This window comes from Paenarthrobacter sp. NPDC056912, from assembly GCF_042786555.1.
Taxonomy (GTDB): domain Bacteria; phylum Actinomycetota; class Actinomycetes; order Actinomycetales; family Micrococcaceae; genus Arthrobacter.
Genome location: NZ_JBHUCD010000015.1, coordinates 1 through 57671 on the forward strand (window position 1 = coordinate 1; position 57671 = coordinate 57671).

At 63.1% G+C, this 57671-nt stretch carries 52 protein-coding genes, 1 tRNA gene and 1 pseudogene (1 of these 54 running past the window's edge); 14 read left to right on the forward strand and 40 right to left on the reverse strand.

Annotated elements, in window-relative coordinates; genetic code table 11:
* Positions 1–239: pseudogene (locus tag ACFRJ9_RS16175) on the forward strand (IS110 family transposase); the annotation flags it as partial.
* Positions 240–534: 295 nt separating this feature from the next.
* Here the strand turns inward: ACFRJ9_RS16175 and ACFRJ9_RS16180 are convergent.
* The 8 genes from ACFRJ9_RS16180 to ACFRJ9_RS16215 form a co-directional block, all read right to left on the reverse strand.
* On the reverse strand, positions 535–1755 hold the full coding sequence (locus ACFRJ9_RS16180; protein WP_377669925.1) for a pyridoxal phosphate-dependent aminotransferase: 1221 nt from the start codon (positions 1753–1755) through the stop codon (positions 535–537).
* 120 nt (positions 1756–1875) lie between these two features.
* Entirely contained in the window at positions 1876–2835 is a 960-nt protein-coding gene (locus ACFRJ9_RS16185) for an ABC transporter substrate-binding protein (protein WP_377669927.1), read from the reverse strand.
* Positions 2832–3575 carry an ABC transporter permease gene (locus tag ACFRJ9_RS16190; protein ID WP_377669930.1) on the reverse strand — a complete coding sequence of 248 codons (744 nt, stop codon included), beginning with the start codon at positions 3573–3575 and terminating at the stop codon, positions 2832–2834. The genes ACFRJ9_RS16185 and ACFRJ9_RS16190 overlap by 4 nt, the downstream gene beginning before the upstream one ends.
* The gene (locus tag ACFRJ9_RS16195) at positions 3572–4279 is read right to left on the reverse strand and encodes an ABC transporter permease (RefSeq protein ID WP_377669933.1); all 708 of its coding nucleotides are present in this window, start codon (positions 4277–4279) and stop codon (positions 3572–3574) included. Before ACFRJ9_RS16195 ends, ACFRJ9_RS16190 begins: the two co-directional genes overlap by 4 nt.
* Positions 4279–5373: an ABC transporter ATP-binding protein gene (locus ACFRJ9_RS16200; RefSeq protein WP_377669935.1), complete on the reverse strand. Its 1095-nt coding sequence runs from the start codon at positions 5371–5373 to the stop codon at positions 4279–4281. The genes ACFRJ9_RS16195 and ACFRJ9_RS16200 overlap by 1 nt, the downstream gene beginning before the upstream one ends.
* Positions 5374–5528: 155 nt before the next feature.
* Positions 5529–6695 (reverse strand): ribosome small subunit-dependent GTPase A, encoded by a 1167-nt coding sequence (gene rsgA, locus ACFRJ9_RS16205; protein ID WP_377669937.1) that lies wholly within the window; start codon positions 6693–6695, stop codon positions 5529–5531.
* 215 nt (positions 6696–6910) lie between these two features.
* On the reverse strand, positions 6911–7372 hold the full coding sequence (locus ACFRJ9_RS16210; protein WP_377669940.1) for an NUDIX hydrolase: 462 nt from the start codon (positions 7370–7372) through the stop codon (positions 6911–6913).
* A 30-nt stretch (positions 7373–7402) separates the two neighbouring features.
* Entirely contained in the window at positions 7403–9199 is a 1797-nt protein-coding gene (locus ACFRJ9_RS16215; RefSeq protein WP_377669941.1) for a beta-galactosidase family protein, read from the reverse strand.
* Between the two features lie 50 nt (positions 9200–9249).
* Between ACFRJ9_RS16215 and ACFRJ9_RS16220 the strand changes: the two genes are divergently transcribed.
* Positions 9250–10281, forward strand: a complete 1032-nt coding sequence (locus ACFRJ9_RS16220; RefSeq protein WP_377669943.1) for a pirin family protein — start codon at positions 9250–9252, stop codon at positions 10279–10281.
* A 44-nt stretch (positions 10282–10325) separates the two neighbouring features.
* On the opposite strand, the gene ACFRJ9_RS16225 is transcribed toward ACFRJ9_RS16220, so the two are convergent.
* On the reverse strand, positions 10326–11261 hold the full coding sequence (locus ACFRJ9_RS16225) for an N-acetylglucosamine kinase (RefSeq protein WP_377669945.1): 936 nt from the start codon (positions 11259–11261) through the stop codon (positions 10326–10328).
* Between the two features lie 41 nt (positions 11262–11302).
* On the opposite strand from ACFRJ9_RS16225, the gene ACFRJ9_RS16230 reads away from it, so the two are divergent.
* Positions 11303–12343, forward strand: a complete 1041-nt coding sequence (locus tag ACFRJ9_RS16230; RefSeq protein WP_377669947.1) for a nitronate monooxygenase — start codon at positions 11303–11305, stop codon at positions 12341–12343.
* On the opposite strand, the gene ACFRJ9_RS16235 is transcribed toward ACFRJ9_RS16230, so the two are convergent.
* On the reverse strand, positions 12318–13292 hold the full coding sequence (locus ACFRJ9_RS16235) for a LysR substrate-binding domain-containing protein (protein ID WP_377669949.1): 975 nt from the start codon (positions 13290–13292) through the stop codon (positions 12318–12320). The genes ACFRJ9_RS16230 and ACFRJ9_RS16235 overlap by 26 nt on opposite strands.
* Before the next feature lie 99 nt (positions 13293–13391).
* Here ACFRJ9_RS16235 and ACFRJ9_RS16240 point away from each other — a divergent pair, with 99 nt between their 5' ends.
* The 3 genes from ACFRJ9_RS16240 (at position 13392) to ACFRJ9_RS16250 (ending at position 15932) form a co-directional block, all read left to right on the forward strand.
* The gene (locus tag ACFRJ9_RS16240; RefSeq protein WP_377669951.1) at positions 13392–14624 is read left to right on the forward strand and encodes an MFS transporter; all 1233 of its coding nucleotides are present in this window, start codon (positions 13392–13394) and stop codon (positions 14622–14624) included.
* Between the two features lie 31 nt (positions 14625–14655).
* Positions 14656–15306, forward strand: coding sequence for a TMEM175 family protein (locus tag ACFRJ9_RS16245; protein WP_377669954.1), 651 nt, complete (start codon positions 14656–14658; stop codon positions 15304–15306).
* Between the two features lie 119 nt (positions 15307–15425).
* Entirely contained in the window at positions 15426–15932 is a 507-nt protein-coding gene (locus tag ACFRJ9_RS16250; RefSeq protein WP_024817495.1) for an Lrp/AsnC family transcriptional regulator, read from the forward strand.
* Between the two features lie 50 nt (positions 15933–15982).
* Here the strand turns inward: ACFRJ9_RS16250 and ACFRJ9_RS16255 are convergent, their stop codons facing one another.
* Complete coding sequence (locus tag ACFRJ9_RS16255; protein WP_377669956.1) at positions 15983–17218, reverse strand: MFS transporter; 1236 nt, start codon at positions 17216–17218, stop codon at positions 15983–15985.
* A gap of 172 nt (positions 17219–17390) precedes the next feature.
* Here ACFRJ9_RS16255 and ACFRJ9_RS16260 point away from each other — a divergent pair, with 172 nt between their 5' ends.
* From ACFRJ9_RS16260 to zapE, 4 genes are read left to right on the forward strand one after another with little or no spacing between them, the layout of a single operon-like run.
* Entirely contained in the window at positions 17391–17906 is a 516-nt protein-coding gene (locus tag ACFRJ9_RS16260; RefSeq protein WP_377670149.1) for an Lrp/AsnC family transcriptional regulator, read from the forward strand.
* Positions 17907–17925: 19 nt separating this feature from the next.
* Positions 17926–18351, forward strand: a complete 426-nt coding sequence (locus ACFRJ9_RS16265; RefSeq protein ID WP_377669959.1) for a DUF1761 domain-containing protein — start codon at positions 17926–17928, stop codon at positions 18349–18351.
* 9 nt (positions 18352–18360) lie between these two features.
* On the forward strand, positions 18361–19356 hold the full coding sequence (corA, locus tag ACFRJ9_RS16270; RefSeq protein ID WP_377669961.1) for a magnesium/cobalt transporter CorA: 996 nt from the start codon (positions 18361–18363) through the stop codon (positions 19354–19356).
* Positions 19353–20504: a cell division protein ZapE gene (zapE, locus tag ACFRJ9_RS16275; protein ID WP_377669963.1), complete on the forward strand. Its 1152-nt coding sequence runs from the start codon at positions 19353–19355 to the stop codon at positions 20502–20504. Before corA ends, zapE begins: the two co-directional genes overlap by 4 nt.
* 41 nt (positions 20505–20545) lie before the next feature.
* Here zapE and ACFRJ9_RS16280 read toward each other — a convergent pair whose 3' ends face one another.
* The 11 genes from ACFRJ9_RS16280 to galU all read right to left on the reverse strand — a co-directional run bounded on the left by ACFRJ9_RS16280 (position 20546) and on the right by galU (position 28374).
* Positions 20546–21076 carry a ferritin gene (locus tag ACFRJ9_RS16280; protein ID WP_377669966.1) on the reverse strand — a complete coding sequence of 177 codons (531 nt, stop codon included), beginning with the start codon at positions 21074–21076 and terminating at the stop codon, positions 20546–20548.
* A 54-nt stretch (positions 21077–21130) separates the two neighbouring features.
* Positions 21131–21502: a fluoride efflux transporter CrcB gene (gene crcB, locus ACFRJ9_RS16285; protein WP_377669967.1), complete on the reverse strand. Its 372-nt coding sequence runs from the start codon at positions 21500–21502 to the stop codon at positions 21131–21133.
* Entirely contained in the window at positions 21499–21942 is a 444-nt protein-coding gene (locus ACFRJ9_RS16290; RefSeq protein ID WP_377669969.1) for a fluoride efflux transporter FluC, read from the reverse strand. Before ACFRJ9_RS16290 ends, crcB begins: the two co-directional genes overlap by 4 nt.
* Entirely contained in the window at positions 21929–22453 is a 525-nt protein-coding gene (locus ACFRJ9_RS16295) for a universal stress protein (protein ID WP_377669972.1), read from the reverse strand. The genes ACFRJ9_RS16290 and ACFRJ9_RS16295 overlap by 14 nt, the downstream gene beginning before the upstream one ends.
* Positions 22454–22480: 27 nt before the next feature.
* The gene (locus ACFRJ9_RS16300) at positions 22481–24019 is read right to left on the reverse strand and encodes an ABC1 kinase family protein (protein ID WP_377670151.1); all 1539 of its coding nucleotides are present in this window, start codon (positions 24017–24019) and stop codon (positions 22481–22483) included.
* A gap of 174 nt (positions 24020–24193) precedes the next feature.
* A complete protein-coding gene (locus ACFRJ9_RS16305) occupies positions 24194–24730 on the reverse strand; it encodes a PadR family transcriptional regulator (RefSeq protein ID WP_377669974.1) in 537 nt (178 codons plus the stop codon).
* A 161-nt stretch (positions 24731–24891) separates the two neighbouring features.
* A tRNA-Ala gene (locus tag ACFRJ9_RS16310) sits at positions 24892–24964 on the reverse strand.
* Positions 24965–25001: 37 nt separating this feature from the next.
* Entirely contained in the window at positions 25002–25802 is an 801-nt protein-coding gene (locus ACFRJ9_RS16315) for an SDR family oxidoreductase (RefSeq protein WP_377669976.1), read from the reverse strand.
* Positions 25803–25808: 6 nt separating this feature from the next.
* Positions 25809–26684: a hypothetical protein gene (locus ACFRJ9_RS16320; RefSeq protein WP_377670153.1), complete on the reverse strand. Its 876-nt coding sequence runs from the start codon at positions 26682–26684 to the stop codon at positions 25809–25811.
* 166 nt (positions 26685–26850) lie between these two features.
* Positions 26851–27462: a GNAT family N-acetyltransferase gene (locus tag ACFRJ9_RS16325; RefSeq protein WP_377669978.1), complete on the reverse strand. Its 612-nt coding sequence runs from the start codon at positions 27460–27462 to the stop codon at positions 26851–26853.
* Positions 27463–27468: 6 nt separating this feature from the next.
* Entirely contained in the window at positions 27469–28374 is a 906-nt protein-coding gene (galU, locus tag ACFRJ9_RS16330) for a UTP--glucose-1-phosphate uridylyltransferase GalU (protein ID WP_377669981.1), read from the reverse strand.
* A 128-nt stretch (positions 28375–28502) separates the two neighbouring features.
* Between galU and ACFRJ9_RS16335 the strand changes: the two genes are divergently transcribed.
* The 3 genes from ACFRJ9_RS16335 (at position 28503) to cpaB (ending at position 30390) form a co-directional block, all read left to right on the forward strand.
* A complete protein-coding gene (locus ACFRJ9_RS16335; protein WP_377669983.1) occupies positions 28503–29126 on the forward strand; it encodes a 5-formyltetrahydrofolate cyclo-ligase in 624 nt (207 codons plus the stop codon).
* Positions 29127–29272: 146 nt separating this feature from the next.
* Entirely contained in the window at positions 29273–29527 is a 255-nt protein-coding gene (locus ACFRJ9_RS16340) for an FmdB family zinc ribbon protein (protein ID WP_377669985.1), read from the forward strand.
* A gap of 272 nt (positions 29528–29799) precedes the next feature.
* On the forward strand, positions 29800–30390 hold the full coding sequence (cpaB, locus tag ACFRJ9_RS16345; protein WP_377669987.1) for a Flp pilus assembly protein CpaB: 591 nt from the start codon (positions 29800–29802) through the stop codon (positions 30388–30390).
* A 23-nt stretch (positions 30391–30413) separates the two neighbouring features.
* Here cpaB and ACFRJ9_RS16350 read toward each other — a convergent pair whose 3' ends face one another.
* The 16 genes from ACFRJ9_RS16350 to ACFRJ9_RS16425 all read right to left on the reverse strand — a co-directional run bounded on the left by ACFRJ9_RS16350 (position 30414) and on the right by ACFRJ9_RS16425 (position 55429).
* Complete coding sequence (locus tag ACFRJ9_RS16350) at positions 30414–34580, reverse strand: AAA family ATPase (RefSeq protein ID WP_377669990.1); 4167 nt, start codon at positions 34578–34580, stop codon at positions 30414–30416.
* A 163-nt stretch (positions 34581–34743) separates the two neighbouring features.
* Positions 34744–36333 (reverse strand): glutamine-hydrolyzing GMP synthase, encoded by a 1590-nt coding sequence (guaA, locus tag ACFRJ9_RS16355; RefSeq protein WP_377669993.1) that lies wholly within the window; start codon positions 36331–36333, stop codon positions 34744–34746.
* Positions 36334–36440: 107 nt separating this feature from the next.
* Complete coding sequence (locus ACFRJ9_RS16360) at positions 36441–36941, reverse strand: DUF3817 domain-containing protein (RefSeq protein WP_377669996.1); 501 nt, start codon at positions 36939–36941, stop codon at positions 36441–36443.
* Positions 36938–37786 carry an SURF1 family protein gene (locus ACFRJ9_RS16365; protein ID WP_377669998.1) on the reverse strand — a complete coding sequence of 283 codons (849 nt, stop codon included), beginning with the start codon at positions 37784–37786 and terminating at the stop codon, positions 36938–36940. The genes ACFRJ9_RS16360 and ACFRJ9_RS16365 overlap by 4 nt, the downstream gene beginning before the upstream one ends.
* 233 nt (positions 37787–38019) lie before the next feature.
* Complete coding sequence (locus ACFRJ9_RS16370) at positions 38020–38508, reverse strand: PTS sugar transporter subunit IIA (RefSeq protein WP_377670001.1); 489 nt, start codon at positions 38506–38508, stop codon at positions 38020–38022.
* 48 nt (positions 38509–38556) lie between these two features.
* Positions 38557–40311, reverse strand: a complete 1755-nt coding sequence (locus ACFRJ9_RS16375) for a glycerol-3-phosphate dehydrogenase/oxidase (RefSeq protein ID WP_377670003.1) — start codon at positions 40309–40311, stop codon at positions 38557–38559.
* A gap of 72 nt (positions 40312–40383) precedes the next feature.
* A complete protein-coding gene (locus ACFRJ9_RS16380) occupies positions 40384–41520 on the reverse strand; it encodes a GuaB3 family IMP dehydrogenase-related protein (protein WP_377670005.1) in 1137 nt (378 codons plus the stop codon).
* 73 nt (positions 41521–41593) lie between these two features.
* Positions 41594–43471, reverse strand: coding sequence for an ABC transporter ATP-binding protein (locus ACFRJ9_RS16385; RefSeq protein ID WP_377670007.1), 1878 nt, complete (start codon positions 43469–43471; stop codon positions 41594–41596).
* Between the two features lie 100 nt (positions 43472–43571).
* A complete protein-coding gene (gene guaB, locus ACFRJ9_RS16390; RefSeq protein WP_144648551.1) occupies positions 43572–45083 on the reverse strand; it encodes an IMP dehydrogenase in 1512 nt (503 codons plus the stop codon).
* Between the two features lie 242 nt (positions 45084–45325).
* The gene (locus ACFRJ9_RS16395) at positions 45326–47416 is read right to left on the reverse strand and encodes an acyltransferase family protein (protein WP_377670156.1); all 2091 of its coding nucleotides are present in this window, start codon (positions 47414–47416) and stop codon (positions 45326–45328) included.
* Positions 47416–49479, reverse strand: coding sequence for an acyltransferase family protein (locus ACFRJ9_RS16400; protein WP_377670010.1), 2064 nt, complete (start codon positions 49477–49479; stop codon positions 47416–47418). Before ACFRJ9_RS16400 ends, ACFRJ9_RS16395 begins: the two co-directional genes overlap by 1 nt.
* Before the next feature lie 214 nt (positions 49480–49693).
* Positions 49694–50788, reverse strand: a complete 1095-nt coding sequence (locus tag ACFRJ9_RS16405; RefSeq protein ID WP_377670012.1) for a flavin-containing monooxygenase — start codon at positions 50786–50788, stop codon at positions 49694–49696.
* A 290-nt stretch (positions 50789–51078) separates the two neighbouring features.
* Positions 51079–52713 (reverse strand): LuxR C-terminal-related transcriptional regulator, encoded by a 1635-nt coding sequence (locus tag ACFRJ9_RS16410; protein ID WP_377670014.1) that lies wholly within the window; start codon positions 52711–52713, stop codon positions 51079–51081.
* A 163-nt stretch (positions 52714–52876) separates the two neighbouring features.
* Positions 52877–54490 (reverse strand): chaperonin GroEL, encoded by a 1614-nt coding sequence (gene groL / locus ACFRJ9_RS16415; protein WP_377670015.1) that lies wholly within the window; start codon positions 54488–54490, stop codon positions 52877–52879.
* 84 nt (positions 54491–54574) lie between these two features.
* Entirely contained in the window at positions 54575–54871 is a 297-nt protein-coding gene (gene groES / locus ACFRJ9_RS16420; protein WP_011775524.1) for a co-chaperone GroES, read from the reverse strand.
* A 195-nt stretch (positions 54872–55066) separates the two neighbouring features.
* The gene (locus ACFRJ9_RS16425) at positions 55067–55429 is read right to left on the reverse strand and encodes a hypothetical protein (RefSeq protein ID WP_377670017.1); all 363 of its coding nucleotides are present in this window, start codon (positions 55427–55429) and stop codon (positions 55067–55069) included.
* 67 nt (positions 55430–55496) lie between these two features.
* Between ACFRJ9_RS16425 and ACFRJ9_RS16430 the strand changes: the two genes are divergently transcribed.
* A complete protein-coding gene (locus tag ACFRJ9_RS16430) occupies positions 55497–56729 on the forward strand; it encodes an SAM-dependent methyltransferase (RefSeq protein ID WP_377670019.1) in 1233 nt (410 codons plus the stop codon).
* A gap of 25 nt (positions 56730–56754) precedes the next feature.
* On the opposite strand, the gene ACFRJ9_RS16435 is transcribed toward ACFRJ9_RS16430, so the two are convergent.
* Positions 56755–57567, reverse strand: coding sequence for a shikimate 5-dehydrogenase (locus ACFRJ9_RS16435; protein ID WP_377670022.1), 813 nt, complete (start codon positions 57565–57567; stop codon positions 56755–56757).
* 36 nt (positions 57568–57603) lie between these two features.
* On the reverse strand, positions 57604–57671 hold the 3' portion of the coding sequence (gene ykgO / locus ACFRJ9_RS16440) for a type B 50S ribosomal protein L36 (protein ID WP_011775528.1). 55 nt of this gene lie beyond the right edge of the window; 68 of the gene's 123 nt are visible here — the last part of the coding sequence; its start codon lies beyond the right edge, outside the window; the stop codon is at positions 57604–57606.

The following is a 57671-nucleotide window of genomic DNA, read 5'->3' on the forward strand; positions in this document are numbered from 1 at the left end:
ACCAGCGCCCCTACTCCCGGCCCGGGCAGCGGCTGCTGCGGCAACTGGAGCTGGTCGCCCCGGCCACCCGCATCCGGGCCCTGGAAGGCAACCACCGGCTCCACCACAAATGGGAAGTCTTCGACGCCCGCAAGAAACGGTCCGTCACGGCCAACACCGCGATCCCCCGGGAACTCGCCGGCTGGTGCTGGTCCCTGGCCGCACCCCTGCAACAAGGAGAACGCATGAACGCGGCCTGAAGAACGTGCCGTCCGGGTGCCTGGCGGGCGTGACGTGGCAGCACACGGGGCCAATTCGAGACGCAACTATGAGCAAACGGCCCACACCGTTGACGCTCGATGCTAGACAGCGATACGCCCCAGCCGAACAATCGTCATGCGGTAACCAACCCGCGAATATCAGTCTGACACTGCAGTCGAACACAAGACTCGCCAGCACGCCCACCCGCACCCGGACAGCACCCAACCCAAAGCGGCCCCCGACACGAAAGCCGGGAGCCGCTCACAACTGCCTCTTGACAACAACTTCTACATATCAGTTGCCCGGGTACCTCGACAGGAAGTCCGCCATGCGGCCAATGGCTTCCTCGATGTCCTTGACGTTGGGCAAGGTCACCATTCGGAAGTGATCCGGACGCACCCAGTTGAACGCCCTGCCATGGGACACCAGGATTTTCTGTTCCTTCAGCAGGTCAAGGACGAATTTCTCGTCGTCCCGGATGTGGAAAACCTCCGGATCCAGCTTGGGGAAAAGATACAGCGCGCCCCTGGCTTGCTGGGTGCTGACGCCTGGAATCGCATTCAGGAGATCGTAGGCCTTGTTCCGCTGCTCCAGGAGCCTGCCTCCGGGAAGGATGAGGTCGTTGATGCTCTGGTGCCCGCCCAAGGCCGTTTGAATGGCGTGCTGTGCGGGGACATTGGCGCACAGGCGCATGTTGGCCAGCAGGTTGATGCCTTCGAGATAGTCGGCCGCATCCTTCTTCGGCCCTGAGATGGCCATCCAGCCGGCACGGTAGCCGCACACACGGTAGGCCTTGGAAAGCCCGCTGAAGGTCAGGCACAGGACATCGTCACCGGTCAGCGCGGCGAGGTTCACGTGGACGGCGTCCTCGTAGAGGATCTTTTCGTAGATTTCATCCGCGAACAGCACCAGTCCGTGCTTTTCTGCCAGGGCCACGATCTTCTTGAGGGTTTCCTCCGGGTACACGGCACCGGTGGGGTTGTTGGGGTTGATGACAACGATGCCTTTGGTGCGGGGGGTGATCTTGGCTTCCAAGTCCTCAAGATCAGGCTGCCAACCGGAGTCCTCGTCACAGAGGTAATGGACAGGCCGTCCACCGGCCAAGGCCACCGAGGCGGTCCACAAAGGGTAGTCCGGGGTTGGAATCAGGACCTCATCGCCGTCCTCGAGGAGCGCCATAAGGGACATGGTGATGAGCTCGCTGACGCCGTTGCCGAGGTAGATGTCGTCAACGTAAATGTTCTGGATGCCGCGGGTCTGGTAATACTGCGAGACTGCGGTCCGGGCAGAGAAAATACCGCGGGAATCGCTGTAGCCCTGGGCGTTGGGCAGATGGCGGATCATATCCACCAAAATGGCGTCCGGCGCTTCAAAACCGAAAGGAGCCGGGTTTCCGATGTTCAGTTTGAGGATCCTGTGACCCTCCGCCTCCATCTGCTGGGCGGCCTGAAGAATCGGTCCACGGATGTCGTAAAGGACATTATGAAGCTTGGTGGACTGCTTGAATTTCGCCATTCATCAAATATGCCACATGGGTGATGGACTTCTGCTGAGACTTGACTCACACATACGACGACGGCGGTGACAGACCCGCGCGGGTCCGTCACCGCCGTCGTACGCGGTTTTGTTCAGGCGTTACTTGACGATGCCCTTGTCCTTGAGCCAAGCAGCAGCTGCGTCCTTGGCGCTCTGCTTCTGGTCTCCACTGACGGCACGGTTCAAGTTGATCAGGTCTTCGGTGGTCAGGATCTTGGACACGTTGTTGAGTGCTTCCTTGGCCTTGTCCGTCATCTTGGCCTTGCTGTAGAGCGGCAGGACCTGCTGGGCCTTGAAGTTGTTCTTCGGGTCTTCAAGGACCACGAGGTCGTTGTCCGCGATGGAAGGCGTGGTGGTGTAAATGTCAGCCACCTGCACCTTGTCCTCCAGGAGGGCCTGCAGGGTCAGGTTGCCACCACCGTCGCTGAACGGCTGAAGCCCCTTGAGCTCGCAGTTGTAGTTGGCCTTCAACCCCGGGAAACCGTAAGCCCTGGTCTCAAAGGTGGCCGGAGCGGCCATGGTGAAGTCCTTGCAGACCTTGGCCAGGTCCTCGATGGACTTGAGCTGGTACTTTTCGGCCGTTGCCTTGGTGACAACCATGGCGTCCTTGGACTCAGCCTTGGCCGGCTCCAGAACTGCCAGGCCCTCCGGAAGCTTGCCGGGAAGAGCCTTGTAGACATCCTCGGCCGAAACCTGGGTGGCGTCTTTGTCAACGTAGGAAAGAAGGTTGCCCGAGTAGTCCGGAACGAGGTCGATCGATCCGTCCTGTACAGCCTTGAAGTAGATTTCGCGGGAGCCGATGTTCGGCTTGGACGTGGCTGTTAATCCTGCCGCATTGAGCGCGCCGACGTAGATCTCGGCAATCACCTGGCTCTCCGGGAAGTCGGCCGAGCCGACCACCAGGGAGCCTCCGGCGCCGGCGGAGCCGCTGGCTGCCGACGTTGAAGGCGTGGCCAACGGACTGCCGCCGCACGCGCTCAAGGCGAGAGCCACGCCCAGTCCGGCTGCAAGACCGCCGAGACCACGGCGCGTAAGGGTCATGGGGACGGGGTTTTTCATGGTGTACCTCCTTGAACGGCAGCCCCGGCGGGAGCTGTGGCTGTGAGATCGTCGGCCGCCTTGTGGCGGCCGCTTGAGTCGAGGGTGAGGCCGGGCGAGAGAACCATCCTCTGCACGCCGGCAAGGACCAGGTCCACGGCGATTGCCAACGCAGCAATGAGCAGGGAACCGCCCAACATCCTGGGGAAATCTTGCAGGACAAGGCCGTCGAACAGATAGCGGCCCAGACCGCCCAGCGGCAGGTAGGCGACCACGGAGACTGTCGCGATGACCTGGAGCACCGCGGTCCGGATGCCCCCGAACATGACCTGGAGGCCGTTGGGCAGTTCAACCCGGAACAGGATCTGCAGCTCGGTCATGCCCACAGCACGGGCACCATCCACCACCGTGTCAGCGACGCTGGAAATACCCGCGTAGGTACCGGCAAGCAACGGTGGCACGGTCAGGATCACCAATGCCCAAACAGGTGGCATCAAGCCGCTTCCGGCCAACAATGCGAACAGCACCAACAGTCCGAGCGTTGGCAGGGCCCGGAGGGCGCCGGCAACGGCCACAGCCACCACCCTGCCTCGGCCCGTATGCCCGATGTAGAGGCCGATAGGTACCGCGATGATTGCGGAGATGACAAGGACCAGTGCACTGTACTGCAAGTGCTCAAGCAAGCGGGTGGGAATTCCGTTGCTGCCCGTCCAGTGAGCCGGATCTGTCAACCAGGCGATGGTGTCGGCAAAGATGTTCATGCGGACACTCCCGGATCCGTGCGGGGTTCAATCAACTGAACCGCACCGTTCTTGCGGCCATTGGCGCCGCCGGCTGCTCGCGTCCAAGGGGTCAGGAGCCTCTCCAGAACCACCAGGACCGCGTCCATGACCAGGGCCAGGACCAGGATGGCGATGATTCCCACCACCACTTCGGTGATGAAGGTCCGTTGAAGACCGTCGGTGAAGAGGACTCCGAGGTTACCGACTCCAAGGAGTGCCGCGACGCTGACCAGGGAAATGTTGCTGACCGAAACCACGCGGAGACCGGCAAACAGAACGGGCAAAGACAAAGGAAGGTCCACTTGGAAGAATCGCGCCAGGGGCTTGAAGCCCATGGCCACGGCTGCGTTGCGGAGATCGTCGTCCACTGAGTCGAAAGCGTCCATGGCAGCCCGGACCAGCAATGCGACCGCGTAGATGGTCAGTGCAACCACAACGTTCACCGGGTCCAGAATCCTCGTACCGAGAATAGTGGGAAGAATGATGAACAGTGCCAAGGACGGGATGGTGTACAGCAGCGACGTAGCTGTGGCAACCACCGACCTCAGCGTGCCGTTGCTCCTGGCCAATTGGGCCAAGGGTATGGAAATCAGCAGGCCGAGGACCATCGGGATGACCGCAAGTACCAGATGCTGTCCGGCCAGTCCCATGACCATGCCGCTATTGGCAAGGAACCACTCCATCAGGTGGCGTCCTCCCTGTGGTGCCTGACTTCCTCGATGAGGGCAAGGACTTCCGGCGCCTTCAAGACTCCGGCCACCCTGCCGTCGTCGTCCACGGCCACGCCGAGACCCGAGGGCGAGGACAATGCCGCATCCAGTGCCCGGCGCAAGGTATCGCCTTTACGGAAGAGCGAACCGCCGGGGATCAAACCGGCGCCGTCCCGGGGTGAAGACCAGCCAAGAGGCCTCGAATCCGCATCGACCACCAAGGCCCACTCCCCCGTCTCACGGCCCACGTGATGGCCGTCGGACGGGCTGACCAAAGTGACAGGATGCAATCGCACTGAGTCCGCCACGTTGAATGCAAGGTGCCGGAAGCCTCGGTCACGTCCTACGAATGAGGCAACAAAATCATTGGCAGGCGCCCTGAGGATCTCCTCCGGGGCGGCGTACTGCGCCAGTTTCCCCCCGACGGCGAAGACCGCCACTTTGTCTCCAAGCACCGTGGCTTCGTCGATGTCGTGCGTGACGAAAACGATGGTCTTGGCCAGTTCCCGCTGCAAACGCAGCAGTTCCTGTTGCAGTTCGTCGCGCACCACCGGATCCACCGCACTGAAGGGTTCGTCCATCAGCAACACGGGCGGATCGGCAGCCAACGCCCGCGCTACGCCGACACGCTGCTGCTGGCCTCCCGAGAGCTGCGACGGATACCGCTTGCCAAGCACCGAAGCCAACCCAACGACGTCGAGCAGTTCCGCAGCGCGCTTGCGGGCCACCGCTTTCGGGACGCCGTTGAGCCGCGGGACGGTGGCGATGTTGTCCAGCACCGAACGGTGGGGCAGCAAGCCCGATGACTGCATGACATAGCCCATGGACCGTCGAAGCTGCGCCGCTGGAACCTGCGAAACGTCCTCGCCCGCCACGGTGATGGTTCCGCTGGTTGGTTCCACCATCCGGTTGATCATGCGAAGGGACGTCGTTTTGCCACAGCCCGAAGGACCCACGAACACGGTGATCGCACCCTTGTCGATGGACATGCTGAGGGCGTCTACAGCAGGCTGCCCACCTTGGTACTGCTTGGTTACGCTCTGGAACTCAATCATGGCTTCAGCCATACCCGGGCTTACCTATCTGTGGTGGACGAAATCGGTAGAGCCACACGATCATACGCAGGCTTATTACTTGGCTGCAAAGCAAATCTTCACCCAGCGTAGCCAGCACCACCGCCGATGTCAGCGCCGCCACGTATTCCGTAATGAATCGGCAATGTTCAGCGTTTGCGTCGTTTGCCGCCCCTGGCTGCCCGTTCCTCGGCTTGATCGTGCCTGTGTCGCTCCGCGGCGCGCTGTCCCCTGTCGGCCGACATGACTTTTTGGTGCCATTCCCGCTGGTAGGCGCGGCGGGCTGCGGCGTCGTGCTTCCTGTTGAGCGCCGCCAGTTCCTTTTGCAGTTTCAGGTAGCTGGCCCACCGGCGTGGATCGAGGGTTTCTTCTGCGAGCGCCTCCTGCACGGCGCAGCCGGGCTCTGCCTGGTGCGAGCAGTCGGCAAAGCGGCACTTGGCGAACAGTTCGTCAAGATCTCCGAACATCTCGTCCATGCCTTCCTCGGCGTCGAAGAGACCGAAGCCGCGGACCCCGGGAGTGTCCATCAGCACGGCGCCGCCAGCCAAGGGAACCAGTTCGCGGGAGGTGGTGGTGTGCTTGCCCTTGCCGTCACCGGCGCGGACAGCACCGGTCTGTTGCGCCTCATGTCCGGCGAGCGCATTGATGAGTGTTGACTTTCCTGCCCCTGATGGACCCAACAAGACCAGAGTGGAACCCTGCGGAATGTGTTGCATGAGTTCGTCGAGACCGTCGCCTTGTTCGGCCGACGTCGTGACGACTTCTACGCCCGCGGCCTGCAGGATGACCTCTCCAACGACGTCATCGGCCACGTCCGCGAGGTCCGCTTTGGTAATGACGACGAGTGGTGTGGCGCCGGAATCCCATGCCGCCACGAGGGTCCGTTCCAAGCGGTTATGGGTGAGTGGACGGTCTACAGGAACCACCACCGCCACAATGTCGATGTTGCTGCCCAGTATCTGTTCCTCGGATGAGGCCTCGAAGGCGCGTTTGCGGCTGAGTGCCGATTGCCGGGGCAGGACCTCGACGACGGCAGGCTCGCCTGCGCTGTTGCGGCCGAGCCACACCCAATCACCGGTGGCCGGCACCAGTCCGTGGGCAGGGTAGGGCAGGTGCAGTAGTCCGTCGGCCGAGGCTACGAGCACTCGGTTCCTGTCGAGTCGGACGACGCGCCCGGGACTGTTCCGGCCAGTTTCCGATGTTTCGGTGACGGGGTTTGCGAGAAATAGCTCCGCTGTTTTCGCAGTGAAGCCGTACTCAACAGGTCCTGTGAGTTCGGTAGTTGAGGGGTTGCTTGAGAAAGCAAAAGTGTTCAATGGTAAGCCTCTGCTGAGGCCCGGCCGCCTAGTCTTGGCAGGCGGATGCCGGGACAGGAATGGTGGTGGGATGACGGTGCGCTGCAACTGAGTGCGGGGCGCGCAAAATTGTGGCAATCATCAAATCCACCTCCTCGGCATCCTGGCCGGCATTGAGTGAGCCGGCAACGTTCTTTAGCGTAGCCAAGCCGGGCCCGCTTTGGCTAGCGCTTGGGTCAGGGATTTTTGCTGAGCTTGCCGTCGACTGGCCGCTCCCGGTACAGGCGAAGCGACGTATCCACCAAGGACACACGGTTGAGCTGCGGCACTTCTCCCAGGGGGATCCACGCGGCGTGGCTGGTGCTGCCATCCACCTCGTGGGTCAGCTCGCCACCCACAACCGTTGCTTCGTACACCAAGCGAAGCGCTTGGAAATCCTTCACCGAGCCATCAAGCCGCGTTTCACCCGGCCAATGCCCAACGTCGATACCGAGCATGCGATCGATCCGGGCTTGGTAGCCGGTCTCTTCGAAAACCTCCCGTCGGCACCCGTCCACCGGGTGTTCTGCCAGGTCCAGCCCACCGCCCGGAAGCGTCCAGCCCTCCTTGCCGTCCTGTTTCCAGTAGGCCAGCAGGATCTGCCGTTCCTGGATGATGACGGCGTACGCGGCTGGGCGGGTATCGAACTGCAGACTCATGGTGCCAGCATAAATCCTTGGGTTGGTTCCCTACGGAAGTTCGGCCGCGGCGATCGGACCCGCTTCTTCTGGTCCCAGGTCCGCGCGTTCGCGAAGCTCGACGACGGTCCCTGCCTTCCCGAGTTCCAGCACCTTGATGCTGTTTCGACCGGCTTTCAGCAGCGGCGCCGGAGCGTACAACGTGACCTGCGGGCCCTTCTCCCAATACCGTCCCAGCAGGAACCCGTTGAGCCAGACAAAGCCCTTGCCGGAGTCGGGCAAGGCGATGTAGGTATCGGCCGGTTGGCTGACGTCAAAGTCCACTCCCGCCAGTGCTTCCAAGTCATCATGCTGCCATTCGGTCAGCGCGACGGGAGTGTGCGTCCAGTGGAAGGTGTAGCGCTGGTTGATGAGGACGCCGCCCAGGATTCCCTTGCCTTGGCCTGTCAATGGTCCGTAGTTAATGCGTCCCAGGTTCTCCACCAGGATCTCGAGTTTGGCGGTAACACCGGTACCGCTGACTATCAGTCCTTCTGCGCCGGTGACGTCGTCCAGGACACCGGCAAACTGCCCGTCGACCCACACGTGGGCGCGATCGTTCAGGCCGGTGATTTTGAGCCTGCTCTCGGTGGGTACGTCCGGGCGTCCTGGCAGGATGGCCTCAGACGCGTAGAGCACCATGCCGGCGTCGAGCCCCAACTGCTCGAAAGTGAGTGGCTTGACGTTGGTGACGGGCTTCCCGGCAGACCGGGCCAACCCGAGCAGATCAGGGGCTGCCGACAACGCCATGGACCGGGCCGGAAGCACCGGAGCGTCAGTCAGCAGCTCAACGGGAAGCTCCGGCAGTTGATCGACGCCCTGCGCGCGGTAGAACTCGTGGCGGAAAGCGTGGAACTTGGGTGTCAACGCACCGTTCTCGGCGATGGGCGCGTCAGAGTCATAGCTCGTGACCGTCGGCTGGAGCCTGGTGCCATCGTGGTTGCTGCCGGAGCCGAGGCCGAAGTTTGTCCCGCCGTGGGCCATGTAGATGCAGATGGATCCACCGAGATCGAGCATTTTTCGAGCCTCGGCCGCTGCATCATCGGCGTCCCGGCGGTGGTGGTGTTCGCCCCAGTGATCGAACCAGCCTCCCCAGAACTCCACGTTGAAGAACGGCTCATCGGGCCGGCGTCGTTTCCAAGTGGCCACGGCTTCGTCGCCGCGGCTTCCCAGTGTGGCCGTCGCCCAAGTACCTTCGACAGAGCCGCCATCGAGGAAGTAGTCGTTGCCGCCGTCGGCCGTGAAGAGAAGCTCGGTGATTCCCCGTTCTTCCAGGACGCGACGATTCCAGCGGATGTACTCGTGGTCATCGCCGTAGCTGCCGTATTCATTCTCGATTTGCACCGCCACGACAGGGCCGCCCGCGGAAGCCTGCCGTGAAGCGACGATCGGAAGGAGGTGGTCGAACCATTCCTCGATCGCCGCGGTGAACGCGGGGTCCATGCACCTGAGGCCGATACCGGGAATGCCGGTCAGCCAGGCGGGGAAGCCACCGTTATCCCATTCGGCGCAGATATATGGGCCCGGGCGGACGATGACGTCCAGGCCTTCCTCGGCGGCGAGGTCGATAAACCGGCCAAGGTCCCGCCATTCGCTGAAGTCCGGAGCCTCATGGCGCTTAGGCTGGTGGAAGTTCCAGGCGACGTAGGTGTCAACTGTGTTGGCGCCCATGGCTTTGAGCCGACGCAGCCTGTCCTGCCAGAGGTCCGGATGAATACGGAAGTAGTGGATGGCTCCAGCGAGGATGCGATACGGTTCACCCGAACGGTAAAGGACGGCGTCGTGGTAGCTCAAGAGGGCGTTGTTCACACGGAACAGATTAGCTCATTTTCCAACATTTATGCACAGGTGATGAACACATGACCAATCTCGACACCTCTCCGGAGCAGGAGGTCTGCCCGGCAGCGCCTGCAGGTCAAGGTCCCTGCGTCCAGCTATGGCCGGAACGTGAGGTTCCGTTGGGTGGAGTCCGTGCCATGAACGTCTTCCGCACGCTGCCTCAGCGTGGGCTGCCGACCGTGGGCGCCTGGTGCTTCCTGGACAGTTTCGGGCCTGACAGGGTGGCCATGAGCGTCCTCCCCCACCCGCACTGCGGCCTTCAAACGGTCACCTGGCCCCTTGAAGGTGCCGTGCGCCACCGCGACAGCGTAGGCAGCGACGCCGTAGTCCGGCCGGGCGAGCTGAACATCATGACCGCAGGCCACGGAATTTCGCACTCGGAGTTCTCCGTCCTCCCCGCCACCACGGAAGCGGGATCCAAGCCGCTGGTGGAAGAAATCCCCGTCTCCCGTGGACTCCAGCTGTGGGTCGCCCTCCCGGATGATCACCGGCACCGCGCGCCATCGTTCGAGCAGCACCGGAATCTGCCGGTGGCGTCGGGCGAAGGCTTCACAGCAACGGTGATGGTGGGCGAGTTCGCCGGACAACGCTCCCCCGCCACCATGTTCAGTCCGATCGTTGGAGCGGACATCACTGGCACCGGGACACTTCAGCTGCCACTGCGGCCTGATTTTGAACACGCTGTGCTGGTGCTCGACGGACACGTGGTCATTGACGGCCAGGATGTTGAGGCCGGCCCCCTGGCCTACCTCGGCGCTGGCCGGCCCACGCTGACGGTTGAAGCCAGCCGGGACACGCGCTTCATGCTCCTGGGTGGCGAGCCGTTCGGTGAAGACCTCCTTATGTGGTGGAACTTCGTAGGGCGAACGCACGAGGAAGTGGAGCAGGCCCGCGAGGAATGGGAGGCCGAGGGACTGCTCGACGACGACGCTGCCGCCGCCTCACGCTTCGGCTTCGTCCAGGGCCACGGCCCTGACGCGGGCCCGGAAGCCGGACGCATCCCGGCACCACCGCTGCCAGGGGTGAAGCTTCGTCCGCGAACCCGCGGCTAGTACTGCCCGGCTAGGCGCGCTGCCCGGCTAGCCGCGCTGCCCGGCTATCCGCGTTGCTCGGCGACGAGCCGCGGAACACCGAACACGGGATCCTGGTGAAGAATGCGCACGTCCACGATGCCGCCCTCAGCCAAACGGGATGTGAATGCTGCCTGCAGCCGGGGAACGTTCATTCCCAGTCCGCTCCCGAGAATCACCGGACCGTCCAAACCCAGCTGACGAACGGCTTGTTCGGCCAGATCCGCCAGATCCCGGCCTGCCTGGTTGACCAGCGCAACGCTGGTTTCGTCGCCGGCGTCGGCGGCTTCCACCACGATTCGCGCCTGCTGCGCCCAATAGCGTCGGCCGGTGTCCGGCGAGTGGAACAAGGCGATCAGCTTGCCGGGCTCATCCACGCCGCAGGAATCAAGCAGTGCCCGGCTGAGCCGGTCGGGCTGAAGGCCCTTGTTCATGAGCCTCAGGCTGTGTCGAACTGCTTCGCGCCCCAGCCAGTAGCCGCTGCCTTCATCTCCCAGCAGGTACCCCCAGCCGCCCGCCCGGGCTTCCTCGCCGGCGTCGTTCCTTCCCCACGCTGCTGAGCCGGTACCGGCGATGACTGCAACGCCGGTACTCGCACCGCCCGCGGCGAGCAGGAGGCGCGAATCGTGAACCACGGTGATCCGGGCACCGGGCGCGTGGGGTGCGATCAGGTCGGCGAGCGCCTGGGCGTCCTGATCGGTATCTATCCCGCCCGCACCCGCGTAGACCTCGTCAATGGTGCCGCCACCGATGGTGCCGAAGAGTTCGGCGAGGTTGGCTGCGGCTTGCTCCCTGCTGACGTTTTGGACGTTGGAACTGCCAGCATTCGCGTCGCGGACCGGCATCCCGTCCTCGAACCTCACACCCCGGGTTTTTGTGCCACCGATATCGAGCCCGATCACGGTGCCGCTCAAGGCTGCGGAGTCGGGGTGGGAATGCTTGGCAGAGTCAGGATTGTTCACCGTGACAGACTAGCTTGGAGCGTCCGGAGGAGAAACCGCACATGTCTGATTCCCTGTTTGGTACCCCGTTCATTGCAGCACCCATGGCCGGTGGAACATCCACTCCCGCCTTGGTTCAGGCCGTGCAGGCCGGCGGCGGACTTGGTTTCCTCGCGGCTGGCTACAAGAGCCCCGACGCCATGTCCGCGGAAATCGGCGCGGCAAGGAACCTCGGCATCCGGTTCGGAATGAACCTCTTCGTGCCGGACGTGGGCCAATTGTCGCCGAGCCCGGAAACCCTTGCACGGCTTGAGGCCTACCGGACGGAGCTGGAACCTGACGCCTCCCGCTACGGAGTGGCGTTACCTCAGCTCCGCACCGATGACGACGACGCCTGGCAGGGCAAAATCGATGCCCTGCTGGCAGACCCCGTGGAGTTTGTCAGTTTCGCCTTCGGCCTCCCGGGCAAGCAGGTAGTGAAGGCACTCCAGAAGGCCGGCACCCTGGTTGTTTCCAGCGTCACCAGCGTTCAGGAAGCGCTGGCCGCCGCGGAGGAAGGACCTGACGCCATCGCCGTCCAGCACGGTTCAGCCGGTGGACACACGGCCGCTTTCCTGTCAGGCACTCCTGGTGGTGGCGTTCAAGCAGCCGGCACGACGGCGGGACTGGTCGCCCAGGTGCGTGCCGCCGTCGGGCTTCCCCTGATCGCGGCGGGCGCGATCATGGACAGTGCGGCGCTTCGCCAAGTCCTGGCCGCCGGGGCGTCGGCCGCCCAGATCGGCACTGCGCTGGTCCGGACGGAAGAAAGCGGCGCGCGGCAACCACATAAGGATGCCTTGGGTGATCCGGCCTTCACGCAGACGGCGATGACCCGCGCGTTCACCGGCCGCATGGCACGTTCACTCGTCAACGATTTCGTCCGTGACCACGAAGGCGCACCGGAGGGCTACCCGGCCATTCATCACCTCACTGCACCGGTCCGGGCGGCAGCGTCGGCGGCCGGAGATCCACAGCGCCTGAACCTCTGGGCAGGGACAGGGTGGCGTTCATCCAGGGAGGGATCTGCCACGGGTATCGTCAGGGATTTCCTGAGCGGGCTCTGACGAGTTCTGCAAGCAAGTCTTCGCCCTGAGTGACCACAAGTTCGCGGAAGAGCCTTACAGCGTCAGGCTCAAAGGTCCGCTCCCGCCAGGCGATGCCGATCTGCCGGAACGCCAGATCGGACTCGATGGCCACTTCCACGAGCCCAAGTTCAGCCTCGGGGAGGAACTGGCCGGTACCGGAACCAGGCCCGCCGGGAGGAAGGATGCTGAATCCCAGACCGGCCGATACAAGACCACGCACAGTGGTGGACTCCTGGACTTCAAAGGCTGTCCTCGGCCGAAAACCTGCCTCCCGCAACAGCGCCTCCCCCAAGGCGCGCAGGCCGACCCCCGCCGGCAGCGTCACGTAGGGGTCGTGGCGCAGTTCGGAAAGGTGCACGCTGGACCGCCCCGCCAGCGGGTGCAGGTAGTGCAGAACGGCCCTCAGCGGCTCCCGGTAAAGAGGCAGGGAACGGATTCCGCGTCCTTCGGGAGCCACCGGCGCGGTCAGGGCAAAGTCCGTTTCACCTGCGGCCAGCTCTTGCAGGCAATCGTCGCGAGGTCCCTGCCTGAGTTCAAAGACAGTGTGGGGATGGTGTCCACGGAAGGCGCTGATCAGCAACGGCAAGGTGGCTTCGCCGAAGGTGTGCTGAAAGGAGACGCCGATGCGTCCGCGCACCACGTCCGACTCATGACGCACTCTGTCCAGACCCGCTTGGAAGTCTTCCAACGCTGCTTCGATGTAGGGCAGTAACGTCCGGGCCGCGGCTGTCAGCCGGATACCGCGCCCCTCGCGGACCAGCAGGTCCATGCCCACGATTGCACTGGCACGCGCCACCGCCCGGCTGACTGTTGACTGGGGGACGCCGAGAATCTCGGCGGTCTCCGTCATATGCTCGGTGCGCCCCAGCTCGGCCAGGACAGGCAGCAGGGGAAGAAGTTGGATGAGCTGTTGATGATCGGGTTCCATTCCTGACTCCTCAGCTGTGGCTCATTCATGCTCTGTTGCATGAATTATATGCAACCAATGCATTGGAAAGCGGAGTGGGCAGGCATCTAACGTTGCACGGTGAGTAAAGCGCCGATCGCCATCAACGAAGACACGACGTGGGACGGGCATGCCAAAGGGTCCCGCGGCTACCGTCGGCTCCTCGCCGCCTTGGCCCTCGCCGGGGTGGCGACTTTCGCCCAGCTTTACTCAACCCAGGCCGTCTTGCCGCTCATGGCCAAGGACCTCAACATTTCCGCAGCAGAGGCAGCGCTCAGTATCTCCCTCGCCACCGTTGGGCTCGCTGTCACAGTGCTGCCCTGGTCCTTTGTAGCTGACAGGATTGGCCGCGTCCGGGCCATGACCATAGGCATCGCTGCGGCAACCGTGCTGGGGTTGGTGGTTCCCCTGGCCCCGACCGTTCCCATGCTGTTGGGGTTGCGCACGTTGGAAGGCATGGCCCTCGGTGGAATCCCGGCAATTGCCATCGCCTACCTCAACGAGGAAGTCACCAAAGTCCACACGGCGCTGGCGGCAGGCAGCTATGTTGCCGGAACAACACTAGGCGGCCTCGCGGGGCGCTTGGTGGCCGGGCCGGTCGGCGAGCTCTGGGGCTGGCGCGCGGCGGCGCTGGCAGTGTCCCTGCTCGCCACTGTCTCCGCAGTCCTGTTCCTGGTACTGATTCCCAAACAACGGAGATTCAGCCCCGCGCCGTCCCTGGGATTCCGTGGCGCCTTGCGTACCTTGGGCGGACACTCGAGCAACCCCAAGCTGCTGTCCCTGTACTTGCAGGCTTTCCTGCTCATGGGCGGATTCGTGGCCGTCTACAATTACCTTGGCTTCCGCCTGCACGCCGAACCGTTCGGCCTGCCTGCCACACTTGTGAGCCTCATCTTCCTGGCGTACCTCTCTGGAACAGTGAGCTCACGGTGGGCTGCGGGACTGACCACGCGCTTTGGGCGACGGAACGTCTTGCTTGCCGGAATCCTGGTCATGTCGGCTGGCTTGGCATTGACCTTGGCCGAGAACCTCGCGGCTACCCTTGCCGGGCTGGTGGTGTTCACCGGAGGCTTCTTTGCTGCTCACAGCGTAGGTTCTGGCTGGACCGGGGCCATCGCCACCACTGGCCGCGCGCAGGCCGCCTCGCTCTACAACCTGTCCTACTATCTGGGTTCCAGCGTCATCGGCTGGGCCGGAGGATTGGCCTTCCAGGCGTTCGGGTGGTCAGCTTTGGCGTGGAGCGTCATCGCCCTGTCATGCACGACGGCGGCAGTGACCTTGATAGTGCACCGCACACCGCGCCACTCCGGCTGATTCAGCCAAGGCAGCACCTACAATCGGAGGCATGGCACAGGTCACAAAAACCCGGGAGCTATCGTCACCGGAGCGTTTGCAAGCGTTTGCCGATGCTGTGGTGGCAATTGCGCTGACGCTCTTGATCCTTCCACTGATGGAGAGTGTGGGTGACCTGGCCGACCACGACGGCACCACCGCGCAGTGGCTGGCCGAAGAACGATTCTCGTTGCTGGGGTTTGTGCTCAGCTTCGTCCTCATCGCGGTGTTCTGGATGCACCATCACCGGCTTTTCCGCAAGGTCCGGAAAATCGACACGGGGCTGTTGTGGCTTACCGTCGCGTGGATGTTCACCATCGTGTGGATGCCCGTGGCCACCGCCCTGTCGACGCAGATGAGCCCCGATTGGACCCAAGCGCTCGTCTACATAGGAACCCTGTTCGCCACCAGCCTGATGCTGGTGCTGGCCCGGATCTACATTCGAGCCCACCCTGATCTCCACACCATGGACGAGGCTGAAGCCAGGTCCGGGATCCAGGCTGGAACGATCGTTTCCGCCCTTTTCCTTGCAGCGCTGCTTGTATCGCTCGCCATTCCCAACGCGGGAAACTTGTCTTTGCTGCTTATGCTGCTCAGTGAACCACTCCAACGGCTGGCGGAGCGTAGGAACCGCAAAGTCCCCGCCGAAGGACAAGCTTCGTGAAGAATTAGCCACTGAAACCACCCGGCGCCGGGCAATAATTCGGGAATGCCCTGCGTGAATGAATGGAATGTCCGTTATTGACCGATTAGGATGAATGAAAGGCAATTTCAGGAGGATCCGTGAGCAACCCCACGAAGAATGTTCGGTCAACCACGGGCAGCGCAGAGCCGCTGGACGCGATCGATGAGCGAATCCTCGCAGCGTTGGTGGACGACGCCCGCATCTCCAACAAGCAATTGGCCGAACTCGTGGGGATCGCCCCCTCCACTGCCCTGATGCGGACCAGGGCACTCTCGGAACGCGGAATCATCGAGGGCTTCGAAGCAGTCTTGAGCCTTCCGGCAATCGGCCGTTCGGTGCAGGCCCTCATTGCGGTTCGACTTCGCGCCCACGACCGGGACCAGATCGACCGCTTCACCGCACGGGTCCCCAAGCTTCCGGCGGTCATCTCCACCTTCCACACCACTGGCTCCGTGGACTACCTCCTGCACATTGCCGTGGCCAACACTGACGACCTCCGCAACTGGCTCCTGGACAACCTCGCCACCGATCCCGTGGTGGGGCACACGGAAACCACCATGGTCTTCCAACACATCCCGGGCAACCGCGGACCGTTGCCCGAATAGGCCCCTGCGCCACTCAGGGCAGCGGCCCCACCCTGGGCAGCGGGCGGAGATCAGGAGCGGGCCGCGCTCCTGATCGAAACAGCTGCCAGCACTAGCGCAGCGGCACCACACAGGGCCGTGAACCCCACGACGGCGGACTGCAGGCCAAAGCTGGAGACTGCGATTCCCAGCCCCATGACGGGAACGGCGCTCCCCAAATAGGTGATGACATAGACCGTGCTGATCACCTGGGCATGGCGGGCGGTCTCGACCTTTCCCGCAACCTCGTTGAAGACCTGCCGGAAGGCAATTCCCTGCCCCACCCCGGCGGTGATGCTTGCCAGCACCAGCAGCCAGGGGCTGGACCATGCTGCAGCGGCTCCCACAAGAACCACCGAAACCGCCAGGACGGTCAAAGCTGCGGGGACCACAAAGCGACCCCGCACGCCAAGCAACTGACTCAGGGCCGAGGCACCCAGCGTGACTCCGGCCAGCACCCCTATCAGGGGCCTCGAGTCCACGTGCACCACGCTTGCGAAGTAACCCGGCGCCAGGGACAAACAGAACCCGAAGACGGCAAAACTCAGGAAACCAGTGGATGCGGCCATCCAAAATGCTCCCCGCGCCTGCTGGGAGATGGACGGCTTCCGCGGAGCCAGGACTTTGAGGGGCCTGTCCCCCGCAGCCGGCGCAATGGCCGGCCTGGCTTTGAGCAACCACAGTGGAATGAGCGCCAGCAGCAGCACCGCCGAGTGGACGTAGTACGGCGTTCGGGTGGGGTCCGGAAAGAGGGACAAGATGCCGCCAATGGCCGGACCCGCAGCGACGCCACCAGCCGAGGAGAGCAGCGTAAAACGGGAGGCCCAATCCGGCCGCTGCGGCAGCAGTTCCCGCAGGGCGGCGGAACTGGCACCCGTTGCCAGCCCGACGGCCACACCCTGAAGGGCCCGGCCGATCGACAAAGCCAGGAGGGAATCCGCATTGGCGAAAATGATGCCACCAACCAGTCCCACCACCACCGCAAGTACCAGCGCGGCACGTCGCCCAATGTGGTCCGACCAGTGTCCGGCCACCATGAGAACGGCTACGAGGGCCAGGACGTAGCTGGAGAATGCCACAGTCACGTCCAACGAGGACATTCCAAGCCTGGCTTGGAGCAACGGGTACAACGGTGTGGCGAGGTTGGCGCCAACCAGCAGCGTAAAGATCACGACGCCTGCCAGGACAAGCCTGGCGGTCGTGGAGGCATCCCATCCCCAGCGTTCGGCGGTGGCCGGACGCATGCGGAGTTCGCTTAAGACAGTCATTTCCATGCCTTCGGACTCGGTGGCCGCTCTGCTGGTTCCTCGTGGGTGCAGCAAGACGACTAAGTTTTGATGGCAACAGAATGCATCATGGCTGCGCTCAAAGAATCAAATGAATGGCAAGATTGATCAAAATACTCAAAGTAGTAGATGCCAAGTGAGCTGGAGTGACCATTTGAACACCCTCGACCCCCTGGACCTCAAGATCGTGCTTGAACTCATCAAAGATCCACGCATCCAGATCGCCGAACTCAGCGATGCCCTGGGCATTGCCCGCAACACTGCCCAAAGCCGCGTCAAGCGGCTTCTCCGCTCGGGCGTCCTCCAATCGGCGGGCCGGGAAGTGGACCTCGAAAAGGTGGGGTACGACGTCGTCGCCTTCGTGACGATTGAAGTCACCCACCGGGAACTCGACGGCGTGATTGGCGCCCTGCGCCTCATCCCCCAGGTGCTCGAAGTCCACGAAATTTCCGGCCGCGGAGACCTCTGGTGCAGGGTGGTGGCTACCGACACGCACAACCTGCAGTCGGCTTTAAGGTCTGTGCTCCGCACTAAAGGCGTTATCCGCACCGAAACAGTCCTGGCCCTTCACACGCATATCCCTTATCGGACGGAACCGCTCATCGGAAGGATGGCAGCGGCATCAACACGCGCCCGGCCGGAGGGCCGGAGCGCCAGCCCAGAGGCCTGAACCGACTAGGATTTTGACCATGGATTGGCTCTCACACATTTCCCAGATCAACTGGCTCGCCGTACTCCTGGCCTTCATTTCAAGCATGGTGATCGGCTTTGTCTGGTACATGCCCGCCGTCCTGGGACGCAGGTGGATGGCTGCCATCGGGAAAACCGAGGACGACCTCAAGAACATCGAAGGCGGCGCAGGTATCTGGGTTCCCATGATGCTGGCATCCGCCCTGACCAGTATTCTGCTGGCTGTCCTGATCAGCGCCCTGGAACTCAACACGGTCCTGGCCGGCGGCCTGTTCGGCTTGATCCTGGCCGTGGTATTCCGGGCAGGGGGCCACGTGATCCACAACGGCTTCGCCGGGCGCCCCTCTGCTGTGACCGTCATCGACTCCGGCCACGACATCGTCGCCATGACCGTCGCTGGCCTCATCATCGGAGCAATGCAGTAGCGTGCACTCGTGACCATCATCGATAACGCCGTATATGTCGACGGCGTACGCACCGCGACTCCGCAAAGCCTCGAACAAACGTTTGAGACCCTGGCCAAGCACGGCGGCATGGCATGGATCGGGCTGTACCGGCCCACGCAAGAAGAAATGGCCGGTGTGGCCGCAGAATTCGGCCTCCACGCCCTCGCCGTCGAAGATGCCGTCTCGGCACATCAGCGGCCCAAGTTGGAACGCTACGACAACAACCTCTTCACCGTCCTCCGGCCCGCGAGGTACCTGGATGAGACTGAGACCGTTGAGTTCGGGGAATTGCACATCTTCACCGGCCCGAATTTCGTGGTGACCATCCGGCACGCTGAAACGCCGGGCGTGGCGCAGGTTCGCCACCGCCTCGAAGAGCGTCCCGATCTGCTGTGCCACGGGCCTGAAGCCGTTTTGTACGCATTGCTGGACCAGGTTGTTGATGACTACGCTCCGGTGGTTGCCGGCCTCGAAAACGACATCGATGAGATCGAAGACCAGCTCTTCAGTGGAGACTCCACCGTTTCACGCCGCATCTATGAGCTCGCCCGCGAGGTCATCCAATTCCAGCGCGCCATCCACCCCTTGCCGGAAATGATCAGCCTGCTGGAACGCGGCTTCGAAAAGTACGGTGTGGACATTGAACTCCAGCGCTCATTGCGCGATGTTGAGGACCACATCCAGCACCTCATCTCAAGAGCCAACTCGTTTAGGGACCTCCTGCAGAATGCGCTGACCCTTGACGGCACCCTGACTGCCAACCGGCAAAACGAAGCAAGTGCGGCCCAGAACGAGCAGGTCAAGAAGATTTCCTCGTGGGCTGCCATTTTCTTTGCGCCGTCTTTCGTAGCAGGTGTCTACGGCATGAACTTTGACCATATGCCAGAACTGCACTGGGCCTACGGCTATCCGATGGCCGTGGGCTTCATGTTCGGAGCGGCGCTCCTGATGTACATCATCTTCAAGCGCAAAGGCTGGCTGTGACGCCTGCCCTTAGGCCCGGCTCCCGCGGAACCCGAGACATTGTCCGCGCCCTTACGGAGGGAATGGCGCACGACGCCGGACGCTCCGGTTTTGAGCTTGAGCCCAGCCAGCGGCGGGCAGCTGAGCGGTTGGCGGCCTTTGGCGCCCAAGTCGCCGTCCGTCGTCGTGCGCTTTCACGGAGGACGCCGCGAAGCATCTACCTCCACGGACCGGTAGGCCGGGGCAAGACGTGGCTGATGGACAGCTTCTACGGGAGGCTGGAGGGCAGGAAACGCCGTGTCCACTTCCACGACTTCTTCCGCACATTGCACGCTGGTACCCACGGTTCCGTTGCCGGAGACGGAACAGCGATCCAACAGTCGGTGGATACCCTGTTGTTGGACATCGACGTTCTGTTCTTTGATGAGTTCCACGTCCACGACGTCGGGGATGGCATGTTCATTGCGCGTTTGCTGCGGACAGCGGCGCAGCGGGGCATTCCCTTGGTGGTGACCTCCAACTACGCTCCGGACGATCTTCTCCCCAATCCCCTGTGGCACGACCATTTCGTCCCCACCATCAAGGCCATCAAAGAGATGATGGACGTGGTGGAAATCGATGGCCCTTCGGATTTTCGCCGGTTCCCCTCTGACGGAACAACACCCGTGGATTCCCCCGAAGCCTTCCGTTCAGGACGGATCATTTCGCCCGGTACAGCCTCGCAGCTGGGACGCTTTGGGTTGTTCAGACCGTCACTGTCACAGAGCCATGTTGTGACTCCCACAACGCAACCGATCCTGGTCAAGAGCGCCGCCCCGGAACTGCTGTGGGTGGGGTTTTCGGAATTGTGCGACGGATTGACGTCGACGTCGGACTTCCTCGCCCTGGCTGACAGCTACACCACGTGGGTCATCGACGACGTTCCGTCGCCGGGAGCTGAAAACACGGCATCGGCGCCTGCCTGGCAACGATTCAGCAACGTGGTGGATGTCCTCCACGACCAGGACATCCGGCTGTTCCTGGTCGGGGACGGACCCCTTGACTGGGACATCCAGGTTCCGGGCAATGTCCTTCCAGTGGACCTGGCGCGCATCGCCAGCCGCTTGTCCTTGCTGGCCCGCGCCACAGTGGACGACAATCCGGCAAGCGAAGAGGCCGCCGGAAGCTGACGCTCCGGCGACCCCTGGTGGAATATGGGTGGCAGGTACTCCTAGATGGCTCCGCCTGCGGTGGGCGGGGCGCTGGCGTCGTTGCCGCCATCGCCGACGCTTTCGCGGGCGACGTAGTTCTCGATGTCGAAGAGATTCTCCGCGCGTTCCGTGATGTTCAGAAGCGTGGTCATCGAGGCAACTTCCTCGACCTGTTCCTTCAGGAACCACAGCATGAACTGCTCCCCCAGGGCGTCGCCCTCGGCGCGGGCAACACGGAACATCTCCTCGATGTTCCGGGTGACTTCCTTCTCCTGCTCCAAGGCCAAGGCGATGGGTTCCTTGGCGTTGGTGAAGTTGTTGCGCACCGGCGCGATGCCGGGGATCTCCACATGCACGTTGCGGTCCAGCATGTACTGGACCATCATCATGGCGTGGTTGCGCTCCTCAAGTGACTGGCGGTAAAAATGCCGGGCCAGCTGCGGCAGGTCTTCGCCATCGAAGTACACAGCTACTGCGATGTACTGCTGGGAGGCTGCAAACTCGTTGGCAACCTGGGCGGACAAAAGCTCATTGAAAGTCTTCTTAGCCATGCCCCGATCCTACAGGCGGACGGAGACACTTTTGATGGTGAAGTTCGCCACTATTCAGGGCAGGTGAAGACCAATCCACACACCAGCGGCAGCAGCAAGAACACTGGCCGCCATGGATCCCAGGCCATTGAGAAGCGCCAGGCCCGTCCTTCCGCTCTGGACCAACCGGATGGTCTCCAGGCTTGCAGTGCTGAACGTGGTGTAGCCACCCAGGAACCCCGTACCAAGGACGAGTTGGAGGGACTCCGGTGCTTGGCCCCGCATCACCAATCCGGCCAGGAAACCAAGGACCAACGAACCGGACACATTAATGACGATGGTGGCCCAAGGCATGGCCGTTTTGAACCGGGTCCTGATCAGCCCGTCAACTACGAACCGCACTGCCGCGCCCAATCCCCCGGCGAGGGCAAGAAGGACGACCGTCACGGCGTTCTCTTAAGACTGCGGCGGTGCTGCCAGGCGCCAAGCCAAATCCCGGCAGTGGTGGCCGCTGCTCCACCCAGCAGGCTTGCGCCAAGGTAGGCGGCAGCAGCGGTGCCGGCTCCGGCCAGCAGGAGATGCACCGCGTCCAGGGCCAGTGTGCTGTAGGTGGTGTAGGCGCCTAGGAACCCCGTCCCCAAGGCGAGCCGGAGAAGGCGGCGACCACCGGCGTCGGGACCTCGGCGCGAAAGCCCTTCCAGCAAGGCTCCAAGCGCCATGGCCCCTGAAAGGTTGATGAGCAGGGTGGGAAGCGGCCAGGAACCGGGTGCGGGAATCGCCAAGCCCAGGCCGTACCGCGCCAGCGCTCCGAAGACACCGCCGGCCGCTACGATGCCAATGAAACCCCAGTGCCGATGGACCGGGGGCTTTGATTCAGTCGTCGTCATCGTCGTCCGGGACACGCGGATTCACGGGCACCACGAGTACAGGCCGCCGCTGGCGATGGCAAAGGTGGCGGGCTACTGATCCCGCAGCCACGTCTTTGAAGGCAGCTGTCAGCGTATGTTCCCGGGTACCAACCACAATCATGGACGCGCCAATGGACTCAGCCTCGCGGGCCAGCGCGTGTGACGGCTCACCGGCGAGCAACACGGTGGACCAATCAACGCTGAAGTCTGCCAGCTGGGCCTCAAGGGCGGTCCGCAACGCTTGAGGAACGTCCTGGGTGCGGTCATCGACGCCGTCGGGATCGATGGGAGCTGAGGGGCCGCCCGTGGTGCCGTCCACCGGATAGACAGTGACGTCGGCATAGGCGCATACGAGTGGAAGCCCCGCGGCGACGGCCATCTGCGCTGCATGCTCGACGACGACGGGCTGTTGCCCGGGCATGACACCCACCAGAATGGGGCCCGTCAGACCACTGGAGGCCTCAGGTCGGCGTGCGGGGGTCTCAGTCACAGGGCAAGTCTACGGCGCCCAACCCACTCACCGGCCGCGTCGGCCACCGGACCACAAGCCGTAGAGCAAAGGAACAGCCGACACGATCATGAGCACGTTGCCGAGCACAGGGTCATCCGGCCGAACGACGGAACCAGAGATCAACAGGGCGGCGAAGATGATTGCCGAAACGGCTCGCTGTGCCGTGCGGATGAGACGTGCCAGTTGCCGTTCCACCCGAGGGTTGGACACGTGCAGCGAACCTTCCTCAAGGCGCGTGACCAACCCGTCCAGGCGTTTGGGCAGGCGCATGGCCACGGCGGCCGTTTCGAGTGCCTGCGCGGCCGCGTCCTTGGCCAGTTTTCCGCGTTCCTCGCGAAGCAGCTGTGCCGCATAAGGCTCCACCGAATCCCACAGGTTGAAGCGGGCGTCCAGAGAGCTGCAGACACCGGAGGTCAGGGACATGGCCCGGATGATGAGCAGGAAATTCTCCGGCAACTGAAAAGGCAGGGATCGGACAACGTTGCCGAACTCCGCCCCAAAGTCACGGAACTCCCGGGGGTCGACCTCGCGAAGCTCGGCGAAGCCCATACCGCCGAACCGTGCGAAAAGGTGCGTCATGGCCCGCTCCAGCTCAGCCGTGTCAGCCGACGGCACCAGCACCCCGATATCGCTGATCGCAGCCACCAACCCCTTGCCGTCCCGCGAAGCCGCCGCGATCAGCAGCTTCCGCAGTCCGCTGCGCGTCTTCGACGGAATCTCGCCCATCATGCCAAAGTCAATAAACGTCAGCTTCCATGGACGCTCCGCGGATGAATCGGCTACCGGAGTAATGAAGATATTTCCCGGATGCGGATCGGCGTGGAAAAAGCCGTTGGTAAACAGCTGGTCAAACATGACGGAGGCGAAAACGGGAGCAACCGTGGCGGGGTCTATCCCGGCTAGCCGCAGTCCCTCGGCATCGGTGATTTTGATTGCCGTCACATCTTCCAAGGTCAGCACGCGGCGGGTAGTCCGCTCCCATACGACACCGGGCACTGCCACCCTCGGGTCGCCCGCGAAGTCAGCTGCAAATCGCTCGGAATTCGCCGCCTCGTTCATGTAGTCGATCTCTTCGAGGCTGGTCTGCTCGAACTCCCTGACAAGCGCCGGTACATCCGCACGCTCTGATTCGAGGCGGATCCGGCTCAGCCAGCCGCCCACTCGTCGGAGGGCGGCCAAGTCCACATCCACAATCATGTCGATGCCGGGGCGCTGAACCTTGAACACCACACTGCTGAGCCCGGTGTCAGCCGCATTGCCGGGAAGAAGCTTCGCACGATGCGCCTGCCCCAGGGAGGCTGCCGCGATGGGCGTCTCCTCCACGGAGGCGAACACCGCATCCAGCGGCGCACCCAGCTCCGCCTCTGCAAGGGCCCGGATCGCGGGGAAGGGAACGGGCGGCACCTCGTCCTGCAGCCCCTCCAGTTCGGCAGTGATTTCCGGCGGGAGCACATCGAGCCGGGACGACATGAACTGGCCGACTTTGATCATCAGGCCACCCAGCTCAACAGCCAGAACGTGGAAGCGCTGGGCGAACCGTCGCATTCTCGCGGCCCTGTTGCGATCGGCAATCCTGCGCAGGCCAACCCGCGGCATGATCAGCTCAAACCACCAGGTCACCGCCAAGTGCCAGGCGGCAAAACGCAGGATCCGACGGTAACGGGCACGGGCATCCCCCGCACCGGGCACCGGACCTACCCGGTCAGCCGATGTCAACCCTCAGTCCTGGGCGAGGATCTTGTACAGCCTGCGCCGCGCCTCTTCGAGGACCGTCACAGCTTCCTGCACTTGCTTGGGCGTTCCCGTGCGGCCCACCTGTGCTGCGGCTTGGGCCAGCTCCACGCCTGCTTTGGGAAGCGCTGCGAAACCTGATGTGTTGCCCGCGGACTCCCAAGGTGCAGAGGTTTCTTCACTTGCAACGTCCTCACGGCCGGCTTCGGTCAACGAATAGATTTTGCGGCCGTTCGATTCCTCGGAACTGACAAACCCTTCGTCGGCCAACAACTGCAACGTGGGGTACACGGAGCCGGCACTCGGCTTCCAGCTGCCGCCGCTGCGTTCCTCGATCTCCCGGATGATTTGATAGCCGTGCATGGGACGCTCGGCGAGCAGGGCAAGAATCGCTGTCCGCAGCTCGCCTCGGCCCGCACGCGTTCCGGAACGCTTCTCAAATCTCGACCTAAATTCCTCAACGGCCTGCCACATGCCGTCGAGGTTGTTTCCCATGAACCCGCTGGAAGGAAATGAATCACGCATCATGCTCACCTCGGTACGTCGCGAACGATACTGAACGATAGTTAACGATATACCCGGAGCGTGGCCGGTCAAGGGCTGATGGAGTGATCGGCAAAGGAGAAGGCCGCCATGAGGAAAGAGCAGCGGGACGGCGACCAGGGTCCGATATGCCCTGCCGTCTGTGGAGCTAAGGAGATTCGAACTCCTGACCTCTTCGATGCGAACGAAGCGCTCTACCAACTGAGCTATAGCCCCTGGACCGCGCGTTAGCCGCTCGGCCAGTGTCCCTAGGCTACAAAGTTTCGCCGCGCTTTTCCAACCACGACACGAACGTCTCTGAGCCGTAGGCCTGCTCCGGGACCAGGTTCTGACCGGCCCGCAAATAGGCGCCCATCGGCCCCGGCAAGGGAAGCTCGACAATCCTGCCCCGGGAGCCCGTCGCGCCTTTCCAGGACACAGCCATGTCCTTCATGGCCATTACCTCGGGTCCACCCACGGTACGTACACGGTGTTGCTCGGCTGAGACGCGTTCGAGTGCCGCCTCCAGCAGTGCTTGAGCCACGTCCGCCGGCGAGATCGCTTGAAATTCCACGCCCTTGAACGACGGGATCAAACGAATCCTGGCACCGGCAGAGAACACCATGTCCACGAGACTATGGAACTGCGTGGCCCGTACCACCACAGTCTCCAGCGGCGACTTCGCATAGACCCTCTCCTTGGCGGCCTTGGAGACGTAGTACGAGTAGTTGCTCATGTCGCAGTTGATGATGGACAACGCCACGGCCTTGCCGGTTCCCGCTTGGTGAGCCGACTCCAGAAGCCGGGAACCGCCGTCGGCAAATTGCTTCCGGGCCTTCCCCAACTGCCCTTCAAGGCAGTCGACCACGACGTCGGCACCCGCGAGGGCGTCAGCCAGCCCAACGCCAGTGGTTACATCGCCCGCGTGGTACGTGGCGCCGTCGTGACGTTTCTCCGAACCTGGAGGCGGGACGTGACGGCTGAGGACGGACACTTCATGCCCGGCAGCCAGGGCGAGACGGACAACGTGGCGCCCAACCTGGCCGGTGCCGCCGGCAACGCAAAGCGTTGTCATGCGATGTTAAGCGCGGCGACGCTGCAGGACGTCGTCCAAGTTGCTGAGCGCACTCTGACCCTTGACGGAGGCAAGGGACTGGGCCGCAGCGGCGGCCTCGGCCTGCTCAACACTTTGCTTCAGGACGGGCTTGCCCACGGGCTTGGGAGCCTCGGGCAGGTCCAACGGTTCGGGAGCGGGCCGCGGGGCCTTGGCGGCCGCGACATACGTGGGCTTCGGTACCTCAACAGGCTGCCACGTGGCAGCCTTCGAGTCCGTTGCGACTTGAACGGACTTGTCGCCCGCGGCGACCGCGACCGCAAGGGCCGCCTGTCGAAGTTCGAGGGCGGACAGGCGCGCAGCCTCGGGGCTGCTCGCCTCGGCATCGAAGACCGCGGTTTCCTTCGATTCGACGGGAGACTCTTTGGGCAAGTAGCGAGCGGGCGTCGGAATAGGTGACGCCTGCGCAGCGCGGCGCGCCCGGCGTTCACGGAGATCCCGGAGTGCCAGCCTCCGCAAGATAACGACGGCGATTACGGCACCAATGAGCGACACGATCGGCAACCACACCGACCCGGCACCAAAGATGCGAAGGACTCCGGAAACCACGCCGGTCACCAGCAAGGCCAGGCCGGACAATGCCAACGTGAGTCTGGCGTAGCGGATGGTGAACGGCGTTGGCGGCAACATAACGGCGGACGGCTCGGCCATGCGGGATTCCTGGGGCGACGCCTGTGCTTTGCTGTGCATGGTCTCCATCGGTTTCTCCTGCTGAGGTGCCAAAGTCAGTACCACCCCTGCCTGCGCTTCGTCTGGTTCGTCGTCAATTACCTCTGCCGGCCCAGCGGCCGTTTGGACTTGTTGCCGCCTGTTCCGCAGAACGTAGGGCGCCACCCAGACCATCCATAGCGCGACAGTGACAACGAGTATCACTGAGCTGCTGAGAGGGAAGTCCACATTCAAAACCGTAGAAGCAAATCGCCGGGGGTTGCGGCATTGCGGCCGGTGTGTCGTGGTCGAGTCCACAAATGACTTGAGATACGGCCAAAAAGGCCCATGACCTGCCCTTTTATCCCCGAAGCCACCTGCGCAGGAGCCCCTCTGGAACCTCGTCGGAGGTCATCGCGAACGAGCGATGGTCAGCCCATTCGCCGTTGATGTGCAGATACCGTTTCCGGTAGCCCTCATCCCGGAATCCGAGCTTCTCAACAACACGGAGACTGGGTGAGTTTTCCGGCCGGATATTGATCTCCATGCGGTGCAATCCCAGCACCCTGAAGCAGTGATCGGTAGCCATGGCAACCGCCGTTGGTGCAATGCCGTGTCCAGCGCGGTCCCGGTCAACCCAATATCCCAGTGTGGCCATCATGGCCGATCCCCACACAATCGAGGAGACCGTCAGTTGCCCGACGATTCGGGGTTCGCGAAATCCCGCCGTCCGTTCAGTGATGAGGAACGGCAAGGCCGTGGACTGGCGGGCTTGGTCGTTCAGCGAGGACACCATCTGGCGGTAGCTGGGCAGGCGTCCGCCCGGAGCAGGGTTGGACGCCTCCCATGGCGCAAGCCACTCGCTGTTGCGCGAACGGACTTCAGACCACTCCCGCTTATCACGGTAACGGATGGGCCGGAGCAGCAAGTCTCCGCTTTCCAGCGTCACCGGCCAGATCGGAGAGCCGTACATCCGTTGTTACTTGGGGAGCGTGGCGGTAAAGTTGGGCAGCCACTCGCGCAGCTCGGGGCCAAGGTCCTCGCGTTCGCACGCAAGCTCGATGCAGGCCTTGAGGTAGCTGAGTTTGTCGCCGGTGTCGTAGCGGCGGCCACGGAAGACGACGCCGTACACGCCATAGCCTTCACCTTCGCCAGCTGCGAGCACCTCAAGGGCATCGGTCAGCTGGATTTCACCGCCACGGCCAGGGGCAGTCTTCTCAAGGACATCGAACACGGCCGGGTGCAGCACGTAACGGCCTATCACTGCAAGGTTGGAGGGCGCTTCTTCAGGAGAGGGCTTTTCGACCAGCTGCTTGATGCGCACGTAGCCGTCTTCGCCGATTTCCTCGACGTCAGCGCAACCGTAGGCGCTGATCTTGGAGGGCTCCACCTCGATGAGGGCAACTACGGAACCGCCGGTCTTCTGCTGGACTGCGATCATGTCGCTCAGGAGGTTGTCCCGGGCGTCGATCAGGTCATCACCCAGTAGAACCGCGAAAGGTTCGTGACCGACGTGCTGCTTTGCACGCAGGACCGCGTGGCCGAGGCCGTTGGGGTCGCCCTGGCGGACATAGTGGATGTCACCAAGATTGGTGGCCGACTGGATGGCCTCAAGCTTGGCGGTGTCACCCTTCTCGGCCAGGGTCGCTTCAAGCGCCGGCACGCGGTCAAAGTGATCTTCCAGGGCACGCTTGCTGCGCCCTGTGATCATCAGGACGTCGTGCAGGCCTACCTTGACCGCTTCTTCGACGACGTACTGGATGGCTGGCTTGTCAACCACAGGCAGCATTTCCTTCGGCATCGCCTTGGTGGCGGGAAGGAACCGGGTACCAAGACCCGCAGCGGGGATGACGGCCTTACGGACAGCGTTGTTATCGAGAGTCACCGGACTAATCTAACGGAAGGAACACATCAACGGGTAAACCCTCGCCGCAGCCGTTAGCACATTTGGGTTGCGGAACGGATGGCATGTGCGCTTTACCGGGACCAACCACACCTCACGATCGGACACAGATGGCAACGAAGGAAGAAATCCGCAGCAACCGGCGCCTGCAGCGGCGAACCCTTACTCCGGAGCAGATCGCAACAGCGGGCGCCTCCATCGCACGCCATGGAACGGCCTGGGCCGGCAGCGTCTCGGAGGGTAACTCCGGCACGTTCGCGGTCTACCTGGGTGTGGCCTTCGAACCGCCCACCCTGCCGCTCATCGAAGCGCTCCACCATGCGGGGCACCAGGTACTGCTTCCTGTCTGCGAGCCGGACCGGCAGCTCAGCTGGGTGTATTGGACGCCGTCAACGGAGTTCGTACGCTCCTCTTACGCTCCCATCGACGAACCCAAGGGCGAAAGGCTGGACAGCTCTGTGGTTGCCGGGGCCGCCGGGATCTTCATGCCAGCCACCGCGGTAGATCAGGATGGCAACCGGATTGGCCAGGGCGGCGGCTACTACGATCGGCTCCTCCATGTCCTCGACAGCTCGGGCCGGCGTCCACCCACTATCGCGGTGGTGTACGACGACGACCTGCTGCCACCCGGCGCGATTCCCGCCGAGGCCTTCGATCGCCCCGTGCGCGAAGTGCTAATGCCGTCCGGAATCGCACGGCTAGGCATCAAGGACCAGGGATCGCGGCCAGCGTGACCGGTGCTGGTGAGTTCCGGCACATCTGCTGGCGCGGGTAAACGGGACGGATGATAGAATTGGCACTCAGGCCCTGCGACTGCTAATGCGGATCTTATCCGCCACCGCTGCACAGGACCTGAACTTTGTCCTGAAGGAGGAACTCAGTGCCCACATACGCATACGCCTGCAAAGACTGTGACCATGCCTTTGACATCGTCCAGTCCTTCTCTGACAGCACCCTGACGGAGTGCCCGGAGTGCAGGGGCTCGCTTCGCAAGAAGTTCAATAGCGTTGGCGTTGTCTTCAAGGGCTCGGGTTTCTACCGCACTGATTCCCGCGATTCCAAGGGCAGTACGGTTTCGGCCGCCCCGGCAGCTCCGGCGCCTGCTGCGCCGGCACCTGCAGCAGCAGCAAGCTAAGCGCAACTTGTCCACATAGGGCCTTTGGCCGCTGTTACGCGGCCACTGCACCTGACTAACGTGGCGGCATGCCACACAAGTCATCCAGTACCCTCCTTCCCCGCGCCGTACGTTCAGCGGCCGCTGCCGGAAGCAGGCAGCCTTCAACAACGTTCCAAACGTGGCGCGCACCTTCTGCGCGCACATCCATCCGGCCCCCAGCTGTTCGGGCTTCCCATCGCCCACTTCGGTTACGCCTGGGCTCATGGGTTGCACGCAACCGTCGACTCACGGTGGCCCTTCTTCTGTGTGTGGCTGCAGGTCTTGCGGTTCAACAACTGACTCCGGTATCCGAACAGCGCGTCAACGTCCTTGTTGCCGCGCGGGATATCCCTGCAGGTACCAGCCTTATCGAATCTGACTTCACCATCCTGGGTGTGCCGGCGGACATCGCCGCTTCCGGAACCCTGGAAGACACCATGGACCTCGTGGGAAGGCAGCTCGCAACACCCTTGGGCAAGGGGCAGCTCCCCACGGAAGCAAGCCTCCTTGGCCCTGGTCTGCTCACCGGAACACCTGCGGGCACGGCGGCCGTTCCTTTGAGGATGGCCGATCCGTCTTCCATCCAGCTCCTGTCCCCCGGCCAGCTGGTGACGGTGGTCCTAACAGCGGCGGGCTCCTACGACGAGTCCAGGCAGAGCCAGGTGCTGGCCAGCCCAGTTCCGGTGCTCTGGACCTCGGCTCAAGGCGGCAAGCCCGGTGAATGGCTCGGCACAAGCGACACCGAAGGTTTGGTCGTGGTGGCCGCGAATCCCCAACAAGCAGAAAAGCTTGCCGGCGCGTCAACGCAAGGCAAGCTTTTCTTCGTTCTGGTAAACCCCTAGTGGGATTCAGTATCGGGGTACAGTCAGCCCCAGTGCGGGGGCTTCTGCTCCTTCAGCCATTGCTCATGGTCGTAGCCGGAGTCATCGCCCCAGCGCCGGGGGTCATCCTCGGCGGCTTTGGTGGGAAGAATGCCGCTGGAACCGGCCTTGGATCCGGCCGTTTTCGATTCAGCTACTGCAACCGCGCTGGAGTTGTCCTGATCTACCGGCTCTTCCGCGGAGCCGACGTCTGTGCCGGTTTCTTGTTCACTCATGGGTACTTCTTTCCGATCCCCCGCCTCACCGGAGGCATCTGCAGCGCCAGTCGGCTCGCCATCAGCCTGCCGGGCGGCGGTACTGCGGGCAAACGCGGGGTTCGCGTTGTCCAGATTCAATTGTTCAACATCCATGTCAAGGAAGCCATGCTGCGGCGACGCCGGGGTTTGGGGGATGTGGTTCTCCAGCCCCAGGTACGAACCGATCCGGTCCGCGCAGGACGACGGGTCCGTAAAGACTTCAATGGTCCACAGCGACATGTAACGCCAGCCCATTCGTTCCAGCAACTGCGGCCGCAACCGGCTCCGCTCGCGGACGCTCATGCGCCGGTAGCGTTCCGTCCCATCAGATTCGATAGCAACTGGTGTGGGGATTTCGGCGCCTTCGCGGCCGATGGTGTGCACCGGATCCGCGGCAGCGGCAATGTCCAGGACGCCATCGTAAAGGTGCCAGACACGAGCTCCCCTTGCCCGCAGGCGCTCACCGAGGTCCGCAACCAAGGGGTCCTCACCCAGCGCCTGCTCGCTGGCAACGGCACGGGAAGCAGGAGTTCCAAGATTGCTGTTCCCGGACAATTCCCGGTCCAGCAATTCGTAGAAGTCCACCGCTCCGTGAGCCAGGCGGTCCAGATCGAGGTCTTCGGGCCGGAAGCAACTGAGGACGTGCATGGAACGCCGTGCCCTGGTCATGGCCAAAGCGAAACGATTGCGGCCACCTTCAGTGGACAACGGGCCAAAGGAGTGCAGGGCACGGCCGTGTGGAGTACGTCCGTAGCCCAGCGAGAAAATGACGTGGTCACGTACGAGGCCCTGGGCGCGCTCGAGGTCCACCACGCGGAAGGATTCGGGGCCCGCGCCAAAGAACGCGGACAACAGGGAATGGTTTGGCAGTTGCAGCCTGATGGCTTCACCTATCCGCGCAGCATGGCGCAGGCTGGCCGTGACCACCGCCAAGGACGTGCGGGGCCGGAGCCGTGCGTGCTCGAACACAAGGTCCACCACGCGGTTGACCTCGGCCGTCACGGACTCGACACCCTCGTGGTCCGCCCCCGGAAGTCCCGTGCCGTCCGGGATGTACTCCACCAGGATCGATCGGTCCAAGCCTGTGACGGAACTTCCGTCGGGCAGGCGACGCAATCCGCCATCGTAGTAGTTCTTGCTCAGCTGGAGAATCAAGTCCTCGTCCACGGCCCGGTAAACCCAGTTAAGCTGCCACGTGGGCAGGACCCGGGCAAGCGCCTTGAACGCACTATCCACGGTCTCGTGGCTTGCAACCCCGGCAACGGGCGGTTCCACGGCCACACTGAACGTGCGCGCGTTGGCAATTTTCGCATCTCCGAAGGCGATGACCTGTTGCGCCCGGGCAATAGCAGGAAGGACAGCCTGCAGGGAGGTCGACTCGGCGTCGATGACCACCACAGCGTCAAACTTCTGTTCAGCGGGAAGAACACCGGTCAGGAGGTAGGGGCTGACGGACCACACAGGGACCAGCATCGGCACAAGGTCCGGCGCCTGGGCACTGAGAGCCGGCAACGTCACCCGGCCGTCCTTCAACAGTGCACGGAGCAACTCGGCCTGCCGCGGGTGTTCGAGCAGCCCTTGGCGCCACTTCTCAGCCAGCTGCCAGCGGAGCCGGGCCGCGCCACTTGCAATGTGGGCCTGGTCCGCGAGGCGGTATTCGGCTTCGAGGCGGCGAAGGGAGTCGCCGTCGGACATTGCGAGGTAGTCGTCGCCACTGATCATGGCTTCCAGGGCGGATTGCCACCAGGCCAGATCCAGCTCAGCTGCGACGGACGGGGCCGGAACCTCACGAGCGGCGAGATCGGCAAGAAGTTCGCCAAGACCGTGCTCGCGCATTTCCTCAATCAGGAGCGTGCGTTCCGGCAGGGTTTCCAGCGTGGCGGTGTCTGCGACGAGGCGTTCGAGTCGCTCCATCAGTTCCAGGTACGGCGTCGCGTGGAGCGAGCCGCCGGCGGACGTGTGCTTGAGGGACTCGCCGAGGCGGCGCAGTTCGCCGTCGAGTTCCCTGTACAGGCCGCCGAGATCTGCGAGACCGGAGGGCACCGCAGGATGGCGCTGCGTGGTTGCATATCCGGCCCAGAGCGCACGCTGTTCCTGGACGAGTACCAATGAACTATGGAGGTCGGCGATGTGAACACCGGGGCGCACGTATTCCTTGGCTACCCGCCGCAGGCGTGAACGCTGCATGGAGGGCATCTCCAGGTTACGTTCCCGGCGCCAAGCCGAGCTGGCCGTGGCAGAGATCAAATCGTGAACGGGACGGTCGAAGATGTCCGGAGTGAACTTGTCCAGGCTCTCGCGCACGGCAATCAGCAGTTCCAGCTGGGCACCCCACTCGGAGAACGTGTCTCCCAGGCGGATCTCGGCGTGATCGGAAACCTGCTTCATCCGGTCACGAAGGACTGGGAGTTTCTCCTCGGCCAGGCGGGCGAGCTGTTGGGCTTCCTCGGTCTCCTTGCGGGTGACCAATCGGGCACCGTACCAAGGGCTGGATGTTGAGGCCCTGCTGAAGCTGCCGAGTTCGGCCGCGCGGCGCAGGCGGCCGGCGAGTTCCTCGCGGTCCTTGATGTTATCCAGCACGCTGCGCTTCAAGCGCACGGTTGTGGAGGGAGCCGGGTGGATGGACGTCAACTCCGCGAGCGACTGCATGGCCTGATATGGCGAGCAACCCCAGCGTTCGCGGACATTGTGGAGGGAGGCCACATGGTCCATCAGGGCGTGCCGGTGGCCGGTCAAGGTCTGGTGAAGGTTCCCCAGCTGCGGCTCAAGGGCTTTCTCGTTCCGCATGATGGCCCGGACCAGCTGACCCTTGAGCTGCTGGGGCGTCGTCCCGTTTCCTGGGCGGAAGAACAACGAATCAAGGCCGAGTGACTCCAGATGGCCCGAAAGGCCCGCGAGGCTGGACTGCCGGTCCCCCACCACCAGGACAGACTTGCCTTCGCTGACAAGCGCTCCGATGACGTTGATTGCCGACTGTGTCTGCCCGCTTCCCGGCGGGGTGCTGACAACCAGGGAATCCCCGGCGCGAACGGCGTCCACCACATACTGCTGGTCAGTATCTGCGTCAAGGAGGAGGAGCTCGTCGGCGGGGTCGCGTTCGTCCAGGCTGGAGAACCTGCCTGCCTTGATGGGCTCCGGTTCGATGTCGCCACCGTTGGCCGCGGTGGACAGAGCCGCGACTGTGGGGTTGTTCGTGTTGATCCAAGGATCGTCGAGGTTTCCCGAGAGATCGGCCAACGTTGTGACAAGAAGGTTGAACCCGACTTCGGCCCCGTGGATGGGTTGAACGAGCGTCGCCAGGCGATCCAGGACCGGCTGGGGATCGAGCCTGGCCGTGTTGTAGGCCATCCTGGCTACGGCGTTGACGTCAAAGACGATGCCATGGACGGTCTTGAGGTGCCGCACCAGGGCAGGGTTCATGCGCGCCTGCTCGGTGAGCTGCAACTCGAAGTCGTCTTCACCGGGCCGGACCGTCAGGATGATGGAGGTGAGCATCACAGGTGCCGAAACACGCTGCGGTTTGCCGCCCACGGCCGACGTCCACACCACAGTACCGGCGGACAGGTATCCGGCCTCGATACCGCGGTCGTTGCTGAGCTCAAAGATCTTGGAGCGGATGTTGCGCGCCGCCCGGGCCGCCACGAGATACTGTTGCCGGTCCCTGATCAACGTGGACAAACGGGTTCTGCGACCTGCAAGCAACTGGGCCAGCCCGGAGGGATGCGCATTGCTGAGATCGATGGCGCCTTCGGGCGTCTTGACGAAACGCAGCATCGTGTCTGCCCCGGTGACGGGCTTAAGACCAGACAGCCATTTTCGGAGCTCTTCGGAGCCCTCTTCCTGGCCTTGACCTACTGACACAACTTCTGCCTTCTTTTCTGTACTAGCTTTAGACGCCTTGGACCATACCGGCATACCTTCGAGGGTAGCGGGAATCAGCGTGCAGCCCGCTCCGCAACACTGTACAGAAGCGAAATTTGCCGTCATTTCACAGGTGCCTGCCGTTTATCAGGCCAAAGCCTTTTCCACGTACAAGCACAGTGGCCGGCCTCCCAAAGGAAGCCGGCCACTCAGAATGCTATTCCCACTCGATGGTTCCCGGTGGCTTGCTGGTGACATCCAGCACCACGCGGTTCACTCCATCCACCTCGTTGGTGATGCGGTTGGAGATTCGGGCCAGAAGGTCGTACGGCAACCGCGACCAGTCCGCCGTCATGGCGTCCTCGGAGGAGACCGGGCGCAGCACGATCGGGTGGCCGTAAGTACGGCCGTCGCCCTGGACACCAACGCTGCGGACATCGGCCAGCAGGACTACGGGCATCTGCCAAACATCGTTGTCCAAACCGGCGGCTGTCAGCTCCGCACGGGCAATGGCGTCAGCTTTGCGCAGGAGGTCAAGCCGTTCCTTGGTGACCTCGCCGACGATGCGGATTCCCAGGCCGGGACCCGGGAACGGCTGGCGGCCGACGATTTCCTGCGGCAGGCCAAGCTGCGCACCGACCGCGCGGACTTCGTCCTTGAACAGTGCACGCAGCGGCTCGACAAGCTCAAACTGCAGGTCTTCGGGAAGGCCACCCACATTGTGGTGGCTCTTGATGTTGGCCGCGCCTTCGCCACCACCGGATTCGACGACATCCGGGTACAGCGTTCCCTGGACCAGGAACTTGATCTTCTCGCCCTCCGAAGCTGCCTGGGCGATGATGGCCCGTTCAGCTTCCTCAAAGGCTCGAATGAATTCGCGGCCAATGATCTTCCGCTTTGTTTCGGGATCGCTGACGCCAGCCAGTGCCGACTGGAAACGCTCTTGCTCATTGGCAACGTACAGGTTGACGCCCGTGGCGGCTACGAAGTCGCGCTCAACCTGCTCAGCTTCGCCTTCACGGAGAAGCCCGTGATCCACGAAGACACAGGTCAGCTGGTCCCCGACGGCCCGCTGGACCAAGGCGGCAGCGACGGCTGAGTCAACGCCGCCAGAGAGGCCGCAAATCACCTTGGAATCGCCGATCTGCTGGCGGATCCGGTCCACCTGTTCTTCGAGGATGTTTCCCGTGGTCCAGTTAGGGGTCAGACCCGCACCCTTGAACAGGAAGTTCTCCAGGACGTGTTGGCCGTGGACAGAGTGCTTGACCTCGGGGTGCCACTGGACTCCGTACAGGCGCTTCTCGTCGTTGGCGAAAGCAGCAACAGGAGCGCCGGCCGTCGAGGCGAGTACTTCAAACCCTTCCGGGGCTTCCTGAACGGAGTCGCCGTGGCTCATCCACGTGTTCTGGGACGCGGGAACGCCATCAAGGATGGAGCGGGCATCTCCGACCACAAGGGCTTCGGTGGCGCCGTACTCGCGGAGGCCGGTTTGGGCCACCTTGCCACCAAGGGCGTTGGCCATGGCCTGGAAGCCGTAGCAAATGCCGAAAACCGGCACCCCGGCTTCGAAGAGGTCGGCTCCGACGCTGGGCGCGCCATCAGCGTAAACGCTGGAAGGCCCGCCTGAAAGGATGATGGCTGCCGGGTTCTTGGCCAGAAGCTGCTCGGTGGTGAAGGTATGCGGAACAATTTCCGAATACACATTCGCTTCGCGGACGCGGCGTGCAATCAGCTGCGCGTACTGGGCACCGTAGTCAACAACCAGCACCGGCTTCTGGGAAGTCTGGGGTGCGGTGGGAGTAGTCACCAACCAAGACTACTTGGCCGGGCCGCCCCGGTGCACGTTGACCGGGGCCGCCAAGGGCCAAAAGGGGGCCCGCCGTTAGGCATCTCACACCGGGATGCCCTCAAACCCTAGTAGCGCTTGGAGGCCTGCGGGTTGGCTGCCAGTTCCGCTTCAACCTCTGCATGGAACTTTTTCTCCACGATGAAGGACAGAAGCGGGATTACGCCGCCCAGTGCCAAAAGGATGAGCTTGGAGAAAGGCCACCGCATGAGAGACCACAGGCGGAAGTTGGAAACCAGGTAGACCACGTACATCCAACCGTGGACGATCAGCACTGATGTGGAGATGTTGAACCCCCCAACCACACCCTTGGGCTCGGACTCCGCAAAGCCGAAGCCAAACGGCTGCCCCGTGACGGCACTGGTGCCACCGGCGAAGAGCGAGACGCCGAACGCGTAGCGGGCGATCAACTCGGCACACAAGAGGAGCAACATGGCACCGGTGAGGTAGGCCATGACTTTGTAGAACTTCAGCGCCGAACGGATTTGGGCTTCCGTCCCGCCAAACCTCCGCTTCTTGGGCTTGGGTCCGGACTGTTCGGGCTGGATTGCCGGTTTGGGCTCAATCATGGCTGCACCTTTTGTTCTGGCTCTGGGCTTGTAGGTTCTTTGTCTACCTCTGCGTCGCTGTCCGGTTCGTCGTCGAACTCGTCGCCTTCGAGGTCCCGCCGGTAGTCGTCCGCCACCATCCTCCACCAGATGTAGAGGGCAAAACCAGCGAAGACAACCCATTCGACCGCGTAGAAAATGTTCAACCAGTTAACCTGCTCAGCTGGCGGCTGCGCTGGAATGTTCAGCGCCTTCACGTCATCGCCAAGCGGGACGGTCACACCCGCGGCAACTTCAGATGTCGCTGCCACGAATCCCGGGTAGCTGGAGACTTCCCAGGTGTTGATCAGCTCGGCCACCGCCACCGCGGAAGCCCTGCCCGGGCCGGCGTCGACATTCGGAGTGGGGGCCTCGGACGGGAGGAGGCGGCCAGTCAAAGTAATGGCGCCCGACGGCGGCGGGCCGGCTTGGGCGGCATCGGCCACCCAGCCGCGGGCAACCGGGATCCAGGTCTTTGGCGACGCGGCCACACCGCTCAGGGTCGGGGCTCCGTCAACCGCGAAGGCGGAGACGATCCAGAAACCCTTTTGGTTGTTGTACAGGCGACCTTCGACCAGGACCTGCTTTTCGGGGTCGTAGCTTCCGGTGGCGCTGACCATCTGGTCGGAGACGGAGCCGGGGAAGAAATGCCCCGGCTGGAGGACGTCCACCAGGGGCTTTACTTCTTCGATGCTGGAGGGAGCGGGAGGCTCGTGCTGGGCAGACCGGCTGAGCTGCCACTGGCTGAGCAGCACAAATACCCCGGACAACAGAAGCGCAAAGACCAGTCCTGCGATCCAGCGGGGTTTCAACGCGGTTTTCAACACCCCTTAACCGTACTTCGTCCGGCTGTAGAACAACGAAACGAGGGTTGGGGCCTGCCTAGAGTGGGGCAGCCGGGTCCCTGCGTGGCGACGGAGTCGACACGAAAGGGCCTGCCTAGAGTGGGGCAGCCGGGTCCCTGCGTGGCGACGGAGTCGACACGAAAGGGCCTGCCTAGAGTGGGGCAGCCGGGCCCCTGCGTGGCGACGGAGTCGACACGAAAGGGCCTGCCCCAATCTCAGTGGTCGAAGAACACCAGGCTGGAGTTGATGAGTTCGGAAATGACTTCGGTATCGTGCGCCCTTCGAAGGGACTCCCGGAACGACTCCTTGGAGAGGGACCGCGCCAGGGTAGCCAGGACTTCGAGGTGGTCCGAGAAGGAACTTGCAGGCGTGGCAATGAGGAGGATCACAGTGGCCGGGCCATCGGTGGCGCCGAAGTCCAAGGCATGACCGAACTTGGTGACGCCTACCGCAATGGAGATCCTGTCCACGAATTCGCTGCGCGCATGCGGCAGGCCGATGCCACCAGGGAGCCCGGTGGCCAACTGGTGTTCGCGTGAGTGCACCTGTTCCAGGAAGCCCTCCAGGTTGGAGATCCTGCCGGCCGCATGCAGCCGCTGAGCCAGTTGCGCCGCAGCATCGATCTTGTCCCGGGCGACAAGTTCAAGGATGACCGTGTCCGGGGTGGTCAGTTCCGCATCGTACCGGTCAAGTGGTTCAGCCAAGTCGTGTTCCCTCCAGTGTGGCCTCCCGGCCGCAGTTCCTTGAGCTGGTCAGCGAAGGGGAACGATGTCATCGACTCCCATGCGCGCGGCATCCGCCGATTCGTCGTCGGGCTGCTGCTGACTGAGCCGTTCAGCTTCCACCCGCGCAAGGTAGTGCTTGATTTCGCTTTCTTGCTGAGTCTCGCTCCAGCCAAGGATTTCTCCCATCAGCTTAGCCACTACAGGCACGGCAGACACACCCCGGTCCCAGGCTTCGATGGAGATCCGGGTCCGGCGGGTCAGGACGTCGTGCACATGGCGGGCGCCTTCGTGGGTTGTAGCGTAGACAACCTCGGCCGCGAGGTAGTCATCCGCGCCGGGCAACGGTTCAGCAAGTTCGGGCCGGTCCTCAATGAGGTCCAGCACTTCCGAGGTCATTGATCCATAACGGTTGAGCAAGTGCTCCACGCGTGCCACGTGAACGCCCGCTTCGTCTGCTGAACGTCCCCGCCGGTTCCAAGCCGCTTTGAAGCCCTCCGCGCCCAGCAGCGGAATGGTCTCGGTGCAGCTGGACGGAACTCGCTCGTCCATGGCGCGTGTGGCTTCGTCCACTGCATCCTTGGCCATGACCCGGTAGGTGGTGAACTTGCCGCCGGCAACCACTACGAGTCCCGGTACAGGGTGTGCCACAACGTGCTCACGCGACAGTTTTGCGGTGGAATCGTTCTCTCCGGCCAGGAGTGGGCGCAGGCCGGCGTAGACGCCTTCAACGTCCTCCCGGGTCAGTGGCCGCTTGAGGACCTTGTTGACATGTTCAAGGACGTAGTCGATGTCCTTGCTGGAAGCAGCGGGGTGTGCCTTGTCCAGTTTCCAGTCGGTGTCGGTAGTACCGATAATCCAGTGGCGGCCCCAGGGGATCACGAAAAGCACTGACTTCTCGGTGCGAAGGATCAGGCCGACTGTGGACTGGAAGCGGTCTCGCGGCACCACCAAGTGAATGCCTTTGGAAGCACGGACTTTGAGCTGGCCCCGGTCCGTGACCATGGCCTGGGTTTCATCGGTCCACACGCCGGTAGCATTGACCACTTGCTTGGCGCGGACTTCGAAGACACTGCCGTCTTCCTGGTTTTCCAGCTTGGCTCCGACCACGCGCTCCCCCTCGCGGAGGAAATCCACCACGCGGACGCGGTTGGCTGCATACGCGCCGTAGTAGGCGGCCGTCCTGACGAGGTTTACCACCAGGCGGGCGTCGTCCACCTGGGCGTCGTAATAGCGGATGGACCCGACAAAGGCATCATCCTTCAGGCTGGGAGCCGCGCGGAGGGTTCCCCGCCTGAACAGGTGCTTGTGCATGGGTACGCCACGGCTGTGCCCTGACGTGAGGCCCAGGGTGTCATAGAGCATGATGCCCGCCCCGACGTAAGGGCGTTCCCAGAACCGGCGTGTCAGCGGGTACAGGAAGGGCACAGGACGGACCAGGTGGGGGGCTATCTGCTGGATCAGCAGCCCCCGCTCCTGGAGGGCTTCCTGGACCAGGCCGAAGTCCAGCATCTCCAGATAGCGCAGGCCACCGTGGATGAGCTTGGAGGATCGCGACGACGTTCCCGACGCCCAGTCCCTGGCTTCGACGATTCCCACCGTCAAGCCACGGGTCACGGCATCGAGTGCCGCGCCAGCTCCTACTACGCCGCCGCCGACAATCAGGATGTCGAGCTCCTTGCCGGCCTCGGCGGTGGCTTTCAGGACTTCAATTGAAGCGGCTCGGGCTTCGGGGCTAAGTGCTCCCGGAGTACCCCCGTGCGGACCGCCTGCGACATTGCTCATCGGACCCCTCCTCAAACGCAACTGCTGGTAGTCCCCTACCCTACTTGTTGCCCGGCCCGTTTGGCAGGAGTCTTAGTTGCCCGAGTAAGGCGACACTACGACGTCGACGCGCTGGAACTCTTTGAGGTCCGAGTAGCCGGTGGTCGCCATGGAGCGGCGCAAGGCGCCAATAAGGTTGGAGGTGCCGTCCGTGTGGTGGCCAGGCCCAAAGAGAACCTCTTCCAAAGGACCAACGGTTCCCACGTTGACGCGGTCTCCACGCGGAGATTCGAGGTGGTGGGCCTCGGGGCCCCAGTGCCAGCCGCGACCCGGTGCTTCCTCGGCACGTGCCAGGGCGCTCCCCAGCATGACGGCGTCCGCACCCATGGCGATCGCCTTGACGATGTCCCCGGAGCTGCCCATGCCGCCGTCGGCGATGACGTGGACGTAGCGGCCGCCGGACTCGTCCATGTAGTCACGGCGTGCGGCAGCGACGTCGGAGATGGCTGAGGCCATGGGCGCGTGGATCCCGAGGGCGCGGCGGGTAGTGCTCGTGGCGCCGCCGCCGAAGCCGACCAGGACGCCCGCGGCACCGGTGCGCATGAGGTGGAGTGCAGGCGTGTAGCCGGCTGCGCCGCCAACAATGACGGGGACGTCGAGTTCGTAGATGAACTGCTTGAGGTTCAGGGGTTCGTGCGTTTTGGAGACGTGCTCGGCGGAGACGGTGGTACCGCGGATCACGAAGATATCGACGCCGGCAGCCACCACGGTCTTGTAGTGTTCCTGCGTGCGCTGCGGGGTGAGGGAACCGGCCACCGTAACGCCGGCTGCGCGGATCTCGGCGAGGCGGGAGCTGATGAGCTCCGGCTGGATGGGCGCCTGGTAGAGGTCCTGCATGCGACGGGTGACCGCCGGGCTGCTGGTTTCGTCAGCCAGGCCCGCGATCTCGTCGAGCACCTTCTGCGGGTTCTCATACCGGGTCCATAGGCCTTCAAGGTCCAGGACGCCGAGGCCGCCAAGACGGCCCAGGGCGATGGCCGTATCCGGGGACATCACAGAGTCCATGGGGGCCGCAATCACGGGCATGTCGAACTTGTAGGCATCGATCTGCCACGAGACAGAGACGTCCTTCGGGTCACGCGTCCGGCGATTCGGAACGATCGCGATGTCATCCAGGGAGTAGGCACGACGCCCACGCTTGCCACGGCCAATCTCAATCTCATAAGTCACTGCTCGAGTTTATCCCACCGGGGCCGAAGCCCCGGCTTTGGCCGACACGTGCGAGCCGGTCCGCTCAGGCAGGTTACGGGGTGTTCTGGCTGGTCTCGTCAGCGGTGAGCTGGGATTCGAACATTCGGAAGTAGCGTCCACGCAAGGCCACGAGTTCCTTGTGTGTCCCTTCTTCGGCGATCCGGCCATCTTCAAGCATGTACACGACATCGGCCTTTTCTATGGTGGCCAGCCGGTGGCTGATGGCAATGATGGTGCTGCTCCGGTCCGCGAAGAGTCGAGTGAAGATCCGGTGTTCAGCCAAAGCGTCAATTGCCGAGGTGGGTTCGTCCATGACCATGAAGGAGGCGTCCCGGTAAAAGTTGCGCGCCATGGCCAGCCGTTGCCATTGGCCGCCCGAAAGCCCGCTCCCCTTGCGTCCCCGGGGATCTTCCATCCAGTTGCTGACATGGTTTTCCAGGCCGTTGGGCAGCTTGCTGATGAACTCCATGGCCTCGGCATCCGAGGCTGCGCGCCGCACGCGGGCATCGTCCCGGGGTTGGTCAACGTCTCCGAGGTAGATGTTTTCGGCCGCGGTAGCGAACTCATACTTCAGGAACTCCTGGCTCAGAACCGCCAAATGCCGGTGCCAACTGGTGACATCGATCCCGGCAAGGTCCACGCCGTCGAGCAGTACCTGGCCCGAATCGGGCCGGTACAGCCCGGCGAGTATGCGGATCAGTGTGGACTTCCCGGCGCCGTTTTCACCAACGATGGCAACGTGCTGGCCCGCCCTGATGGTCATCGAAATGCCCTTGATGACCTCGATGTCGCTGCCCGTGTAGCTGAACCGGATGTCCCGCAGTTCCACAGTGGTGGGCGACTCTAGCAAGGGCGGTTCGTTGCCGCTGGGTACGGGGAGGGCCATGAAAAGCTCATAGTCCTTGAGGTTGGCGAGGTCCTCGTCAATGGAACTCAGCGAGGAAACCAGGTTGTTGGCCGTGGACAATGCCCGGCTGACAATCTGCTGCACATAGAGGAACTGCCCCACCGGTTGGGCCCTGGCGATGATCTGCCCCACAACCCAGATCAGCGAGACAACCTCGGCACCGTACTGGAGGGCATCTGCAGCCAACTGTTTGGGGATGTACCGCCTCTGGAAGTCCAGGCGCCGGCGTTCGTCAGCGTCGCGAAGCCGGGATCGCAGGTCCATCAGGTATCCCACGATCCCGTAGAGCCGCATCTCGGCGATGTGCTGGGGCCGAAGCAGGTTTTGCTCGATCATCCTGCGCTGCCTGCGGGAATCCACTTGCGTATTCCAGTGCGCGATCTGCTCGCGTGAGAGTTTGAACTGCAGATAGACGCTGGGCACGATCGCCACCAAAACAATCACGGCAATCCACCAGCTGACCAGCAGCAGGGCACCAATGGCAAGGATCACCGAGACCAGCTGCGTAAAAATGGCGGCGATCCTGTCAAGGACGCGGGCATAGGAATCCGAGAACCGTTTGGCGCGGTCGTAGAGATCCACCGTTTCTTTGTCGTCATAGCGCCAGAACTCCAGCGCCAGGAAGCGTTCGTACATCATGTCGCCAACGATCGCACCCACTTTGAAGCTCATGAGCTGCTGGATGTACCGGTCCACGCTGCTGAAAGCGCCCCAAAACAGGCCCAGTGCGGCGGTGACGATGACATACACCACCGCCCGCGGACCGGCGTCGTGATCCCCCGCATAACCGGCCGCCAGCGCGGTGGTGGTGAGCGCGGCGAAGTATGTAGTGACCAGGGGCAGCGTGGCCGAGATCAGGGAACCGGCCACCTTCATGAGAACCGCGACCGGCGACGCTTTGAAGCTGACTTTCAGGACCTGTCCGACGGCGCGTGCGTAGGGCCGGAGGGCAAGCTTGCGGGGCGGCGCCTTGTTCAGGCGGACCGACTCCGGGTGCCGCGGTTGTGCGGGCTTTTCAGACATGACCTCAGCCTATTCCCCACGGCAGACATTCAGGCGTACGCCTTAAACAGCTGTTCCCCGCGGATACCTCCACGGGGAACAGCTAAGACGAACCCAGGACCTAGCGGGAACCGTAATTCGGTGCCTCGACGGTCATCTGGATGTCGTGCGGGTGCGATTCCTTCAAACCGGCCGGCGTGATGCGGACAAACTTGCCGCGTGCCTTGAGCTCAGGAATGGTGGGGGCACCGGTGTAGAACATGGTCTGGCGGAGGCCGCCGACCAATTGGTACGCCACGGAAGCCAGCGGGCCGCGGAAGGCCACACGGCCCTCGATGCCCTCGGGAATGAGCTTGTCATCACCGGAGACGTCGGCCTGGAAGTAGCGGTCCTTGGAGTAGGAGGTGTTCTTGCCGCGGGACTGCATGGCACCGAGGGAACCCATGCCGCGGTAGCTCTTGAACTGCTTGCCGTTGACGAAGATGAGGTCGCCCGGGGATTCCTCACAGCCGGCAAGAAGCGAGCCCAGCATGACGGTGTCGGCGCCGGCAACCAAGGCCTTGCCGATGTCGCCTGAGTATTGCAGGCCGCCGTCTGCGATCAGCGGAACTCCGGCCGGAATGGCAGCCTTGGCTGATTCGTAGATGGCGGTGATCTGCGGAACGCCAACACCGGCCACAACGCGCGTAGTGCAAATGGAGCCCGGGCCAACGCCCACCTTGATGCCGTCGGCACCGGCATCGATCAGCGCCTGGGCACCTTCACGGGTTGCCGCCTGGCCACCGATGACGTCCACGTGGGCAGCAATCGGATCCGACTTGAGGCGGCGGATCATGTCCAGCACGCCTTGGGAGTGACCGTTGGCGGTGTCCACGAACAGGGCGTCCACACCGGCGTCGATGAGCTTCATGGCGCGCTCCCAGCCGTCGCCGAAGAAGCCAATGGCAGCGCCGACGCGCAGGCGTCCTTCGTCGTCCTTCGTAGCCAGCGGGTACTGCTCGGCCTTGGTGAAGTCCTTGGTGGTGATGAGGCCCTTGAGGCGACCCTGCTCGTCAACCAGCGGGAGCTTCTCGATCTTGTTGGTGGCCAGCTTGTGCGACGCTTCATCACGGCTGATGCCCACATGCCCGGTGATGAGGGGCATCTTGGTCATTGTGTCGCTGACGCTGCGGAACGGGAAGTCAGACTCCGGAATGAAGCGGGTGTCGCGGTTGGTAACGATGCCCAGCAGACGGCCGTCGGTGTCCACCACAGGCAGGCCCGAGACACGGTACCGGGAGCAGAGCTCGTCCAGTTCCTGCAGGGTGGCTTCAGGACCGATGGTCAGCGGGTTGGTGATCATGCCGGATTCGCTGCGCTTGACGCGATCCACGTGCTCGGCCTGGTCGTCGATGGACAGGTTGCGGTGAACCACGCCCAAGCCACCCTGGCGTGCCATGGCGATGGCCATGCGGGACTCGGTCACGGTGTCCATGGCGGCAGAGAGCAGCGGGGTCTGCACGCTGATGCGCTTGGAAATGCGGGACGAGGTGTCAGCCTCGGACGGAATGACGTCGGTGTGTCCGGGGAGCAGCAGGACGTCGTCATACGTCAGGCCAATGAAGCCAAACGGATTGTGTTCGGGCTGGGTCATGAGTGTGCGCCTCTTACCTGGGTTCTTGGGGGCTTAACTGGTAGGGGTTGCAACTGATGACCAGCCCGTCATTACGGGACTGGCCTGTGCATAAGGTACTGCGAGGCAGCTAACATGCTGCCGGTATTGAATAAATAGTAGAACCTCCGCGCCGATCGCCATATTCCGCGACGCCTGAGTGTGAGCAACAGCACTGGCGGCAGGCCGCCGTCGTACACTTGCCCGTGCGGCTGCAGGGGTCCCTAGCTGCGGGACCAGCCGGTGGCGGCCAGCAACCGTTCCTCGAACATCGGGATCATGCTCTGCACGTAAGTCTTGGTGAGGTGATTGTCGTCCTTGTAGACGTACACGTTCCCGACGACCGCCGGGCAGGTGCCCTGTTCACAAATGAAGTCGCTCATATCCATCAGGTGCAGTCGCTCCACCTTGCCGACGTAGTCGTCCAAGGGTGACGACACCGCCAAGGACTCCTCCAACGGCGCATTGCAGTCGGGGGAATCCGGGCCCTTCTTCTGGACGCATTCGGGCATATTGATGCTGAACCGCGGATTGTCACGAACCCCCACCACATCAATGCCGGCGTCCGTGAACGGCTTGATGCCGTCGAGGTAGCCAGGCACTTCCGTCTCAAACGGAGCTGTGACGTGCGTCAGCGAGGCCACCGTAAACACGGCATCCGGCCGATGTTCCATCATGTAGGCGGCACTGGCCTTGTTGAACTCGTTGCACTCGTCAGTTCGCTCCGAGGATTCGGCACCGAAACGGCAACTTCCCTTCAAGAGCGTCACCACTTCCCAGCCGTGCTCCTTGGCTATCGGGCCAAGAGCGGCCATGTACTGCTGGGCATGCGAATCGCCCAGCACCACGATCTCCTTGGTGACAACCTCGGGTTCGTCGTTTTGCAGGCAGCCCTCCAGCAGCGGGTCCGTGGGAACGTTGTCGCCGGTGCACAGTCCGTCGATGTCCGCCCACTCATCCTTCATGGCGGCCGGCGCCGGGATGATCAGGGCTTCCGGCGTGGGATTGCCCGAGAACTCCGGGGACAACGCGGCCGCACCCGGTGTCAGTTCCTTGGGCTGGTCAGCAATCGCGGCGCCCTCGGCGGCGATCGCTCCCTGCCAGGCGGTAACGGGCAATGCCAGCAAGGCACCGCAGGAAGCAATCACGACGGCGGCACGCCAGGACCGGACGTCCGGCCACTCCCAGCGGCGCATGGGTACCTCGACGTAGCGGGTGGTGACCACCGCCAAGACCATGGAAGCGGCCATTATGCCCAGACCTTGGAGGAGGTTCGGCGTCGTGGTGCCTGTTACGAGAAGGAAAAACACCAGGACCGGCCAGTGCCACAGATACAGGGCATAGGAATTGTCTCCCACCAGCACCAAGGGCCGGGAACTCAGGAAACGGTCAGCACCCAGGCGGCTGTTGCTCTGTCCGGCCACGATCACGGCTGCTGCGGCCAGAGTCGGCCAGAGGGCCACGAATCCGGGGAACGAGCGGTCCACTGTCAGGACAAGGCCGCACGCGAGCATCGCGGTGATTCCGGCCCAGCCCAGGAACACACGGAGCCTGCGGCCAGGTTTCAGGTACGGCAGCGCCAAGGCGAGCAAGGAGCCCAGCGCGAACTCCCACAGCCGGGCACGGGTATCGAAGTACGCGTATTCCTGGTTGGTGGCGGTCTGCTCTATGGAAAACACGAGTGAGGCCAGGAACACCATGCCAAAGGCCACGAACAGTAACTGACGGTGGGCCACGGCCTTCCGCTCCGGGAAGAGCTTGGCCAGCTGCGGCTGCAGCAAGGCCACGGCCGCGAAGATCAGCGGCCACAGGATGAACACCTGGCCTTGTACTGACAGCGACCAGAAATGCTGGAGCGGGCTTGCCCCCGAATGGTCCTGCGCGTAATAGTCCACAGCCGAGTCGGCGAGCTGCCAGTTCTGCCGGTACAGCAAGGACGCCCACGCTTCAGCGAGGATATCCGGCCAGCGGCTCTGCGGCACGAACGCCCACGTGGCGGTCAGGACCGCCAACAGCACAACGACGACGGCGGGCAGCAGCCGCTTGAACACGTGAAGCCAATGCCGGACAAGGCGCAAAGGCGAGCCGTTTTCGAGCTTTCGCGTGAACGACAACGTCAGCAGGAACGCCGAGATCAGCAGGAAGACGTCAACCCCGCCGGAAACCCTGCCGAGCCAGATATGGTAGGCCGCCACCATGAGCACAGCCAGCGCGCGCAGTCCCTGGACCTCCGGACGGAAGCCTCGTTCCGCCGTCGGGCGTTGTCCTGCGGCTGGTACGGCTGAAGCTGTTGCCGTGCTGGTGTGTGCATTCATCATCGTTGCCACCCGGTAGCGGCAAACCACCTTTCATCGAGCATGTCCGCCATGCTCTTTACGTATGTCTTGGTCAGGTGATTGTCGTCCAAGTAGACGAAGGTGTTACCCACAATGGCCGGGCAATAGATCCCCTCGCAAATCAAGTCCGACATATCCAGCAGGAACAGGTCTTGATACTTGCCAAGAACTGCATCGAACGGGCTCTGGGCTGCCAGGACATCCGCACGAAGGGGACGGCAGTCCGGACTGTCCTGCCCCTTGGAGAGCGTGCAGTCCGTCAGGCTATAGGTGAACCGCGGATTATCCCGCATGGCAATGACCTGGGTGCCCAACGCGTTGACCTCCGGGATGAGCTCCTCGAAACCGTGCGTCAGCTGCTCATCAGGGGCAGAAGGAACGGCCGCGGTACCCACCATGAAAATGGCATCGGGCGGATGGGCTTCAATGTGGCTGCGGACTTCGCGGTTGAACTCGTTGCACTCCGGCTCGGCGTCCGGGTTCTCCGTCATGAACGGGCAAGCTCCGAAGAGCATGGCGTAGACCCGCCAGTGGTGCTGCTCGGCCAGCTCGCCGATCGCGGCGAGCCACTGCTGCGAATGCGAGTTGCCCACCACCAGGACCGTCTTGGTGGCGTCAGCGCCGACGTCGTTCTGCTGGCAGTTCTCCTGCAGCAGCGGCGACTCCGGCTTGGTTTCACCGGAACAGGCATCCGACAAATGGGCCCAGTCTGACGGCAACTGTTCCGCGGACGGCAGGGTCATGGCGTTCGAGGCCACTTGGTTCACATAGCCGGGCAGAAGTGCTTGGGCCCCGGGGTTGTCATGGGCCGCCTGCGCCTGGGCAGCTTGCAGGTCCAAGTCCTGCTTGTACTGGAAACCAAGAAGGGGTGCGGACGCCACGGCCACGCACGCTGCGATGGCAATAGCTGCGCGCCGCCGCTTCACTTCAGGCCATTTCCATTCCCTGAAGGGTTTCTCCACGTATTTGGTAGTAAGGAAAGCCAGAACAAGGGACAGGGCCACAATCGCCGTTCCGGAAAGCCAACCCGCATGGTCTTTGCCGCTCCAAGCCAAGGCAATCACCAGGATGGGCCAGTGCCATAGGTACAGGGCGTAGGAGTTGTCGCCGAGCCGGACCAGAAACTTGGAACTCAGGATCCGGTCCACGCCGAAACGGCTCCCGCTCTGACCGGCCGCAATCACGGCAACGGCCGCCAAGGTGGGCCACAGTGCCACAAAGCCGGGAAACGCAGTCTGGACCTGCAGCAGGATGCCGCAACTGAGCATCGCCGCCACGCCAATCCATCCCAGGACCACACGGACGGGCTTCGAAAAGTTCAAGCCCGGGAGGATCAGGGCCAGCAAGGTGCCCAAGGCGAATTCCCACAGACGGGCAAAAGTATCGAAGTAGGCCACCGCCTGGTTGGTGGCCGTGAAAATGATGGAGTAGATGAAGGAGATCACGAAAATGATCGCGAAAATATACGCGAGCGTCGCGCGGTAGCGGAGGCCGAACCGGCGGCAGAGCAGCGCAACGGTGGCGAAGATGATGGGCCACATGATGAAAACCTGGCCCTGGATGGACAGCGACCAGAAGTGCTGTACAGGACTCGCCAGGCTGTGGTCCGCAGCGTAGTAGTTGACCGCCAGGCCCTGCAGTAGCCAGTTCTCGAAGTAGAACAGCGAGGCCCATGCTTGGTGCACAACCTCAACCCAGCGGGTCGGCGGCAGGAAAGCGAAGGTGGCCGCGAGCGTCCCCAGGAGAACCACGACGACGGCGGGAAGCAGCCGCCGGAACAGGTGCAGCCAGTGCCGCAAAAGATCCATCGGCCGGCGTTGTTTGTAACGTCCCGTGAACTGGAGGGTCATGAGGAAGGCGGAGATGAGGAGGAAGACGTCGACACCTCCGGAAACCCTGCCGATCCAGATGTGGTAGCTGACCACCATCAGGACAGCGAGTGACCGAAGACCTTGGATTTCGGGGCGGAACTTAGACTTTGCAACGGGTCCGGAAGCCCGCCTACCAGGGTGGGCGGGGGTTGGGATCGTTGGCGTAGTCACGTTAGGCGGTTCCTCAAAGCTGCGGCACAAAGCATCAATAATACGCGGTTTCCACCGCGCACCCCCATTGGGAGGGCATTTCCGACCGCCCTCCCAAGCCTTATTAGTTCAAGTCCAGCTATGGATTTTCCCAGCCCCACCTGTGCGTGACCTGTGCCGATACCCGTTTTGGCCAAGCGTGGACGGGCCCCTTGCGATGTGTCGCATTCCACAATCACGGCTGCCCTTGGTCCGCCAAGGAGCTCCGGTCCATTGCGGGCTGCTGCGCCATTGCGGGTGTGTGTGAGGCCGCCATCTGGCGGGCCAGGTATCGGGCATCGCGGCTGACGCCGGGCAATGTGGCTGACGCAGCCGCAAAAAGGAACTCCTGGCCAATGAAATAGAGTCCGGAAACATCGTGCGCCACTCCCCTGGTTTGCCGGGGCTCACCTATGGGGTCAAGGGCCGGGAGCTTCAACCACGAATAATCCTCGTGGTAGCCGGTGCACCAGATGATCGTGGAGACATCCAGGATCCTTCCGTCTTCCAGGACAGGCTTTCCGTCGGCAACCCCGGCGACCCTGGGGACCAGGTCGATCCCTGCGGCACCCAGCTCCTTGGTCTTGGTCCGGATCAACGGTGCCGCCATGGACTTGAATCCCGGCGCCGCCTTCCTGCCAACAGGAGTGTTGTAGTTGAGGACGTACAAGCCCAGGAACCGCACGATTGGCAAGGCAAAGCGGGCTGCTGTCCGCCCATGCCGGACCGGCAGCTCCCCGCTTGGCTTTCCGGCAACCAAAGTGGGATGCGTCCGGCCCACTTCCAGGGCGATCTCCGCCCCCGAGTTGCCAAGTCCGACAATCAACACCGGCCCTGCCCGGAGTTGCCCTGGATTCCTATAGTCCTGGGAGTGGAGTTGCAGCACTGCCGGGTCAACTTCCGTGGCAAACCGCGGCGTCTTAGGCAGCTGGTGACCGCCGGTAGCGACCACGACGTTGCGGGCATGCCAGACACGGTCCCTTGAACTGACGGCGAAACCTTCATCCGCTGGCCTGACGTCTTCTACCCGGACGTTCGGAATGAACGGGAGATCGAAGCGGCGGACATACTCTTCAAAGTAATCCGCCAGTTCATCCTTCGACGGAAAGGCCAGCCGGTCTCCGGGGAAATGCGCGCCCGGCAGGCCGTCGTACTTGGCAGGAGTGAAGAGGTGCAGTGAGTCCCAGCGCTGGCGCCAGGCATCTCCCGCCCGGGCGTTCTGGTCCAGGATGACGAAGTCCCGCCCCTTCCCTGGCCAGCCAGTATCCGAGGGCCAGCCCGGCCTGCCCACCCCCTACGATCACCGTGTCCAGCTCTGTGTGCTGACTCTTTTCCATGGCTGCTTCTCCTCGCTGGCTGTTGTGGCATTACGTGCCGATACAGCCAAGCTATTGCCCGGGTGTCCCCCGCCGCGTCGGCCGGATTACGCATTCCCGCGAAGTCGGTATGGGTATTTATGCGCAGACGTCCGGAGGTGAGAGAGCGACGCTCGAAAACAATCCGGAGGTGAGAGAGGGACGCTCGAAAACAATCCGGAGGTGAGAGAGGGACGCTCGAAGACAGTCTGGAAGTGAGAGAGGGTCAGCGGATCATGCCGTGCTCAAAGGCGTAGCCGGTGGCTGCCGCCCTGGACGGCACCCCTAGCTTGGACAGGATATTGCTGACGTGCCGGGCCACGGTCTTCTCGCTGAGGTAAAGCTCCCGGGCGATGGTCCTGTTCGCCAGGCCCCCGGCGATCAGCCGCAGGACTTCCAGTTCCCGGCCGGTCAGCGACGACGTTCCTTGGGGCTTTTCCCCGCTGAACTCCAGGACCTTCGCCACCGCCGGCGTTGCACCCAGGTCCGCGAACTCAGCCGTAGCGGCCTCAAACTCCATGGCCGCCGAGTCCGTGTCCCCCATTGCTGCGCAGGCCCTCGCGGCAAGGACCCTGGAAAGCGCCGCTTGGTAGGGCGCCTCCAGGCTGTACCAAATCCGCCACGCTCTCCTGGACTGTTGAAGGGAAGCCACCGGATTGCGCTCGGCCAGAAGCACATCCGCCGCTGCCAGGGCGGCGAGCGCCAGCTCCAGCGGCCTGCTTTCACGGTGCAGCGGTGCGGACAATTCGTCCGCCGCAATCCTCGCAGCAGCTACGTCGCCCGCAGCGAGCTCGATGTCCACCACGGCAGGAAGGAGCCTCCTCCGGTTGGCCTTGTCCGCGCCCTCCAACGCCCGGCGCATGGTGGCTTGTGCCCTGGACGCCTTGTGCTGCGCCAATTGGAGGTACGCAATTCCGGGTACCGGCTCAAAGCCTGTCTCGGCTGCTTTCGCATAGGCCCTGCCGGCTTCTTCCAACCAGCCCCGCAACCGCAGGACTTCGCCCTGCTGGTACCAGGAACCGAACGTGGCATCGGGGTCGCCTTTCCTGATCCGGCCTTCGGCCGCCCGGGCGACTGACAAGGCTTCATCCCACGCACCGTGCAGGATCAGGAGCTCAGCACGGTTGGCCTGGCACTGCCCGCTGAACATGACCATGTCCGGCCGTTCCCCGCACCAACGTTCCAGTGCGGCAGTCCACTCCTGGGCACGGTGTACGTCGTGGGCAAGGCGGCAGCTGCCTAGCACTGCGCAGTAAATGATTCCCGCCGGTATGGGAGAGACCTCACCTGCAGTTACCGAGACCATGACTTCGTCGAGGAGTTGAAGTCCCTCATCTGTGTGCCCAAGCGAGACGCGGGAGGTCCCAACGCCCAGCTGGCCCATGGCTTGGAGGTCCTTGTCGTGGAAGAGGGTACCGATTTCCAAGGCCCTGCTGAACAACCCGTGGCCGGCTTCGGCATTGCCTGACCGAAGGGAGCCCAGTCCTGCCGGAATAAGAAGGTACCCTTCGGCCGCGCTGGGTCCTTTCGCGCCCTCCAGTAAGTGTTTGGCACGGGATAACCACCCGTTGCCCCTTGCCTGCTCACCCATGTCCATGAGGAACATGACCAACCATGCGGCGCACCGGGCCGCGCTGTCAGTGTCTCCCATGGTGAGGAATTCATCGTGCGCCCGTGTGAGGTACTCAACGCTCTCCGAGTTCAAACCCAGCAGCATGGCCACCGACGCCACCAGTTCAATGTCCTGGGGAGGCAATCCACCTTCGGCATCCGCACGTGCAAGGCAGTCCAAGGCGTCGCTCCAGCGGCGCTCGTGGAATGCCGAGCGTCCTAGGTCCAAGTCCGTGGCCGGAGTTGTCATGGTTCACCGTAGGGGTGGAAGCGACCCGGTTTGTGCCCGAAGCCGCCGCATTAGCGTCAGGTTACCGCCGCCGTCGAACGCCGACAATAGCTGCCCCCCGCCTGCCCGCGGACAGCAAAGAGCCCCGGTCACGAACATGACCGGGGCTCTTTGGTACAGGCAGTTAGTGCTTGTGGCCTGCGTGTGCGTCTTCTTCCTCGGCCGGCTTCTCGGCTACGAGGGTCTCGGTGGTGAGAACCAGGGCAGCGATGGAAGCGGCGTTGCGGAGAGCGGAACGGGTGACCTTGACGGGGTCGATCACGCCAGCGGCGATCAGGTCCTCGTACTCGCCGGACTTGGCGTTGAAGCCGTGGTTGGCGTCCAGTTCGGAAACCTTGGCAACAACCACGAAGCCGTCGAAGCCTGCGTTCTGGGCGATCCAGCGCAGCGGCTGGACCAGGGCGCGGCGGACGATGCCCACAGCAGCTGCTGCGTCACCTTCCAGGGCCTTGACGGCGGGCGACTCGTCCAGTGCCTTGAGGGCGTGGATGAGGGCCGAACCGCCACCGGAAACGATGCCTTCTTCGAGGGCTGCACGCGTGGAGGATACTGCGTCCTCGATGCGGTGCTTCTTTTCCTTCAGCTCAACCTCGGTGGCTGCGCCAACCTTGATCACGCCGATGCCGCCGGCCAGCTTGGCCAGGCGTTCCTGCAGCTTTTCCTTGTCCCAGTCGGAGTCCGTCCGGGTGAGCTCAGCACGCAGCTGTGCAACGCGGTCGGAGACGTCCTGGGCCGAGCCTGCACCGTCGACGATAGTGGTGTTGTCCTTGGTGACCGTGATGCGGCGCGCGGTACCGAGTACCTCGAGGCCTACGGAATCCAGGGTCAGGCCGAGGTCAGGGGAAACAACCTGTGCGCCCGTGAGCGTGGCGATGTCCTGGAGCATGGCCTTGCGGCGGTCGCCGAAGCCGGGTGCCTTGACGGCCACAACGTTGAGCGTGCCGCGGATGCGGTTGACGATCAGGGTGGACAGGGCCTCGCCCTCGATGTCTTCAGCAATGATGAAGAGCGGCTTGGAAGCCTGGAGGGCCTTCTCCAGCAGCGGCAGGAAGTCCTGAAGCGAGGAGATCTTGCCCTGGTTGATCAGGATGAGTGCGTCCTCGAGGACGGCTTCCTGACGCTCAGCGTCCGTGACGAAGTACGGGGACAGGTAGCCCTTGTCGAACTGCATGCCCTCGGTGAGGACCAGCTCAGTCTGCGTGGTGGAGGACTCTTCGATGGTGATGACGCCATCTTTGCCCACCTTGCCGAACGCTTCTGCCAGCAGTTCGCCGATTTCATCGCTCTGCGCGGAGATCGCTGCGACGCTGGCAACCTGCGTGCCTTCGACCTCGCGGGCGTTCTCCAGCAGGCGGGCTGCGATGGCTTCAACGGAAACCTCGATGCCACGCTTGATCTCGCCCGGTGCGGCGCCGGCAGCAACGTTGCGCAGGCCTTCCTTGACCAGGGCCTGGGCCAGCACGGTAGCCGTGGTGGTGCCGTCGCCGGCGACATCGTTGGTCTTGGTAGCTACTTCCTTGGCCAGCTGGGCACCAAGGTTCTCGTAGGGGTCGTCAAGCTCAACTTCACGGGCGATGGTCACGCCGTCGTTGGTGATCGTGGGAGCGCCCCACTTCTTGTCCAGCACGACGTTGCGGCCGCGCGGACCAAGCGTCACCTTGACAGTGTTGGCGAGCTTGTCGATACCGGCCTCAAGAGACCGGCGGGCAGCATCGTTAAAAGCAAGCTGCTTTGCCATGGTTGTGTCCTTTCAAGACAGAAAACCCGCACCGCTGTCGCTCGGAATGATTCCAACGCGGCTGCGGTGCGGGGCTCCAGGAAGTTACTTTACGACGATCGCAAGGACGTCGCGGGCGGACAGAACGAGGTACTCGTTGCCGCCGGTCTTGACTTCGGTTCCACCGTACTTGGAGTAGATGACGACGTCGCCAACAGCTACGTCAACCGGTACGCGGTTGCCGTTGTCATCGAAGCGGCCGGGGCCGATTGCAACAACTTCGCCTTCCTGCGGCTTCTCCTGCGCGGAGTCCGGAATTACCAGGCCGGAAGCCGTGGTCTGCTCTGCTTCGAGCGGGCGAACAACAATACGATCCTCAAGAGGCTTAATCGAGACCGACACTCGGACTCTCCTTTTCATGAGCTGATTCATGGACTAAAAACTTGGGTGCCGAGGCGTGCAACCGTCGTCGCGGTGCCGGTAGCTGCCTGGCGGTGGTGATTAGCACCCTCCGGGGAGAGTGCTAACAAGACTCTATGTAAGGCGTTAGCACTCGGTCAAGGTGAGTGCCAGCATTTCGTCATGGGTGAACGCCCGTCACCGGCCGGTGAGGTCCTCCAGATCGTAGTCTTCGCCGTCATCGTCCCCGTCAACCCGGTCTGTCCCACGGTTCAAGTAAAGGAGTACGCCGGAAGCAACGGCAACCACGGCGGAGACCACCAGGGCAATGATTCCGCCGACGCGGGCTCCGCTGTAGAGTTCGCGGATGTCCCGGGCCTCGTCGGTGGCGTCGTTGACGCTCTTGCCTGTCACGGAGTAGGCAGCCGCGTTGAAGGAGTCCAGCGCAAAGATGATGATCAGCAAAGCTATGCAGACCACCGCAATCACAGCCCCCGCAATTAAGGCAGGGCGGGCATACCGGGTTATGTGGGAGGGCTGCGGAACTGCGTTGTCTTCCATGAAAACAACCCTATCTGGCTGATTCCCCAGTCACGATGCCATGACGTGCCCTATTAGGCTTGATCCCATGTCTCACGCACCGCAGGAACAGATCGCGCCCTTGCTGACCACCGAAGGATGGGAACTTCTTGCCTCGCTGGGCCCGTACCGGGACGCCGACGCGTTCAGCGTCAACGCCGACCTCCGGAAGGCGGGACATTCTCCTGAACTCGTGGCAGCCGTCCTGACCCAATCTCGCCTACGGACCCGGGCCGAGTCAAAGTTCGGCGAGTTCGCCCGCCAGATGCTGTTCACACAGGCCGGCTTGGAGCAAGCCACGCGCCTGAACGTCGCAGCACGGCACGCGGAACGATTCGCGAAGGCAGGCATTACCCACGTCGCCGACCTCGGCTGCGGCCTGGGCGCGGATTCCATGGCGATGGCCTCCATGGACATTGCCGTAACCGCCGTGGAGATGGACGAGACCACCGCCGCCTGCGCCACTATCAACCTCATACCGTTCCCGCACGCCACCGTGGTGCACTCGGATGCCACTTCCGTTGGGCTGGACGGGATCGACGGCGTCTGGCTGGATCCGGCCCGACGCACCACCTCCACGTCCGGAACGAAGAGGATCTGGGATCCCGAAGCGTTCTCCCCTCCCCTGTCTTTCGTGGAAGGGCTGGCGGCTTCCGGCCGCGCTGTGGGCGTCAAGATGGGCCCCGGCATCCCCCATGACTCGGTGCCTTCGGGCTGCGAAGCCCAGTGGGTTTCCGTCGGGGGCGATGTCACCGAGGTGACCCTGTGGTTCAACGCGGTAGCCCGTCCCGGCGTGCGTCGTGCCGCCCTCGTCCTCAGCTCCCAGGGCGCCGCCGAAATCACCAGCGGCGAGGATTTCGACGGCGGCCCGGTAGCCGCCGTCGGGCCTGTTGACGGCTACCTGTACGAACCTGACGGCGCGGTGATCCGCGCGGGGCTGGTGGCCGACGTCGCCGAACGCCTGGGCGGGCACCTGGTGGATGAGCACATTGCCTACATTTGCGCGCCCGAACTGCAGGACACCCCCTTTGCCCGCGCCTATAAGGTGCTGGAGGTCATGCCGTACAACGTGAAAGCCCTCAAGGCCTGGGTGAAAGCGAACGGCATCACCGTGCTGGACATCAAGAAGCGCGGAACGGCAGTAACTCCTGAGGAACTGCGGAAACAACTCCTCCCGGGCAAGCCGGCAGGGAAGGGCAAGGACGCGAAAACAGCCACCCTGGTCCTCACCCGGATCGGCGAGGAGAGAGTGGCTGTTGCGGTGGAGCCTGTGACGGCCTAGGCCGCCTACCAGCGTCTGCCGGCGATTAGCGGCGCGAGAATTCCGAGGCTTCGCGCACCTGCTCAGCGCTCGGGCGCACACCGGTGTACAAGACGAACTGTTCTTCGGCCTGGATGGCTATGACCTCCGCACCGGTGATCACAGGCCTGCCCGCGGCGCGGGCAGCGGAGATCAGCGGCGTCTCCGAGGGAAGCGCGACGACGTCGAACACCACCTTGGCGGCGGCAATGGTTGCATCGTCGAAGGACTGCGCTGTTTCGTCCGCGCCCGCCATGCCCAGCGGCGTGACGTTGACGATGAGGTCCGCCGTGGAGCCGTTGACGTCGTCCTGCCAGCCGAATCCGTAAAGATCCGCGAGCGCACGGCCGGTGGTTTCATTGCGGGCCACGATGGTGACCTCAGTGAACCCGGCGTCCCGGAGTGCAGCGGCCATGGCCTTGGCCATGCCGCCCGCGCCGCGGAGCAGGACCGAGTGGCCGCTGGGAACTGCGTGGTCCTTCAGCAGCCGGGCGATGGCAATGTAGTCGGTGTTGTAGGCCGTGAGGACGCCGTCGTTATTGACGATGGTGTTGACCGAATCAATGGCCTTGGCCGAGGCGTCCATCACGTCCACCAACGGGATAACCGCTTCCTTGTACGGCATGGACACCGCGGCACCCCTGATGGGGAGGCCGCGGATGCCTGCCACTGCGAGGGCGATGTCCGCCGGGGCAAATGCTTTGTAGACAAAGTTCAGGCCGAGCAAATCGTAGAGGTAGTTGTGGAACCGGGTGCCGATGTTGCTGGGCCGGGCCGCGAGCGAAATGCACAGGGACATGTCTTTGTTCAGGATTGGCATTTACCCATTAAACAACCCTCGAATTGAAACCCGCTTTCAGCCTTGCCGGGCCTTCATCCTCGGGTTGTTCTTGTTGATGACGAACGTGCGTCCGCGCCTGCGGA

What these genes read in the sequence shown, in the direction of transcription:
- ACFRJ9_RS16335 (WP_377669983.1), top strand. Translation starts at nt 28,503, where the DNA reads ATGGCAACGAAGGAAGAAATCCGCAGCAACCGGCGCCTGCAGCGGCGA.
- ACFRJ9_RS16200 (WP_377669935.1), bottom strand. Translation starts at nt 5,373, where the DNA reads ATGGCTGAAGCCATGATTGAGTTCCAGAGCGTAACCAAGCAGTACCAA.
- ACFRJ9_RS16290 (WP_377669969.1), bottom strand. Translation starts at nt 21,942, where the DNA reads ATGACGACGACTGAATCAAAGCCCCCGGTCCATCGGCACTGGGGTTTC.
- ACFRJ9_RS16220 (WP_377669943.1), top strand. Translation starts at nt 9,250, where the DNA reads ATGACCAATCTCGACACCTCTCCGGAGCAGGAGGTCTGCCCGGCAGCG.
- ACFRJ9_RS16325 (WP_377669978.1), bottom strand. Translation starts at nt 27,462, where the DNA reads ATGTACGGCTCTCCGATCTGGCCGGTGACGCTGGAAAGCGGAGACTTG.
- ACFRJ9_RS16280 (WP_377669966.1), bottom strand. Translation starts at nt 21,076, where the DNA reads ATGGCTAAGAAGACTTTCAATGAGCTTTTGTCCGCCCAGGTTGCCAAC.
- ACFRJ9_RS16255 (WP_377669956.1), bottom strand. Translation starts at nt 17,218, where the DNA reads ATGACTGTCTTAAGCGAACTCCGCATGCGTCCGGCCACCGCCGAACGC.
- ACFRJ9_RS16430 (WP_377670019.1), top strand. Translation starts at nt 55,497, where the DNA reads ATGTCTCACGCACCGCAGGAACAGATCGCGCCCTTGCTGACCACCGAA.
- ACFRJ9_RS16425 (WP_377670017.1), bottom strand. Translation starts at nt 55,429, where the DNA reads ATGGAAGACAACGCAGTTCCGCAGCCCTCCCACATAACCCGGTATGCC.
- ACFRJ9_RS16235 (WP_377669949.1), bottom strand. Translation starts at nt 13,292, where the DNA reads ATGGAACCCGATCATCAACAGCTCATCCAACTTCTTCCCCTGCTGCCT.
- ACFRJ9_RS16435 (WP_377670022.1), bottom strand. Translation starts at nt 57,567, where the DNA reads ATGCCAATCCTGAACAAAGACATGTCCCTGTGCATTTCGCTCGCGGCC.
- ACFRJ9_RS16210 (WP_377669940.1), bottom strand. Translation starts at nt 7,372, where the DNA reads ATGAGTCTGCAGTTCGATACCCGCCCAGCCGCGTACGCCGTCATCATC.
- ACFRJ9_RS16300 (WP_377670151.1), bottom strand. Translation starts at nt 24,019, where the DNA reads ATGCGACGGTTCGCCCAGCGCTTCCACGTTCTGGCTGTTGAGCTGGGT.
- ACFRJ9_RS16305 (WP_377669974.1), bottom strand. Translation starts at nt 24,730, where the DNA reads ATGCGTGATTCATTTCCTTCCAGCGGGTTCATGGGAAACAACCTCGAC.
- ACFRJ9_RS16360 (WP_377669996.1), bottom strand. Translation starts at nt 36,941, where the DNA reads ATGATTGAGCCCAAACCGGCAATCCAGCCCGAACAGTCCGGACCCAAG.
- ACFRJ9_RS16395 (WP_377670156.1), bottom strand. Translation starts at nt 47,416, where the DNA reads ATGAATGCACACACCAGCACGGCAACAGCTTCAGCCGTACCAGCCGCA.
- ACFRJ9_RS16190 (WP_377669930.1), bottom strand. Translation starts at nt 3,575, where the DNA reads ATGAACATCTTTGCCGACACCATCGCCTGGTTGACAGATCCGGCTCAC.
- ACFRJ9_RS16195 (WP_377669933.1), bottom strand. Translation starts at nt 4,279, where the DNA reads ATGGAGTGGTTCCTTGCCAATAGCGGCATGGTCATGGGACTGGCCGGA.
- ACFRJ9_RS16375 (WP_377670003.1), bottom strand. Translation starts at nt 40,311, where the DNA reads ATGAGCAATGTCGCAGGCGGTCCGCACGGGGGTACTCCGGGAGCACTT.
- ACFRJ9_RS16350 (WP_377669990.1), bottom strand. Translation starts at nt 34,580, where the DNA reads ATGCCGGTATGGTCCAAGGCGTCTAAAGCTAGTACAGAAAAGAAGGCA.
- guaB (WP_144648551.1), bottom strand. Translation starts at nt 45,083, where the DNA reads ATGACCCAGCCCGAACACAATCCGTTTGGCTTCATTGGCCTGACGTAT.
- groL (WP_377670015.1), bottom strand. Translation starts at nt 54,490, where the DNA reads ATGGCAAAGCAGCTTGCTTTTAACGATGCTGCCCGCCGGTCTCTTGAG.
- ACFRJ9_RS16180 (WP_377669925.1), bottom strand. Translation starts at nt 1,755, where the DNA reads ATGGCGAAATTCAAGCAGTCCACCAAGCTTCATAATGTCCTTTACGAC.
- ACFRJ9_RS16315 (WP_377669976.1), bottom strand. Translation starts at nt 25,802, where the DNA reads ATGACAACGCTTTGCGTTGCCGGCGGCACCGGCCAGGTTGGGCGCCAC.
- ACFRJ9_RS16265 (WP_377669959.1), top strand. Translation starts at nt 17,926, where the DNA reads ATGGATTGGCTCTCACACATTTCCCAGATCAACTGGCTCGCCGTACTC.
- ACFRJ9_RS16320 (WP_377670153.1), bottom strand. Translation starts at nt 26,684, where the DNA reads ATGGTCTGGGTGGCGCCCTACGTTCTGCGGAACAGGCGGCAACAAGTC.
- ACFRJ9_RS16385 (WP_377670007.1), bottom strand. Translation starts at nt 43,471, where the DNA reads ATGTCTGAAAAGCCCGCACAACCGCGGCACCCGGAGTCGGTCCGCCTG.
- ACFRJ9_RS16230 (WP_377669947.1), top strand. Translation starts at nt 11,303, where the DNA reads ATGTCTGATTCCCTGTTTGGTACCCCGTTCATTGCAGCACCCATGGCC.
- ACFRJ9_RS16185 (WP_377669927.1), bottom strand. Translation starts at nt 2,835, where the DNA reads ATGAAAAACCCCGTCCCCATGACCCTTACGCGCCGTGGTCTCGGCGGT.
- ACFRJ9_RS16410 (WP_377670014.1), bottom strand. Translation starts at nt 52,713, where the DNA reads ATGACAACTCCGGCCACGGACTTGGACCTAGGACGCTCGGCATTCCAC.
- ACFRJ9_RS16245 (WP_377669954.1), top strand. Translation starts at nt 14,656, where the DNA reads ATGGCACAGGTCACAAAAACCCGGGAGCTATCGTCACCGGAGCGTTTG.